Source organism: Aquidulcibacter sp. (assembly GCF_049239865.1).
Lineage (GTDB): Bacteria > Pseudomonadota > Alphaproteobacteria > Caulobacterales > Aquidulcibacteraceae > Aquidulcibacter.
Genome location: NZ_JBMLTR010000200.1, coordinates 1 through 44,050, shown reverse-complemented (window position 1 = coordinate 44,050; position 44,050 = coordinate 1). Strand labels below are relative to the sequence as shown.

42 protein-coding genes and 2 pseudogenes are annotated in these 44,050 nt (G+C 58.1%); 17 read left to right on the top strand and 27 right to left on the bottom strand.

The window, feature by feature from the left end:
• The 8 genes from ACOVRA_RS14170 to ACOVRA_RS14135 form a co-directional block, all read right to left on the bottom strand.
• On the bottom strand, window positions 1-1,138 hold a 1,138-nt coding region (locus ACOVRA_RS14170; protein WP_421720861.1), incomplete at its 3' end, for an ATP-dependent metallopeptidase FtsH/Yme1/Tma family protein.
• Window positions 1,139-1,271: 133 nt separating this feature from the next.
• On the bottom strand, window positions 1,272-2,411 hold the full coding sequence (tilS, locus tag ACOVRA_RS14165; protein ID WP_421720860.1) for a tRNA lysidine(34) synthetase TilS: 1,140 nt from the start codon (window positions 2,409-2,411) through the stop codon (window positions 1,272-1,274).
• On the bottom strand, window positions 2,396-3,298 hold the full coding sequence (locus tag ACOVRA_RS14160; RefSeq protein ID WP_421720859.1) for a hypothetical protein: 903 nt from the start codon (window positions 3,296-3,298) through the stop codon (window positions 2,396-2,398). Before ACOVRA_RS14160 ends, tilS begins: the two co-directional genes overlap by 16 nt.
• A gap of 2 nt (window positions 3,299-3,300) precedes the next feature.
• Window positions 3,301-3,945 carry an OmpA family protein gene (locus ACOVRA_RS14155; protein WP_421720858.1) on the bottom strand — a complete coding sequence of 215 codons (645 nt, stop codon included), beginning with the start codon at window positions 3,943-3,945 and terminating at the stop codon, window positions 3,301-3,303.
• Window positions 3,946-4,009: 64 nt separating this feature from the next.
• Complete coding sequence (tolB, locus tag ACOVRA_RS14150; RefSeq protein ID WP_421720857.1) at window positions 4,010-5,332, bottom strand: Tol-Pal system beta propeller repeat protein TolB; 1,323 nt, start codon at window positions 5,330-5,332, stop codon at window positions 4,010-4,012.
• Between the two features lie 75 nt (window positions 5,333-5,407).
• A complete protein-coding gene (locus ACOVRA_RS14145; protein ID WP_421720856.1) occupies window positions 5,408-6,337 on the bottom strand; it encodes a cell envelope integrity protein TolA in 930 nt (309 codons plus the stop codon).
• A 16-nt stretch (window positions 6,338-6,353) separates the two neighbouring features.
• Window positions 6,354-6,794: an ExbD/TolR family protein gene (locus ACOVRA_RS14140; RefSeq protein WP_290807576.1), complete on the bottom strand. Its 441-nt coding sequence runs from the start codon at window positions 6,792-6,794 to the stop codon at window positions 6,354-6,356.
• A gap of 1 nt (window position 6,795) precedes the next feature.
• On the bottom strand, window positions 6,796-7,488 hold the full coding sequence (locus ACOVRA_RS14135; protein WP_290807578.1) for a MotA/TolQ/ExbB proton channel family protein: 693 nt from the start codon (window positions 7,486-7,488) through the stop codon (window positions 6,796-6,798).
• Between the two features lie 385 nt (window positions 7,489-7,873).
• Here ACOVRA_RS14135 and rpmB point away from each other — a divergent pair, with 385 nt between their 5' ends.
• Complete coding sequence (gene rpmB, locus ACOVRA_RS14130) at window positions 7,874-8,170, top strand: 50S ribosomal protein L28 (protein ID WP_290807580.1); 297 nt, start codon at window positions 7,874-7,876, stop codon at window positions 8,168-8,170.
• A gap of 171 nt (window positions 8,171-8,341) precedes the next feature.
• Window positions 8,342-9,415: a peptide chain release factor 1 gene (prfA, locus tag ACOVRA_RS14125; RefSeq protein WP_298230122.1), complete on the top strand. Its 1,074-nt coding sequence runs from the start codon at window positions 8,342-8,344 to the stop codon at window positions 9,413-9,415.
• On the opposite strand, the gene ACOVRA_RS14120 is transcribed toward prfA, so the two are convergent.
• Window positions 9,412-10,080, bottom strand: a complete 669-nt coding sequence (locus ACOVRA_RS14120) for a redoxin domain-containing protein (protein ID WP_421720855.1) — start codon at window positions 10,078-10,080, stop codon at window positions 9,412-9,414. The two genes, prfA and ACOVRA_RS14120, sit on opposite strands and share 4 nt — an antisense overlap.
• Before the next feature lie 11 nt (window positions 10,081-10,091).
• Complete coding sequence (locus ACOVRA_RS14115) at window positions 10,092-12,194, bottom strand: protein-disulfide reductase DsbD family protein (protein WP_421720854.1); 2,103 nt, start codon at window positions 12,192-12,194, stop codon at window positions 10,092-10,094.
• Between the two features lie 186 nt (window positions 12,195-12,380).
• Between ACOVRA_RS14115 and ACOVRA_RS14110 the strand changes: the two genes are divergently transcribed.
• Window positions 12,381-12,842, top strand: coding sequence for a MaoC family dehydratase (locus ACOVRA_RS14110; protein ID WP_298230119.1), 462 nt, complete (start codon window positions 12,381-12,383; stop codon window positions 12,840-12,842).
• On the opposite strand, the gene dnaJ is transcribed toward ACOVRA_RS14110, so the two are convergent.
• Window positions 12,843-13,985, bottom strand: a complete 1,143-nt coding sequence (dnaJ, locus tag ACOVRA_RS14105; RefSeq protein WP_421720853.1) for a molecular chaperone DnaJ — start codon at window positions 13,983-13,985, stop codon at window positions 12,843-12,845. It abuts the gene before it with no gap.
• A gap of 194 nt (window positions 13,986-14,179) precedes the next feature.
• Window positions 14,180-16,078, bottom strand: a complete 1,899-nt coding sequence (gene dnaK, locus ACOVRA_RS14100) for a molecular chaperone DnaK (RefSeq protein WP_290808583.1) — start codon at window positions 16,076-16,078, stop codon at window positions 14,180-14,182.
• A gap of 158 nt (window positions 16,079-16,236) precedes the next feature.
• On the opposite strand from dnaK, the gene ACOVRA_RS14095 reads away from it, so the two are divergent.
• On the top strand, window positions 16,237-16,848 hold the full coding sequence (locus ACOVRA_RS14095; RefSeq protein WP_421720852.1) for an alpha-ketoglutarate-dependent dioxygenase AlkB family protein: 612 nt from the start codon (window positions 16,237-16,239) through the stop codon (window positions 16,846-16,848).
• Here the strand turns inward: ACOVRA_RS14095 and zapE are convergent.
• Complete coding sequence (gene zapE, locus ACOVRA_RS14090) at window positions 16,845-17,984, bottom strand: cell division protein ZapE (RefSeq protein ID WP_421720851.1); 1,140 nt, start codon at window positions 17,982-17,984, stop codon at window positions 16,845-16,847. The two genes, ACOVRA_RS14095 and zapE, sit on opposite strands and share 4 nt — an antisense overlap.
• Before the next feature lie 181 nt (window positions 17,985-18,165).
• Window positions 18,166-19,659 carry a CoA-acylating methylmalonate-semialdehyde dehydrogenase gene (locus tag ACOVRA_RS14085; protein WP_421720850.1) on the bottom strand — a complete coding sequence of 498 codons (1,494 nt, stop codon included), beginning with the start codon at window positions 19,657-19,659 and terminating at the stop codon, window positions 18,166-18,168.
• A gap of 248 nt (window positions 19,660-19,907) precedes the next feature.
• Between ACOVRA_RS14085 and ACOVRA_RS14080 the strand changes: the two genes are divergently transcribed.
• From ACOVRA_RS14080 to proB, 4 genes are all read left to right on the top strand, one after another.
• Entirely contained in the window at window positions 19,908-23,558 is a 3,651-nt protein-coding gene (locus ACOVRA_RS14080; RefSeq protein ID WP_421720849.1) for an autotransporter domain-containing protein, read from the top strand.
• 147 nt (window positions 23,559-23,705) lie between these two features.
• Window positions 23,706-24,578 carry a 1-acyl-sn-glycerol-3-phosphate acyltransferase gene (locus ACOVRA_RS14075; protein WP_421720848.1) on the top strand — a complete coding sequence of 291 codons (873 nt, stop codon included), beginning with the start codon at window positions 23,706-23,708 and terminating at the stop codon, window positions 24,576-24,578.
• Window positions 24,579-24,640: 62 nt separating this feature from the next.
• Entirely contained in the window at window positions 24,641-25,717 is a 1,077-nt protein-coding gene (gene obgE, locus ACOVRA_RS14070; protein WP_290806232.1) for a GTPase ObgE, read from the top strand.
• Window positions 25,714-26,838: a glutamate 5-kinase gene (gene proB, locus ACOVRA_RS14065; protein WP_421720847.1), complete on the top strand. Its 1,125-nt coding sequence runs from the start codon at window positions 25,714-25,716 to the stop codon at window positions 26,836-26,838. The genes obgE and proB overlap by 4 nt, the downstream gene beginning before the upstream one ends.
• Before the next feature lie 9 nt (window positions 26,839-26,847).
• On the opposite strand, the gene ACOVRA_RS14060 is transcribed toward proB, so the two are convergent.
• Window positions 26,848-27,135, bottom strand: a complete 288-nt coding sequence (locus ACOVRA_RS14060; protein ID WP_421720846.1) for a hypothetical protein — start codon at window positions 27,133-27,135, stop codon at window positions 26,848-26,850.
• 219 nt (window positions 27,136-27,354) lie between these two features.
• Between ACOVRA_RS14060 and ACOVRA_RS14055 the strand changes: the two genes are divergently transcribed.
• Window positions 27,355-28,209: an alpha/beta fold hydrolase gene (locus ACOVRA_RS14055; protein WP_421720845.1), complete on the top strand. Its 855-nt coding sequence runs from the start codon at window positions 27,355-27,357 to the stop codon at window positions 28,207-28,209.
• A 171-nt stretch (window positions 28,210-28,380) separates the two neighbouring features.
• The gene (locus tag ACOVRA_RS14050) at window positions 28,381-30,534 is read left to right on the top strand and encodes a methyl-accepting chemotaxis protein (protein WP_421720844.1); all 2,154 of its coding nucleotides are present in this window, start codon (window positions 28,381-28,383) and stop codon (window positions 30,532-30,534) included.
• Between the two features lie 59 nt (window positions 30,535-30,593).
• On the opposite strand, the gene ACOVRA_RS14045 is transcribed toward ACOVRA_RS14050, so the two are convergent.
• The 9 genes and pseudogenes from ACOVRA_RS14045 to ftsE all read right to left on the bottom strand — a co-directional run bounded on the left by ACOVRA_RS14045 (window position 30,594) and on the right by ftsE (window position 36,870).
• Window positions 30,594-31,139 carry a GNAT family N-acetyltransferase gene (locus tag ACOVRA_RS14045; protein ID WP_421720843.1) on the bottom strand — a complete coding sequence of 182 codons (546 nt, stop codon included), beginning with the start codon at window positions 31,137-31,139 and terminating at the stop codon, window positions 30,594-30,596.
• The gene (locus ACOVRA_RS14040; RefSeq protein ID WP_421720842.1) at window positions 31,136-31,702 is read right to left on the bottom strand and encodes a GNAT family N-acetyltransferase; all 567 of its coding nucleotides are present in this window, start codon (window positions 31,700-31,702) and stop codon (window positions 31,136-31,138) included. Before ACOVRA_RS14040 ends, ACOVRA_RS14045 begins: the two co-directional genes overlap by 4 nt.
• 194 nt (window positions 31,703-31,896) lie before the next feature.
• Window positions 31,897-32,166 (bottom strand): 50S ribosomal protein L27, encoded by a 270-nt coding sequence (gene rpmA / locus ACOVRA_RS14035; RefSeq protein ID WP_290806215.1) that lies wholly within the window; start codon window positions 32,164-32,166, stop codon window positions 31,897-31,899.
• 32 nt (window positions 32,167-32,198) lie between these two features.
• A pseudogene (gene rplU, locus ACOVRA_RS14030) lies at window positions 32,199-32,501 on the bottom strand (50S ribosomal protein L21); the annotation flags it as partial.
• Between the two features lie 195 nt (window positions 32,502-32,696).
• Window positions 32,697-33,617, bottom strand: a complete 921-nt coding sequence (locus ACOVRA_RS14025; RefSeq protein ID WP_421720841.1) for a DUF2125 domain-containing protein — start codon at window positions 33,615-33,617, stop codon at window positions 32,697-32,699.
• Window positions 33,617-34,516 carry a lysophospholipid acyltransferase family protein gene (locus ACOVRA_RS14020; RefSeq protein WP_421720840.1) on the bottom strand — a complete coding sequence of 300 codons (900 nt, stop codon included), beginning with the start codon at window positions 34,514-34,516 and terminating at the stop codon, window positions 33,617-33,619. Before ACOVRA_RS14020 ends, ACOVRA_RS14025 begins: the two co-directional genes overlap by 1 nt.
• On the bottom strand, window positions 34,513-35,226 hold the full coding sequence (locus ACOVRA_RS14015; protein WP_421720839.1) for a YdcF family protein: 714 nt from the start codon (window positions 35,224-35,226) through the stop codon (window positions 34,513-34,515). The genes ACOVRA_RS14020 and ACOVRA_RS14015 overlap by 4 nt, the downstream gene beginning before the upstream one ends.
• A gap of 1 nt (window position 35,227) precedes the next feature.
• Window positions 35,228-36,139, bottom strand: coding sequence for a cell division protein FtsX (locus ACOVRA_RS14010; RefSeq protein ID WP_421720838.1), 912 nt, complete (start codon window positions 36,137-36,139; stop codon window positions 35,228-35,230).
• The gene (gene ftsE, locus ACOVRA_RS14005) at window positions 36,136-36,870 is read right to left on the bottom strand and encodes a cell division ATP-binding protein FtsE (protein ID WP_290806206.1); all 735 of its coding nucleotides are present in this window, start codon (window positions 36,868-36,870) and stop codon (window positions 36,136-36,138) included. Before ftsE ends, ACOVRA_RS14010 begins: the two co-directional genes overlap by 4 nt.
• Before the next feature lie 66 nt (window positions 36,871-36,936).
• Between ftsE and ACOVRA_RS14000 the strand changes: the two are divergent.
• From ACOVRA_RS14000 to ACOVRA_RS13990, 3 genes and pseudogenes are all read left to right on the top strand, one after another.
• Window positions 36,937-37,035 (top strand): annotated as a pseudogene (locus tag ACOVRA_RS14000) (zinc-ribbon domain-containing protein); the annotation flags it as partial.
• Window positions 37,036-37,047: 12 nt separating this feature from the next.
• Window positions 37,048-37,800, top strand: a complete 753-nt coding sequence (locus tag ACOVRA_RS13995) for a hypothetical protein (RefSeq protein WP_421720862.1) — start codon at window positions 37,048-37,050, stop codon at window positions 37,798-37,800.
• A gap of 20 nt (window positions 37,801-37,820) precedes the next feature.
• Window positions 37,821-38,345 (top strand): phosphoribosyltransferase, encoded by a 525-nt coding sequence (locus ACOVRA_RS13990; RefSeq protein ID WP_421720837.1) that lies wholly within the window; start codon window positions 37,821-37,823, stop codon window positions 38,343-38,345.
• Here the strand turns inward: ACOVRA_RS13990 and ACOVRA_RS13985 are convergent.
• Window positions 38,335-38,676 carry a hypothetical protein gene (locus ACOVRA_RS13985; protein ID WP_421720836.1) on the bottom strand — a complete coding sequence of 114 codons (342 nt, stop codon included), beginning with the start codon at window positions 38,674-38,676 and terminating at the stop codon, window positions 38,335-38,337. The genes ACOVRA_RS13990 and ACOVRA_RS13985 overlap by 11 nt on opposite strands.
• 120 nt (window positions 38,677-38,796) lie before the next feature.
• On the opposite strand from ACOVRA_RS13985, the gene ACOVRA_RS13980 reads away from it, so the two are divergent.
• On the top strand, window positions 38,797-39,375 hold the full coding sequence (locus ACOVRA_RS13980) for a cob(I)yrinic acid a,c-diamide adenosyltransferase (protein ID WP_421720835.1): 579 nt from the start codon (window positions 38,797-38,799) through the stop codon (window positions 39,373-39,375).
• Window positions 39,376-39,396: 21 nt separating this feature from the next.
• Here ACOVRA_RS13980 and ACOVRA_RS13975 read toward each other — a convergent pair whose 3' ends face one another.
• Window positions 39,397-40,203, bottom strand: coding sequence for an OmpA family protein (locus tag ACOVRA_RS13975; RefSeq protein WP_421720834.1), 807 nt, complete (start codon window positions 40,201-40,203; stop codon window positions 39,397-39,399).
• A 214-nt stretch (window positions 40,204-40,417) separates the two neighbouring features.
• Between ACOVRA_RS13975 and hisS the strand changes: the two genes are divergently transcribed.
• Genes hisS through hisG form a run of 3 tightly spaced genes read left to right on the top strand, consistent with a single transcriptional unit; the run spans window position 40,418 to window position 43,735 of the window.
• Entirely contained in the window at window positions 40,418-41,899 is a 1,482-nt protein-coding gene (gene hisS, locus ACOVRA_RS13970) for a histidine--tRNA ligase (protein WP_421720833.1), read from the top strand.
• Window positions 41,896-43,029: an ATP phosphoribosyltransferase regulatory subunit gene (locus tag ACOVRA_RS13965; RefSeq protein WP_421720832.1), complete on the top strand. Its 1,134-nt coding sequence runs from the start codon at window positions 41,896-41,898 to the stop codon at window positions 43,027-43,029. The genes hisS and ACOVRA_RS13965 overlap by 4 nt, the downstream gene beginning before the upstream one ends.
• A 1-nt stretch (window position 43,030) precedes the next feature.
• The gene (hisG, locus tag ACOVRA_RS13960; protein WP_421720831.1) at window positions 43,031-43,735 is read left to right on the top strand and encodes an ATP phosphoribosyltransferase; all 705 of its coding nucleotides are present in this window, start codon (window positions 43,031-43,033) and stop codon (window positions 43,733-43,735) included.
• A 103-nt stretch (window positions 43,736-43,838) separates the two neighbouring features.
• Here the strand turns inward: hisG and ACOVRA_RS13955 are convergent.
• On the bottom strand, window positions 43,839-44,050 hold a 212-nt coding region (locus ACOVRA_RS13955; RefSeq protein ID WP_421720830.1), incomplete at its 5' end, for a hypothetical protein.

Genomic DNA, 44,050 nt, shown 5'->3' with positions numbered 1-44,050 from the left:
CACGGCGGGCAGCCAGAAGGGCAGCTTCATTGACGAGGTTCATCAAGTCAGCACCGGAGAAGCCGGGGCAACCGCGCGCGATGGTCTTCGCGTCGACATCCGACGACAAAGGCACATTGCGCATGTGAACTTTCAAGACCTTCTCACGACCCGAGATGTCTGGCAGGCCGACGGTGACTTGACGGTCAAAACGGCCAGGACGCAACAAAGCTGGGTCCAATACGTCGGGGCGGTTGGTCGCGGCAATGATGATGATGCCTTCATTGGCTTCAAAACCATCCATCTCGACCAGAAGCTGGTTCAATGTCTGCTCACGCTCATCATTGCCGCCGCCAAGACCGGCACCACGATGGCGACCGACCGCGTCGATTTCGTCGATGAAGATGATGCAAGGCGCATTCTTCTTGGCTTGCTCGAACATGTCGCGTACCCGACTTGCGCCGACGCCCACAAACATTTCCACAAAGTCAGAACCTGAAATGGTGAAGAAAGGCACATTGGCTTCGCCGGCAACCGCACGTGCGGTTAGGGTTTTACCGGTACCTGGCGGGCCAACCAACAGCGCGCCTTTAGGGATTTTACCGCCCAAGCGCTGGAACTTCGATGGGTCTTTCAAGAAATCGACGACTTCTTGCAATTCCTCACGCGCTTCATCAATGCCGGCGACATCGTCAAAGGTCACTTTGTTCTTGTTTTCGGTCAAAAGCTTCGCCTTGGACTTACCAAAGCCCATCGCGCCGCCTTTGCCGCCGCCGCCAGACATCTGGCGCATCAGGAAAAACCACAGGCCCACCATGATCAGCAATGGCAACAAGTTCGCGATCAACGCGCTCAAGAAAGGCGTGCGTGGCACAGATTCCGCGCGAATTTCGACATTGGCCTTCTCTAGCCGTGACACGAAATCGGTCGCTTGAGACGGGACCATGGCGACAAAGGTTTTGTCGTCTTGTAAGCGGCCACGTGCTTGGTCGCCAATGATGGTGACTTCCTTGACCCGCCCATTGTCCACTTCGGTCAATAGGGTCGAATAGGCCATCGTCGTCATCGAGGCAGATGGGGAGGGACGGTTCATTAAGGTGAACACTGTCACCAGTGCCAAAGCCAAAAATCCCCAGATTGCAAGATCGCGCAGCTTCATCGTTATCTCTTTCTGAAATCACCACCCCTTATGGGGGATGATCGATCACCCTGCCCCATTTTTTGGGAGGGGGTGAGTCTAACATAGTCGTTCAATCCAATCATGTAAGCCCGTCATCTGCGCGAATTCGCTTTTATTGGGTTACAAATTCGTGTGGTTGACGTGAAACGGCAAAAAGTCGTGCCCATAGGCTCTGTGCTGTTGGTCTCAGGCAGGCGATTTGTCCGCGCCTAGGCGGGGCGGGCATCAGCAAAAGTGCGTCACCTTTTCGCGCGACAACAACGCCGCCAAGGGTTCTGCGTTGGGTTGGGTTTGCGAGGAGGCCGGCGCGCAAACGGCCCAGTTTGTCGGCCTCTGGCGGGTGGTCAGCTTGGGTGAGGCTATAGATCAACCAGCCTAAGGCACGTTCGGCGAACACAGGCTCTGCAGCCAAAAAAGTAGCGGCATCTAAATGCCACCCTGCCGGCGATGGGGATAGGGTAGAGCGCTTGAGAAGGTCTAATGTGGCTTGCTCTTGTGCTTTTCGTAGCGCGTCGGCTGTGGCCGCGAGGCGGATGAAACGTTCGAGATCTACCTCTTGTGCGGCCATCTCACCCACCAGTTTGCGGGTACGGATTCGGGCAAAGTCTAGATTTTGATTGCTCTCATCTTCCAGCCAACCTTGCCCTTCTCGCAATAGCCAAGCACGCAATTCGGCGCGTTTCAGCCCCAAAAGGGGTCGTCCCAGCAGGTTTGGGGCCTCAAGCGGGGCAAAGGGATTGATGGCGAGTTCTGCGATACCAGCCAAACCGTCCAAACCAGATTGCCGCGCGAGGCGCCAACAGATCGTCTCAACTTGGTCGTCCCACGTATGGCCAATAAGGATCAGTTTGGTCCCTACGCGTCTGGCGACAGATGCCAAAGCTTGATAGCGGGCTTGGCGTGCCCAAGCTTGCAGGCCGCCCTGTGCGGGTCGATCATCTAGCCGAACGACTTCGCCGGGAAGGCCAAGTGCGCGCGCCCACGCAATGGCTTGGGCGGCTTCATCGGCTGAACCTGGCCGTAAGCCGTGATCAATCGAAACGGCATGAACAGATGCACCAGAGGCCTTGGCCCATAGGCTTGCCATCCGGCACAAAGCCATGCTGTCACCACCGCCGGACACGGCGATCAGCAGAGGCGACCCAAAGTCCTGTCGCCAGCGGTCGAGCTTTGCGAAAATGTCTGGAAGTGCCTGACCGATTGGGCTAGAGGCGGGGTATTCCGCGCCCTTGCCCGCTAGGTGGTCGGGCATGGCGATCGCGCCGCTTCAGCGTCTGCCCGCGCCTTCAGCGTTGCATCCGGATTGGGCGTCCGGCGCTTGTATTCGCCAAGCGCGGAGCATCGCATCTTGGTATTGCCCAACTGACCAAAGGCCCCTGCCAAGCGCACCAAGGATTCCGAGGCGCGTCGCCCTTGCGGGGCCGCATCCAAATAGCTCAGATAGGCTTCTGCAGCTGGGCCCCAAGCAGACTGAACATAACGCGCTTCCCCCAGCAGCCAGCGGCCTTCAATGCCTTCTGGCGCGGTTGGAAAATTGGTGACGAGCATGTTCAGATTGGTCTCAGCCGTTAGATAATCCCCGCGTTGGAGCGCTAGTTGCGCCGCGTTGAATAAGGCTTCTGCCCCCGGTGGCGGGGCAGGGGCAGGCGGCGCTTCACCGACCAAGGCCTGCACCTCTTGCGGAGCGGCAGGGCTACTTTCTACGGTCGATACTTCGGCCACACGCGCAGAACTCTCACTGATCGCGGCCTTGTTCGCGCGCTCGGCCTCTAATTCTTGAACCAATTGCTTATGGACTGTCTGCTGCTTGGCAAGCTCTGCTTCCAGAACCTCAATCCGCCCCGTCAACTCGGCGGCTTGGCGCTCCACTTGTTCGAGGCGGATGATCAGGCGGGCCGAAATGGGTTCGGCAGAGATTGGCGGCACCGCAACAGGCGTTGGACCGGCCGGTTTAGCAGCAGGCACGGGCGGGTTTGCGCCGCGTGCCTGCGCCAGAGCAGGTTCTGCATGCAGCATCAAGCCTGCCCCTATGATCACCACGCTTAAGCACACCCCAGCCCATAGACGGCGCTGCGCCGTCTTGCCGGGGAAGGTTGCCAGTTGGCCTAAGATCGGAGGGGCGACTTGAGCGGTGGCCATGATTAATCCAGCAACATGGTTTGCGCGTTCCGGTTCACAGCCCAGCCTTCAGCGCTTGGCCGCTCATCAATGGGGCGCTCCTTGCCGTAAGAAACGGTCTCGATCCGGTCTGTATCAACACCCAGGCCAGCCAAGAAGTCGCGCGCGGCACTGGCCCGGCGTGCACCCAGGGCCAAATTATACTCACGCGTCCCGCGCTCATCGCAATTGCCAGCGATCAAGACGCGCTTGCCGGGATTGGCTTTGATCCAAGCTGCCTGACGGGTCAGGATAGAGCGGGCTTCATCGGTCAAATCAAAACGGTCGGTTGGGAAGAAGATGCGCTCACCGGCTTCAGCCAAAGAGGCATAAGGCGAAAGGCTTTCAGCGGAATTCGAAGTCTCAGATTGGCCCGACGTATCGGCCATAGTCGCCGGTGCCAGAGGGGCAGAGGCCACAGGCGCACTGGCAACGGGTGCGGTTGGCGCCATCGTCGACGCCGCTTCTGAATTCGACGCAGCAATTGGGGCAGTGGTTTCAGCAACAGGCGGCTTTGCAGTTTTGGTGCTGGCGCAACCAACCAAGGCCAAGCTGGAGACCAGCAACAAGGAGAGCGAACGGACTTTGAAGCTTGGGGCTTTTGGGGGCAGGCTTTGGGAAGGGGTCATAATAGGCTCCTAAGTGAAGGGGTGTTTCCAAAAGGTGGGATTGAACGCGACAAGACTAAAACGCTTAAGGCAGGGTTGCGGACCAGCCCGGGTCTGAACCCGGCGCGGACCAAGGGGATTTACGCAGATTGGTGCCAGAGACATCGACCGTCCACAAGCTTGGTGATTGACCGGGGCCTCCTTCACGCTGGAACATGATGACGCGGCCATTGGGTGACCAAGTCGGGCCTTCAACCAAATAGGCTTCTGCCAATATCTTCAAGTTCGACCCATCGGCTGCCATCACGCCAATCTGAAATTGCCCGCCCAATTGGCGCGTGAAGGCAATCAAATCGCCCTTGGGTGACCAAACGGCGGTCGAGTAACGGCCTTCGCCAAAGGTCAGGCGGCGAGCGCCCGATCCATCGGCATTCATGCCATAGATTTGTGTGCCGCCACCGCGATCTGAGGTAAAGATGATCTGGCTGCCGTCTGGCGACATATCGGGCGAGGTGTCGATAGCGGGATTGCGGGTCAGTTGCGTCAGTTTGCCCGTCCGCAAGCTTTTGATGAACACATCCACATCGCCGTCGCGGTCCGCGCTGAAAATGATGGACTGGCCGTCCGGGGTAAATCGGGGCGCAAACGCCATATTGCCTGGAATGGCCACAGCCTCTTTCCGCCCGGTCTCAATATCGACAACCCAGAGTTTGATGCCGCGGTCTGTCAAAGCTGAATAGACGATTTGTTGACCCTGTGCGTTGAAGCGCGGGTTGAGAACTTGCTCGGTGCCATCGGTCAGATAGCTGGGATTGGCACCATCCTGATCCATGACGGCAAGGCGTTTGACGCGATTGGTTCGGCTGCCGCTTTCGGCAACAAACACAACCCGGCTATCGAAATAGCCAACTTCACCGGTCAAGCGCCGATAGATGGCATCAGAAACCTTGTGCGCGATCCGGCGCCAATTCTCGTCGGTGGTCGCAAATTCCAGCCCCAACATCTGGCTTTCGCCATAGACGTCCCATAAGCGAAACTCGACCCGCAACCGGCCTGCATTCACGCCACCACGCCCAACAACCAAAGCTTCGGTCTTGGTGATCCGCCAATCGGCAAAGCGGGGCGCGACGTTTACATCCATATCGCGCTGCAAGAAGGAGTCTGGATTCTGGACTTGAAACAGGCCCGAGCGCGCAAGATTGTCGCGCACAGCGCCAGCGATAGAGCTACCGTGTGGCCCTGAGAAATCTGCAATCGCTATCGGCATCGGCCGCCGATGCCCCTCGGTCACGCTGACATTCAATTGCGCGAATGCCGGGGTCAGACAAGCCAGAGCAAGCAAAATCCCCGTCAGCGCCGCACGGATTGCGCGGGTCAGGGTCGGAAACAAGAGAAGGCGTGGTGTCATTATCGTTTTCTTGACCCTAGAAGATGAATATTTTGCGGCAAGGTAGGACAAATTTTCGTTATAGACAGCTTTACATCAAGGCCGATCAGCCTTGCGGGCGTCAAAGTCAAAATTCACTAAGCGCCATTGGGTAAAACGATCAGCAGGCAAGGAAAACGGCGCGCATTGCTGGACAGCACGCACCGCGTCCTCAATGGCAACCAAAAGCTTATCATCGGCCCCCGCTTTCGTGGACGGGCGAATTAACTTCGGATCCGACGCTAAACTTCCATCTGGCTTCAATTCGATTTGGAGACGGACGACCAACCGGGGCGATGTATCCGCTGGCCGTCGCCAACATTGGTAAATCTGTGCCCGCAGGGCGCTTTCAAGATCGCCAGCGAGGATGGTGCCGCCACCGGCACGACCCTGCTTGGCGGACTGACCTGTGGCGGCGAGCTTTGGTGCACTTCGGCCACCAGAATCTGCTTGGCTCGCTGCTCTGCTGGCGGCGGCGAAGTCAAATTGAAGATCAGGGGTCGGCTTGGCGGGTGCCTTGGTCTTAGCTGGCAGGCTGGGCGCAGGTCGGTTGGGTAAGGCCTTTTGCGGACTGGTCTTTGTGGGTGCTGGCGGTGGGGTAGCGGCTTTCTGCGCGCTCGCGGGGGCTGGCTTGGGTGGTGGTGCCTGTTGGATTGGTTGTGGTGCAGGTGCCGGAGGGGCCACGGGTGTCGGCTCTGGCGCTGGCGCGGCATCAGACACCGGGGCCTCCGCCACCGTCAACGGGCTCGTCTCTTCCCCAGTTCGCACCGTCTCTGCCGCGGTTTCCGGTCCGATCGCGCTGGGTGTGTCGGCGACAATGGCAACGGGGATGACATCTTCGGGTGTGAAGGCGGGCGGGCTCTGCCACAGTACAAGGCCCAGCGCGATAATCCCTGCATGCACCACAGCCGACACGGCGACACCCGGCCCAAACGGACTGGGCTCTTGCCACTTCAGACTGGCGATATGGGGGTCACTGGCGCGCATGCGCTCGGGGCCTATCCTATTGCTCGACCGTATCGGTCACCAATCCCAGATTGCGATAGCCAGCAGAATTCACCCGCGCCATGACTTGCATCACAATACCATACGGGGCTTTTTCCGCAGCGCGAATAAAGATTCTGCGATCATAGCCTTCGCCAGCCAAAGCCGTCAGGCGTGGCAGCAATTGATCATAAGCCACCACTTCATTCTGCAAATAGACTTGGCCATTAGCGAGAATGGTCACCGTCAGCGGTTCTTGTTCGCTGGGCAGGCTCTTGGCCTCCGTCTTAGGCAGATCTACCGGCACGCCTACGGTCAATAAGGGGGCCGCGACCATGAAGATGATCAACAGCACCAGCATCACGTCGACAAAGGGCGTGACGTTGATCTCGCCCATCAGACGGCGGCTACGTCGGCCGCGTTTACCGGCTCCGCGCCGAGATCCAATCCCGATCGCCATATTAGTTCGGGTCCTGCAAGCGGCGGGAAACCCGTGCGATCACATCGTCACTCAACGCGTCCAAGCGGGTGGCAAACCGGTCTAGGCTCCCTGCGAGCCAATTGTAGAAAATGACAGCTGGGATAGCCGCCAACAGACCCAGTGCCGTGGCAAACAGGGCCTCTGCAATACCTGGAGCCACAACTGCCAAATTCGTATCGCGCGATTGGGCAATGCCCCGGAAGGCATTCATGATCCCCCAGACTGTGCCGAACAGTCCGACGAAGGGCGCGGACGATCCGATGGTCGCCAGAACGGCTAGACCACGCTCAGCGCGCGCCATTTCTCGTGCAGTCGCGGCCTGCATCACCCGTTCCATCCGCTCAATCGCGCGGCCAAGGCCAACTTCTGTTTGATTGGGAATGCGGCGGGCGAGGCGGGCTTCGGCCATACCCACGGCGACAACCCGTGCCATCGCGTCACCTGGCTTAGCGCTTTCTTCGATGGCATCGATGCCACGACCCTCAGCCAAAGCGGCCTCCACAATGCGGGCGCCGGCTTCCAGCTTGCGGATCTGCAGCCATTTGTCGATCGCAACAGCCCAAGACCAGACCGAGGCCAAGGCCAATCCGATCATCACCGCCTTAACGATCCAATCGGCTTTGAGGAACAAATCGAGGAAGGAAAAGCTTGTTACTGTGGCTACCGCGTCCATGCACGCCTCACTAATGGGTTCAATGGTCAGCTCTGTTCGCGCGAACAGAAATTAGGAACGAAACTGTTAGAATCGACACCTAGTTAAGGAATACGGCCTCAGTGCGGCGATAAAGTTAATATCTGATGAGAAAGCGGCAAAAAGCGGTCGCTTGCGGTCAGAGGGCACAGCTGCCACGCTCAACATCGGTTTGGCAGTTTGAAACCGCCCTTTGTCTTGACTTTATCTTCACAAACCCGTATCCGCGCCCCTCTTCTGGCTGGTCCAATCCTGTCCCGGCCCACGATGGTGTGGGCTGAGGGTTCTGGACAAGGCAGAAATCACGAATTCGCCGATGAACACTCTTATTCGAGGGTGACAAGGCTTTAGCAAGAGAGAAATCGCCATGTCGCGCCGTTGCGAATTGACTGGAACTGGACCTATGGTTGGCCACATCGTCAGCCACTCCAACATTAAGACCAAGCGTCGCTATTTGCCAAACCTGCAAGACGTCACCTTGGCGTCGGATGCTTTGGGCCGCGCTTTCAAGCTGCGCATCACCATGGCAGCTCTGCGCTCGGTCGATCATAACGGTGGCCTCGATGGCTTCATCGTGAAGATCGATGAGACCAAGATGTCGGATCGTGCGCGCAAGATTCGCCGCGACATCAAAGCAAAGCTGGCTGAAACCGCTGCTGCCTAAATTTGGTGTTGGGCCTTGGGTGTCCACCGCCCAAGCCTCACAGCCTTCAAAGCGCGACCTTTCGGGGTCGCGTTTTTCGTTTGAGCCACGCATGGGTGCGGCCACTAGCGCCGCGCTTGTGTGTCCATCCCTCGACCGACCCTCCCATGTCATGCTAACCGCCGCGGTCTCATGCGCCTGACCCAAGATCGCCTTTTTCGTGTTCTCGACCGCTTTGACGAGATTGATGCCCGTTTGTCTGTTTGTTCAGACGGGGGTGAGATCATGCGCCTGTCGAAAGAGCGTTCCAGCCTCGCCCCGGTTGCCGATGCGATCCGTTCGCTGGAAAAAGCGCGCGCCGAACGCGTTGAGCTTGAGCAAATGATCCTCGATCTGCCCAATAACGACGAAATGGCGCAGATGGCCCAGGCCGAGCTGGAGATCCTGCGCGAGTCTATTCCGACGATGGAGCAGGGTCTGCAAATCCTGCTCTTGCCCAAGGATGCCGATGACGAGGCTGACGTCATCTTGGAAGTGCGCGCTGGAACCGGTGGCGATGAAGCGGCCCTGTTCGCAGGTGACTTATTTCGCATGTATCAGCGCTATGCCGCCACGCGTGGCTGGCGGGTGGAAGTTGAAAGCGTCTCAGACGGCGAAATGGGCGGCTATAAGGAAATCATCGCCTCGGTTTCGGGCGAAGGGGCCTTTGGTCGCATGAAGTTTGAAAGCGGCGTGCACCGCGTCCAGCGTGTCCCTGTCACCGAAGCGGGTGGTCGTATCCACACGTCGGCTGCAACCGTCGCAGTGCTGCCCGCCCGCGAAGATGTGGAAATTGAAATCCACGAAAAAGACATTCGCATCGACACCTATCGCTCGTCCGGGGCTGGTGGTCAGCACGTCAACAAGACCGATTCCGCCGTGCGTCTCACCCACATCCCCAGCGGGATCGTGGTAACCTCGTCGGAAAAATCCCAACACCAAAACCGCGCCAATGCGATGCGAACCTTGAAGGCGCGCCTCTATGAGCAACAGCGCGCCGCTCTCGCGGCAGAGCGCTCTGCCAGCCGTCAAAGCCAAGTCGGCTCAGGCGATCGGTCTGAGCGCATCCGCACCTATAATTTCCCGCAAGGCCGCGTGACGGATCACCGCATCAATTTGACGCTCTATAAGCTCGATACGCTTTTAGAAGGCAGCGGCCTAGAAGAAATGGTCGAGGCTTTGATCGCCGATGATACCGCCCGTCGTTTGGCGGAAGCCGACGACTAACTTCCCGAATATTTAATCGAACATCCATAGGCCGCAGTGGCGCGGATGGCCGGGGCTTGTTTGCTTTTGACTGCCGTAATCGCCTCGCGCACATAATTGCGGGGCACAGCGCCTGCGGGCAGGACGGCGCGGGGTTGGTCGTCAATTGCACCGGCATAGGCGATATGGCCCGTCTCATCGATCACAAACATATGCGGGGTAGTGCGTGCGCCAAAGGCCCGTCCGACCACGCCTGTTGGGTCCAGCACTTTGGCGGTGGGTTTGGCGCCTTTTTCGGCGGTGAAATAGTCGGCACCGCGAGCGTCCTGATAGCCTTGCTTGCCGGGGGCTGAGGAGAAAATCGTCAACCACACGACACCATCTTTAAGCGCTGCAGCCTGCACCGCCTGCATGGCACCACTGCCATAATGGCGGGCGACATAGGGGCATTCAAAATTGGTCCATTCCAGCACGACAATTTTGCCGCGATAGGCGCTTAAATTAAACTTACGCCCATTGGTATCCTGCATAGAAATGCTAGGGGCCATGGCACCGGGTACTGGCGGCACGCCCTTGGTCTTGGGGTGAGAATTGGGCTCGGTTGGAGAATAGATGCCGCCCGCGCGACTATCGAGCCAAGTGAAGCTCGCCAGAGCCAATGCGGCTGTCAGCCAAACAAATCTCATCGGCTCTCCTCCTAGTTCAGGGCAGTTTTGACGACCTCAGCGCTCAATAATTGCGGCAGGATCTGGGGTTCGGCCACGCCCGGCTTATAGACCAGATAGAGGGGTACACCCACGCGCCCGTGGCTTGCCAGCGCTTTGGCGATCACATCATCGCGACTGGTCCAGTCCGCCACCAGATAGACCGCTTTGTCGCCATTTAAGGCCGAGCGCACCGCAGGGTCCGCAAAGACGGTGACTTCATTGACCTTGCAGGTCACACACCAGTCGGCAGTGAAATTGACAAAGACGGTCTTGCCCTCTTGTTGCAGCGCTTCGACGCGGGCGGGCGTCCAAGGCTCACCACCAAAGCTGGAGGAGGCGGCTTCTGTGGCTTTTGCCGGGGCTTGGGTGACATAGGTTCCCGCCCCAACCAAGCCCGCAGTCAAGACTATTAAGGCGACGGAGCGCCCTTTATGGCCCGGCCAAGTCCGCCAAATCCAAACGGCAAAGCCTGCAGCCAAGACGCCACCGAGAGCTGCCAAAACGCCCGCTTGACCGACTTGCGCGCTGCTGACCCAGATCAACCAAATGGCCGTTGCAAACATGGGGAAGGACAAAGCTTCCCGTAGTCGGCTCATCCAAGGTCCAGGTCTTGGCAAAGCGCGCATCAGGCCGGGCATAAAGGTCAGCGCGACAAAAGGTGCCGCAAAGCCTAAGCCCAAGGCTGCAAACACACTCAAGGCCCCAATCGGGGGCTGGGTTGCGGCAAAGCCCAAGGCCACGCCCATGAAGGGGGCGGTGCAGGGGGCCGCGACCACCACGGCCAAGACGCCGGTAAAGAACGAGCCTGCATGTCCACCTTTGCTGGCAAGGCCAGCGCCGGCACCTTGCAGAGAGGTGCCGATCTCATAAAAGCCCAACAGATTGAAGCCGATCAGAACCATCAAAACCGAAAGGCCAACGATGATGGCGGGTGACTGCAACTGAAAGCCCCACCCAACGGCCATGCCAGCGGCCTGTAGCCCAATCAGCAGCCCTGCAAGCCCCAGAAAACAGGCCAAGACTCCAAACCCGTACCACAGGCCGTGGGTGCGCGCTTCGGCTTTATCCCCGTGCGAGGCTTCCAATAGGCCCAAGGCCTTCATGGATAGGATCGGGAAGACGCATGGCATGAGGTTCAAAATCAGGCCACCTAAGAAGGCGAACAACAGCGCTTGCATCAGGCCAACATCGGTCCCGCCGGCTGGCTTTGATCCCGCAACGGCCGCCATGGGGGCGGCTGCGATCAGTTCCGCACTGAGGCTATAGGCTTTGGCATCCTTGCCATCGCCAATCACCAAAACACCCCCAAACGGGCCGACAAAGGGGTCTGGCAAGGATTTGGACTTCACAAGGTTCAAGCCAAAGCCATCCTTGCCACGCACGAATTCTTGTGGCGCGGCAAAATCAACCAGCGCACCGAGTTTCAGTTCATGGGGAAAGAAATAGGCTTTGCCGTTTGCGGGTACGCCCGTGACCACCAATTGCAGGCCACCAGCGCCCAGATCGGTCAAATGGGCTTTGCCCGGCAAGGGCTTGGGCAGAGACGCGAGCGCGGCTTGGATGGCCGAGGCATCGCCACTGTCGCGCTTTGTGGCTTCAACGGGCAGAGTGATCGCTACGCTGCCCTCGCCAGGAATGCAGACATCGGCGCATTCAAGCCAGGTGGCATCGATTTTGAGCGAGATGCTGGTGCCGGGCTTGGCGGAGGCCGGAACCTGCACTTCCACCGGCAGAACAACGGATTTTGAGAAGCCGTAATTGACCAATGGGCCAAAGGGGATGGCGGTGGGGGCGGGCCATTTGATCTCGCCTGCTTTGACGCCGTCGGGCAAAGTCCAGTTCAAATAAGTTGGCTCGCCAGAATCGCCGGGATTGCGCCAATAGGTATGCCAGTCCGGCGCAATCTTTTGCCGGATGGCAACGTGGAAGACGTCACCGGCTTGAACGGCTGCCCGCTCGCTGATCAGCGTGATCTCGACATTTTGCGAGCTGGCGCTGATGCCAATTGGCGTTGAGATCCCAGCGGGGACTTGCGCCTGCGCGAAGCCAACCCACGAGAACAAGAGCCAGAGAGCCAAGAGCGCGCGTTTCATGCATAAAGTCCTTTTCCACCGTTACTTAGCGTCCTTCGGGGTGCTGGCCAATGGTGCGGGTCTGGGTCGCGCAGAAAAACACTGTGATGACGGAAACTAGGGCTGGAAAAACCAAGCGAAATAAACCACCGTTGGACCTTCGGGTCTGAACCCCTTTAGGGGGCCGAAAACGGAAAGGACTTCTGCGTGAGCATTTTGCCGAGACAACCGGGTTGGTGGTTTGAGGATATCATCGTCGGGCGAACCTATGATTTCGGCGCGGCCTTGGTAAGCGCAGAGGATATTAGCTTATTTCACGAGCGTTTTGCGCCGAATTTGCCTTTGAAGACCAGCGAAAAGGGTCGCGAAGGGGCCGGGCCGCGCGCCGCAGAAAGCCATGTCTATGCCCTCTGGCGGCGGATGCTGTGGGAAGAGACTCGTGAATGGCCCGTGTTACAGCGCTTGGGCCAAGATGCGCTGCGCTATTATAAGGCGGTCTATGCCGGCGAAGAATTATCCGTTCGCCTGACCTTTTTGGCGACAGAAGACCGCAATGACCGCGAAGGCGTGCTGACGGCCAGCCATGAAGTGCAAGATCAGGACGGCCTATTGGTCATGAGCGTTATGACCCGCACCCTGATGGCAAAGCGGCCACCTAAAGCGGACTGATCACTCCGTCCCGGTCACTTTGTCCCAAAAGCCCTTGGCTTTATCAAAAAAGCCTGTGTGTTCTGGGTGGCTCTTTTCGCCGCACTCGCCAGCAAACTCGCGCAAGAGTTCTTTTTGACGCGCCGATAGGCTGCGTGGGGTTTCGACGAAGAGTTCGACATGCATGTCACCACGCAGGGCCGACTTCAACGTCGTCATGCCATGATGGCGTAAGCGGATGCGACGGCCGGTTTGGCTGCCTTCTGGGATATCAAGCTCAGCCTTGCCGCCATCAATCGTCGGTACTTCGATCTTGCCGCCCAAGGCCGCCGTCGTCATGGTGACCGGGATGCGGCAATAGAGCGTGGGGCCATCGCGCTCAAACAACTCATGCTTTTTGACGGATAGGAAGACATAGAGGTCGCCCCTTGGGCCGCCGCGTGCACCCAATTCGCCTTCACCCGTTAAGCGCACCCGCGTGCCATCTTCAACACCAGCAGGGATCGCGACCGACAAGGTGCGCTCGACTTGCTTGGTGCCATGGCCATGGCAGGACTTACAGGGCTTTTTGATGATGGTGCCGCGCCCATGACAGGTGGGGCAGGTCCGTTGCATCATGAAGAAGCCTTGTTGAGCGCGCACTTGGCCCGTGCCGCTACAGGTCGGGCAGACCTCTGGGCGCGTGCCAGGTTCTGCGCCAGAGCCGTCGCACACATCGCAGACTTGATTGGTAGGGATGTTAAGCTCAGCATCCTTGCCGCGGAAAGATTCTTCAAGCGTGATTTCAAAATCATAGCGCAAGTCAGCGCCACGCGCCGGGCCCGCGCGTTGTTGCGTGCGCCGACCGCCAAACACTTCACCAAAAATGTCGCCAAAGACGGATTCGAAAATGTCGCCAGCATCGCCTTGGAAGCCGCCACCGCCACCGCCGCCCATACCGCCATTGAGGCCGGCCTTACCATACCGATCATAGACCGCCCGCTTTTGTGGGTCCGACAGCGCCGCGTAGGCCTCATTAATGTCTTTGAATTTTGCCTCAGCCTCGGCATTGCCGGGGTTTTTGTCGGGGTGCCATTGCATGGCCTTCTTGCGGTAGGCGCTTTTCAGCACTGCCTCGTCCGCATCACGGGCCACGCCCAGAAGATCATAATAATCGTCGCTCATAAGATCCCCGAAATAGAGCTGGATTGTTGACTAGAGGTCGCTTTGTGTGCGCTCTGCGTGTGGACCACGGGCATCAGCGAACACGTTAGGCTTGGTGGGAAAGCGGGAGAGGCAGTGCGTCCGTCAACCAAGGCCCGAAGCGAACCCCCTTGAGAACGAGCCTTCAGGGCCCATCCGCAAGGGGGTTGTTTCGATTACTTCTTGTCGTCGGTGACGTCTTCGAAGTCTGCGTCGACAACGCCGTCGTCGCCTGCATCTTTTTTGGCATCGGCTTCCGCCGCACCGGCTTGCTGCTCAGCATACATGGCTTCACCAATTTTCATGGCGGCCTGCATCAAAGCTTGGGTCTTGGCTTGGATGTCTTCGACATCTTCACCCAAAGCCGCTTCTTTGGTCGCAGCAACAGCTGCTTCAATCGCTTCGCGATCAGCGACTTCCAGCTTGGTGCCGAATTCGCTCAATTGCTTTTCAACCATATGGACCGAGCTTTCAGCGCCATTCTTGGCTTCCACCAAGTCGCGCTTCTTCTTGTCGGCGTCGGCATTGGCTTCAGCGTCCTTGATCATTTGATCAATATCGGCATCGGACAGACCACCATTGGCCTGAATGCGGATCGATTGCTCTTTGTTGGTCGCCTTGTCCTTGGCCGAGACCGACACGATGCCGTTGGCGTCGATATCGAAGGTCACTTCGATTTGCGGCACGCCGCTTGGTGCAGGTGGGATGCCGACGAGATCGAACTGGCCGAGCGACTTATTATCTGCTGCCATGTCGCGTTCGCCTTGGAACACGCGGATGGTCACAGCCGACTGGTTGTCGTCAGCGGTGGAGAAGACTTGGCTCTTCTTGGTTGGGATGGTGGTGTTGCGCTCGATCAAGCGGGTGAAGATGCCACCCTTTGTTTCGATGCCCAAGGACAATGGCGTCACGTCCAGCAACAACACGTCCTTGACGTCGCCTTGCAACACACCAGCTTGGATTGCCGCACCCAAAGCCACCACTTCATCCGGGTTCACACCCTTGTGTGGCTCTTTGCCGAAGAATTGCTTCACGGCCTCTTGCACCTTTGGCATGCGGGTCATGCCACCTACAAGCACGACTTCATCAATGTCTGCCGCCGTCAGGCCAGCGTCTTTCAACGCGGCTTTGCACGGATCAATCGTGCGCGAAACCAGATCATCGACCAAAGCTTCCAGCTTCGAGCGGGTCAGCTTCAGGTTCAAGTGAAGTGGGCCGGTTGCGTCCATGGTGATGAACGGCAGGTTCACTTCATATTGAGCGGTGGTCGACAGCTCTTTCTTTGCCTTTTCGGCTTCTTCCTTCAGACGTTGCAGCGCCAATTTGTCATTGCGCAGGTCGACGCCTTTTTCCTTTTTGAATTCGTCAGCCAGATAGTCGACGATGCGCATGTCGAAATCTTCCCCGCCGAGGAAGGTGTCGCCATTGGTCGAGCGCACTTCAAACACGCCGTCGCCGATTTCCAGCACGGACACGTCGAACGTACCACCGCCCAAGTCGTAAACGGCGATGGTGCGGTTGCCGCCCTTATCCATCCCGTAAGCCAAAGCCGCAGCGGTTGGCTCGTTGATGATGCGCAGCACTTCAAGGCCAGCAATCTTGCCCGCATCCTTGGTGGCTTGGCGCTGGGCGTCGTTGAAATAAGCAGGCACGGTGATGACGGCTTGGGTCACGGTCTCGCCCAAATAGGCTTCTGCCGTTTCCTTCATCTTGGTTAGGATCATGGCCGAGATTTCAGAAGGGCTGTAATCCTTGTCGCGGCCGGTGACATAAGCGTCGCCGCTGGGGCCTTTGGTGATTTTATAAGGAACCAGATTGATATCCTTCTTGACCATCGGATCGTCAAACGTGCGGCCGACAAGGCGCTTGATGGCGAAGAAGGTTTGTTCTGGGTTGGTGACGGCTTGACGGCGAGCAGGTTGGCCGATCAGGCGCTCCCCATCAGCAGCAAAGGCGACGACCGACGGCGTGGTGCGCGCACCTTCAGAGTTTTCAATCACTTTGGCCGATTTGCCGTCCATGATGGCTACGCAGGAATTGGTGGTCCCGAGGTCGATACCGATGACTTTGCTCATGTTCTTCAAGTCCCTTAAAAGCGGACACCGATCTTTTTGTCCCCCATGCGGAAGCCCAAAAGAACGGCTATGTTGTTTTGCCAGTAAAATGCCCGTGAAGGGCGCTGAGGCTCATATGGTGTCGCTCTGTTGGACCGCAAGGCTAGAAGGTGAAATGCGTGCGCAACCAATTGCATTCGGGTTTTGACTTCTATCCCGCCTATCTGGATCGGGCGGCCCAAGAAGCGCTATTGGCGACCTTGGCACCCTTGATTGAGGCTGCGCCTTTCTATCGTCCAAGCATGCCGAAAACAGGAAAGCCCTTCAGTGTTGAGATGACTAACTTAGGTCCGCTCGGTTGGGTGTCGGACCGCGATGGCGGCTATCGCTATCAAGCCACTCATCCCGTCACGGGCCAAGCCTGGCCAGCTATTCCGCAGGTTCTTCTCGATTTGTGGCAGGCGGTAGCCAATTACCCACTTCTGCCGCAAGCCTGCCTCGTCAATCTCTATCGCGACGGGGCCAAAATGGGCTTGCATGTGGATGGGGATGAGCGGGATCGTGCCGCCCCTGTCGTGTCCATCTCTTTAGGCGACAGTGCAATCTTTCGTCTCGGCGGGCCAGCACGTGGTGGGCCGACATCGTCCTTAAAGTTGACTTCAGGCGATGTGGTTGTTTTGGGTGGAGCGTCGCGGCACTTCTATCACGGCATTGACCGTGTGCTGTCGGGTTCTTCGACTTTGGTGCCGGGCGGTGGACGGATCAATTTGACGATGCACGTGGTGGGTTAGGGGTCTAGAGGCTCATCCCCACCTCGCTCTGCCGCGAGATACTCGCGCGAACGCATTTCGTAGAGGCGCGAAGCGGTGCGCTCAAATTCAAAGGCTTGGTCGCCTGTGCCATAGAGGCGATCGGGTTCGGCCTCGGCACTCATGATCAGCTTGGTTTTATTCTCATAGAGCGCATCGATCAGGGTGCGGAAGCGGGCGGCTTCGTTGCGCTTTTCAGGCCCCATGATCGGCACGCCGTCCAGCATCAGCGTCTCAAACCGTTTGGCGAGTGCCAAATAATCGCTGGCCCCGAGGGCTGCCACGCACAAATCCTCAAAACTCATCCGAGCGCACCCGGCAGCGGCGCGGGCAATTTTTAGCTCTCGGCCCGAGACCACCAGCGAGGTCGGGCGGGGTTGGGCTCCTTGGGTGAGGGCCGCCCACGCTTGATCCATGGCGGCAAAGGCGCGGCCATCGAGTGGACTATGATAGACGGGCTGGCTTTCGAGGCGCGCCAAGCGATAGTCACGCTGGCCGTCCAAGGCGTGCAACTCCAGTTTTTCTTCCAACATGGCGATGAAGGGCAAGAAGAGTTGCCGGTTGATGCCATTTTTGTAGAGGTCGCGCGGGTGGCGGTTCGACGTGGCGACTACCACGACTTGGCGCATCCACAATTGTTCAAACAAGCGGCCAAGAATCATGGCGTCGGCAATGTCAGTCACTTGAAATTCGTCAAAGCACAATAGCCAAGCCTCATTGGCGATGGCCTTGGCGACTGGCGGGATGGGATCGTCGCCGGCACCTTTGACGAAATGGGCTTGTTGTTTGCGCTCTGCCGCGCTCATCGCGCGCCAGGCATTCACCCCCGCATGAACCTCGGCCATGAACTCATGAAAGTGCACCCGCCGTTTCTTCTCAACGGGTGCGACCTCAAAGAAGAGGTCCATCAGCATACTTTTGCCGCGCCCCACGCCACCATAGAGATAAATGCCTTCAGGCGCAGGTTCAGGCCTGCCAAACAGGAACCGCGCTTTACCGGGCCGCCAGTCCGTCAGGCGGTTTTGCAAGACGCCCAACAGTTCGACGGCCGCCGCTTGCGCGGGGTCGAACTTGATTAGGCCTTGCTCGGCCTTTTGGCGGTAGAGGGTGGTGATCATGGGGACGGTGGAACTCGTTTACCTCCCCTCGCCCCCTTGGGGGAGAGGGGACGGGGGTGAGGGGGGTGATTTAGCAGCCATATGCTCGCAGCATGAGTGTGGGCCGCATAGACCCCCTCACCCCAACCCCTCTCCCCCAAGAGGGGCGAGGGGCTTTGTCTGCGCGCGCCGTCCCCCACCCTCATTTCATCGTCGGGATGACAAACTCAGCCGCGCCCGCGCCTTCTGGCCAGCGGGCGGTGACGGTTTTGACCTTGGTGAAGAAGCGCACGCCTTCGCTACCATGCTGATTGGCGTCGCCAAAGGCCGACCGCTTCCAGCCGCCAAAGCTGTGATAGGCCAAGGGCACGGGGATCGGCACATTGATGCCCACCATGCCCACTTCAACGCGACTGGCGAATTCGCGCGCGGCGCGGCCATTGCGGGTATAGATGGCGGTGCCATTGCCATATTGGTGCGCGTTGGGCAGGGCAATTGCGCTTTCAAAATCTTCGGCGCGCGCGATCTGCAAGACAGGCCCGAAGATTTCGGTCTTATAGCTATCCATATGTGGCTTGACCTGATCGATCAGCGAGCCACCGAGGTAGAAGCCGCTCTCATAGCCTTGGAACGAGACTTTCCGACCATCGACGACCAGCTTTGCACCTTCCTCCACCGACTTATCGATCCAGCGGATGACATTTTGGCGGTGTTCGTGGCTGATCAGCGGGCCATAGTCGACCTCGGGATCGAGGCTTGGGCCAACTTTTAGCGCTTCAACGCGGGGCTTTAGGCGTTCAATCAAGGCGTCTGCCACTTTGTCGGTCACGGGCACCGCGACGGAGATCGCCATGCAGCGCTCTCCCGCACTGCCATAGCCTGCGCCAATAAGATCGTTCGTGACTTGGTCGAGGTCAGCGTCGGGCATGATGATGGCATGGTTCTTCGCCCCGCCCATCGCTTGAACGCGCTTTCCATAGGTCGCGCCCTTGGCATAAATATATTCGGCCACCGCCGACGAGCCGACAAAGCTGACGGCCTTCACATCGGGGTGCTCAAGGATCGCATCCACCACCGCTTTGTCGCCATTGACGACTTGGAAAATGCCATCTGGCAGACCCGCTTCTTGGAGAAGCTCGCCCAAGCGCATCGGCACCGAAGGGTCCTTTTCGCTGGGCTTACAGATAAAGGCATTGCCGCAGGCAATAGCCACACCAAACATCCACATCGGGATCATGGCGGGGAAGTTGAAGGGGGTGATACCTGCCACCACGCCCAAGGGCTGGCGCATGGAATACATGTCAATGCCGGGACCTGCACCTTCGGTAAATTCGCCCTTCAGCAAATGCGGGATGCCACAGGCAAATTCGATCACTTCAAGGCCGCGTTGAATGTCGCCTTTGGCGTCTGGGATCGTCTTGCCATGTTCGGAGGATAATAGGCGCGCCAAATCCTCCATGTCGCGTTCCAAGAGGGCCTTAAACGCAAACATGACACGCGCCCGCTTTTGCGGATTGGTGGCGGCCCAAGCAGGCTGGGCCTTTTTAGCGCCTGCCACCGCTTCAGCCAGAAACTCCGCCGATGCCAGTTCGACGAGCGCCTGAACCTTGCCAGTTGAAGGGTCATACACATTGTGGAAGCGACCCGTATTTGCCGCTTTTGATTGCCCGTCGATGAAATGATGGATTTCGCGCATGGTACTGCCCCTTGTCTTGCGATAGCCTTAGCCTGTGATGCGGCAGAGATAAACCGCACCACTTCAGCGCAGGTCAGGCGGCAAGGCGGCGCTGCCGCGCAATGGTTAACAAATCAAGGATCACGAAGCTTTGATTTGGGCAGCGGGGGAGTTGACTGGCGTTGTCTTTCGTCTAAATTTTCCTTAACTTAAAGTCACCAACAACAATTTATGGTGTTCAGGTTGATTTGAGAAGCGGGGGCAAGACGATGAAAATTTCCAGAAAAACTTTAACCAATACAGTGGCAGGCTTGGCCTTGGGGCTGGGTGTAACAGCTGGCGCGCCTGCACTGGCTTTGGTGACTCCGTCCACAACGCCGCCTGCTTCGGTGGTCGATACCAGCAATTCACGGCCCTATTGGGTTGGATTGGGTATTCGCAATGAGGCTGGGAACGGCGGCGGCACCTGTACGGGTCTGCTCATCAATCCTCGGACCGTGCTCTTTGCTGCCCATTGCGTCGATACCTTGGCCCCTGGTGCTTATGACGGCAATTCGCGCGGAAATCGCGCCCAAGTCGGCTACACGACCGACGGGACGTTTGGGACTACCAATCTTCGCAACTGGCTGTTCGGACAAGACTTCAACGTTCCGAGAGGCGACGGTCGCACGATGGTTAACTCAACCATGGTTTGGTATGATCCGCGCTCCCGCTTTGGCTCGGAAGCAGATCCCAACTCCGGCGCATTCTTGCCTGCCGACATTGCATTGGCCGGCTTTGACACGCCGACAGAATTATTGGGCCGCGATGCACAAAATGGCATCGGGCTTCTGTTCTCTCAAGTCAACGGCATCGTCCCTGTTACGATTGGTGGCTATGGAACTTCCGGCAACGGCTTAACAGGTGCGCGCACCTCCGGCGCGCTGGAGGAGAACTTCTTCCGTCGTCTGGGGCAAAATGTCGTCGACTTTTTGGGTGACGAACGCCAGTTGACGGTTGGCGTGTATGGCCAAGCCATCGGTGACTTATTGGAGCCAAATGGCCTGCGCTATCAAGATTTGTATTGGCTGGATTTTGACAATCCAAACTTCGCAACAGAACCCTTCTCGTCCAGCGTGACGCGCACGGCTTCCAATACGCTCGATTACAACACCTTGGGCGGCCGCGCGGTCGCGGGTGAAGCGATCACAGGGTCTGGAGATTCTGGCTCTCCTTTGATGACTTCGGCCTTTGGACGCGATGTTTCGCTTGGTGTTTTGAGTCAGGGCACGCGTTTGTTCTTTGATGCCGTGGGCAATCCAAACGACAATCTCGTCTTTGGACAGGCGTTTTCTAACTATGGTTCGCTGGCGGGCTATAATCCGCTCTTCCTGTATTGGGATCAGATTCTCATCAACAACCCCTACAAATACGTAACGACCCGGGCTGGGGACGGCGAATGGACAGATAGCACGCGCTGGACCCAAGAGCTGGACCCACTCTACTTCACCTTGGGTGCGGGCAACACTTTGGTGAATGCGGTTCCGACCAGTGCCGCTTTGGGATACAGCAATGCGGCTCCAGACTTTGGAACCGTCAATCGTAACCCGACACCACCCGCACTGTGCGCCTATCTCGGCAACTGCCCCGCAACGGGTGGCAATACGGGTCCGGCGGTTTCTGCCGAAATGGTTGCTCAAGCGTTTTCCGGAAGCCGTCTCACAATCGACGGTGATGAGGTCGGCTCTGACCAAGGTTCTGCCTATTATGGCGAGCTTGCTGGCGCAGCGGCCGGGGTCTCCGCAACCAATTCGTCGGTAAAGGCGACACAGGAACTGGCTGGCAATCGTTTGACCGTCAACACAACGTCCGACGATCTTGATCAGGGTGCCAGCTATTATGGTTTGATGAGTGGTACTGCTGGCGCGACATCAACCGCTTCCGGTTCTGTCGCTTTGGGCCAGGTAAGTGCAACGCAAGTCGCCAACAATCCGGCTCCAATCAACGGTCAAGACGCCAATGAAGCCCAAACCACACGGGCCTGGACGGCTGGCCGTCTCGCGCTCAACTCTGGCGCACTAACCGGTGTTGGCTCTAGCGGCTTTACCCCGAACAATACTGATGGCGTGGCGGGTGTGCAGAATTCGACGCGCTATTTTGAAGTGAATTTGCGCGCGGCTGGTACAACTTCCATGACGGGGGTTACCGCCACGATCGACCGCCTGAATGTGCGCGGCGCCCAGTCGGGCCTCAATATCAAAGTCGGCAGCCGCCTCAACACGACGATCTCGTCCTTTGTTGACGCCGGTGTGCTCAACGTCGATGGCATCTTCGCGCCGCGCCAGCTCAATGTTCTGGGCGGTACGGTGTCCGGCTCTGGTTCCATCTTGACCCAATCTGGCGTCTTGGTCGCTGGCGGCGTCTTGACCCCGGGCGCGGTGGGTGGCGTTGGTACCTTGTCCATCAGCGGTGGTGCGGGCTTTGGTAGCACCGGCATGTTCGGCGTTGACATTGCCAACTCGATCACGGCCGACCGCTTGAATGTCACCGGCAATTTGGTGCTCGGCGGTGGCTTTGCCGCTAACTTCCTGAATGGCTATGTGCCTGACTTTGGCTCCAGTTGGACGGTGGCATCCGCAACCGGCACGACAAGCGGTGCATTCGCCATGATTGCGTCGAACCTGCCAGGCGTGCTGCGCGCCACACCTCGAGTGGCAGGCAAGGATGTCTTCGTCGATATCACAGCTGTGCCATATGCATCCTTTGCGGCATGTGCCAGCGTGCAATGCTCGGGCTTTGCCAGCCTTCTCGATAGCAACCGCGCCAGCAATTACAGCTCTTTGGCGTCGGTCTACCGCTATTCGGACCGCCTGAATCCCGTGGAAGCTGCCAACTTCCTGCAGGCTTTGACGCCTTGGGATAATGGGCTCGCGGCACAATCTATGTTGCGGACGTCTGAATCCATGAGCGCGATGGTCATGGGTCGCGTTGCTCAAGTTCGCCAAACGGGCGCGCAAGGGGCCAATTGGGGTGGTATCCAGACCGCTGCTTTGGGCGGTGGCTTGGGCGTCATGACGGATGCAGGCGAAATTATGCCGGCCACGAACGTTTCGAGCACCATGAAGCCGGGCTGGAGCGCCTTTGGCGAAGTCCGCGGTTTGCGGGCAAGTGCAGAGGCCCAAAAAGGCTTTGTTGGCGCGCGCACGGAAACGGTAACGGGTCTTGTCGGCGTTGATTACACCCAGAAAAACTATGTCTTGGGTGCTGCGCTTCATTTGGCCAATGGCACCAGCAAACTGTCGAGCCGGACCGCAAAGACCAAGTCTGATGCAGCCGCACTCTCGGTCTATGGTAGCGTTTCCGGCCCAGTCTTGGCCTTGGATGGGTATCTGTCACGTGGTGCCGGCAATTTGGACATGACTCGCTTTGCGGGTCCGTTGGCGGCCTCGGCCTCCACTGACAGCACGCTGACCAGCTTCGGTGCAGCCCTCAGCGCCAACAATAAGACAAGCTGGGGCTCGTATGTGCCCAGCGTGTCGATGGCCTATGATAAGGCTGAGATCGACGCTTATCGCGAGTCTGGACCAATTGGTCTTACGGTCGGCGAGCGCACGGTTGAATCGCTCGTGGCGCGCTTGGGCGTGACAGCTTATGGTAACTTTGGCTCTGGCAGCACAATTAAGCCTTGGGTTCGGGTCGCCTTGGCGCATGATTTCGAAGCCTCCGATACCGGCGCTAACGGTCTCGGCTTTGCCTCGGCCACCAGCGTAACTTTGGCCAATGTAGCGGGCCTTGCCCAAGACGAATCTTGGGGTGAAGTTGGCCTCGGTGTTGAGGCGAAAGTGAAGTCGGCCACTTTGGGGCTCAGCTATGAGACAACCATCGACCGCACCGATGTGCGGATGGAGCAGATACGCGCACGGGTTCGCGTCGCCTTCTAACCCACTCTCGCATCCTGTCAGCCAAGTCTGGGGCAAATGCCCTGGGCTTGGCGTCGACGCTTGACGACGGGCAGCCGCGGGCTTGCCAAATCCGACCAGTCCATGGCAGCTTCAACCCAGTGGCAATAGGTGTCGTTGGACTGTCTGATGTTTGAACAGCATACCCATCCCGACAAGCATATCATCGATATTCTGATCGAGGAGCGGGCGCCCAGCCTCGCCAAATCTGTTTTCTGGCCGATCATTCGGGCTTCACTCAATAAACTGCTCGACTATGATCAAGCGGTCACCATGGCCGACTCGATCGCCTCATTGCCTGGCTTGCCCGCGCTGGAAGAAGTGGCGGACCGGCTATCTGTTCGCACCCAAACCCATGGCTTTGATCATATCCCGCAAAGCGGTCGCTGCGTGATTGTGGCTAATCACCCGACGGGCATTGCCGATGGCATTGCGGCTTGGGATGCGATCAAGCCGATCCGGCCTGATCTGATTTTCTACGCCAATGCCGATGCCCACCGCGTCTCGGCTGGCTTTACGGACGTCTTGGTGCCGGTGGAGTGGGAAGAGCATAAGCGCACAAGAGAAAAAACGCGCGAGACTTTGCGCCTGACGCAAAGTGCATTTCAGGCAGAGCGGGCGATCTTTATCTTCCCCGCTGGTCGATTGGCGCGCCATGTGAATGGGGTTCTGCAAGATCCCGAATGGATGAGTTCGGCTGTTTCCATTGCCCGCAAGAACCACGCCCCAATTGTGCCCATCCATATGACAGGCCCTTGGAGCTTTTGGTTCCACTTCTTTGATAGCTTCTCCAAGGAATTGCGCGACATCACTTTGTTCAAAGAGCTCTTGAACAAGAAGGGTCAGCTTTTCACCTTGTCTGCGGGTCCCGCCATCCCGCCTGAACATCTTTTAGGTGATGCAGCCGAGGTCACTGAACATCTAAAAGCCCACGTGGAAACGGTCATGCCGGAGCGGCCAGATGCCCCCTTTGTGCCCTTAGCGACGACACCGACTGCCTGAATTTTGGTTCCTGACTGGCTTGGCTTTCATTATGACGCGTTCCGCGCTAGTCTGCGCGGGTTATGAAATTCCTTGATCAAGCAAAAATCTTCATCCGTTCTGGCGACGGCGGCAATGGCTCGTCCTCTTTCCGGCGCGAGAAATATATCGAATATGGTGGACCTGACGGTGGTGACGGGGGTCGCGGTGGCGACATCGTTGTCGAAGCCGTGGACGGACTTAACACCCTCATCGACTATCGCTATCTGCAGCACTTCAAAGCCGACCGCGGCCAAAATGGCATGGGTCGGCAAAAACATGGGGCTTCAGCGGAAGATCTCGTCTTAAAAGTGCCCGTGGGGACGCAGATTCTGGAAGAGGATCGCGAGACCCTAATCGCCGATCTGGCCCAAATTGGAGACCGTGTCGTGCTGGCTAAGGGTGGCAATGGCGGTTGGGGCAATTTGCATTTCAAAAGCTCGATCAATCAAGCACCCGACCGCGCCAATCGCGGCCTTGAAGGCGAAGAGAAGTTTATTTGGCTTCGACTTAAGCTGATCGCCGACGCTGGTTTGGTGGGTCTGCCGAATGCCGGCAAGTCTACTTTTTTGGCGGCGGTGTCGTCGGCTAATCCGAAGGTGGCTGCTTATCCCTTTACCACGCTGCACCCGAATTTGGGTGTCGTAATCTTGGGTCCCGATACGCGTTTCGTCTTGGCCGATATTCCAGGCTTGATCGAAGGGGCGGCGGAAGGGGCAGGGCTTGGAACCCGCTTCTTGGGCCATGTCGAGCGGTGCGCTGCCTTGATCCATCTGATCGACGGTACCGAAGAAGATGTCGCCCAAGCCTATCGCACCGTGCGGGATGAGCTTGAGGCCTATGGCGAAGACCTCGCTCACAAGCCAGAGATCATCGCCCTCAATAAGATTGATGCCTTAAGCGCCGAGGAAGTTGCCGAAAAGCGGGCCGCTTTGTCGAAGGAGGCTGGGCGTACCGTTTTGGCAATTTCGGGGGTGTCGCACGCTGGCGTGCGCGGCGCTTTGGGCTTGCTGTGGCGTGAAGTTGCAAAGTCTCGCGGGATTTTGTCGCCGGACCTAGATGACGTGGACTCATTCGGTGAACCGATGGCCGAGGCCAATGAGGACGGCTGGGCACCATGACGCATCGGGCTTTGCGTCAAGCCAAGCGCATTGTTCTAAAGTTTGGTTCGTCGCTGATCATTGATCCTTCCAGCGGGGAAGCCCGCACCGCTTGGCTGTCAACGGTGGCGCAGGATGTGGCGCTCGCCCGCAGCCAGGGCCAGCAGATTGTCATTGTCTCTTCTGGAGCGGTCGCACTTGGCCGCGGCGCTCTTGGCTTGCCCGCAGGTAAATTGAAGCTGGAAGAAAAACAGGCCGCTGCCGCAGCTGGTCAAGTCCGCTTGATGGCCGCTTGGGGCGAGGCATTTGCCCAGCAAGGCATCGCCGTGGCGCAAGCCTTGGTGACGCCGGATGATACCGAACGGCGTCGTCGTTGGCTGAATGCGCGGGCCACACTTGACACCCTGCTGGCGTGTGGCGCGGTACCAATCGTCAACGAGAATGATACGGTCGCGACAGATGAGTTGCGCTATGGCGATAATGATCGGCTGGCCGCGCGGGTTGGGCAGATGGTTGGCGCCGATGCGCTTATTCTATTCTCCGATGTCGATGGTCTTTATGAGGCCGACCCACGGCAAAATCCCGCCGCGCCGCATATTGGCGAAGTACGCGAAATTACGGACGCGATTGAAGCGATGGCTGGCGGTATCAATCAAAAAGCCGGTGTTGGCTCTGGCGGGATGCGCACCAAGATTGAAGCAGCCCGGATCGCCACCGCTGCTGGCTGCAGTGTGGCCATCAAGGATGGCTTCTTAGACCATCCGTTCCGCCGCCTCTTGGAAGGCGGTCGCTCGACTTGGTTTATCCCTGCGGCCGACCGCGAAAGCGCGCGGCGGGCTTGGCTGGGTCACAGCCTCAATCCCGCTGGTAGTTTTTGTGTCGATGCCGGGGCTGCCAAGGCCCTCAAGGGCGGGGCCAGCCTATTGTCCATCGGGGTAACTTCCGTCGAAGGACAATTTGAGCGCGGCGACGCGATTGCCATCAAGGATGCCAGTGGCCGCATCGTGGCCCATGGCGTTTCCGCTTATTCCTCATCCGACGCGCTTCAGATCCTTGGCCGCCACAGCGACGAGATTGAAGACATTTTGGGCTATGCGGGCCGGCCGGCCTTGGTGCACCGCGATGACCTCGTGTTGGCTTAAAGCCGCACTTTAGGCTGCCCAGCGCTTTTCATTCAGTTCACGGTCAATTGCTTGGGCAAAGTCCTGCTTGGTGAGCACGAGTTTGCCTTGGTTCATGCCCGGCTTGCCAATTTTGCGCGCGACATAGCGTTGCAACTGCCCGTCGGCGCGAATACCGGTCAGCCGCTTGAGATAATTGATCTGGGCAGACGTGGGCCGACTAACCGCAGGCATGGGGGAATCTTGCCGGTGCGACGGGGCTTCGGGCTTGGTGCGGGGGCGTTCTGCCTCCAAGGCTGGCAAGAGAGATAATTGCATCGCCATTCCTTTCTGGTCTTGCTGCGATTGGTAAGAACAAGATAGGAACGAAAAAGCGAGTCTGCAAGAGAAATCGCGAAAATGCGCGCCAAGATACGTCCGATTATGACGTTTCGTGATCACGATTCAGTGGCGCAGGCTATTCAGACCTTGTTTCGCACCCCCAATTAGGCCTTAAACAATGACATAAGAAGGTTTGGGGCGCTGTTGGGAGCGGGCATGAACGAACATATGATTGTTGGACACGACGGGGTGAAGACTTTCGTCGCTGATTTTGACCCGGTCGGGGCCTATACGGGCCCACCAGTCCTGTGCTTGCATGGCCTGACGCGGAACCACAAAGATTTTCTTGGCGTGATCGAACCGATTCGCCGCATGGGCCGCCGTGTACTGGCCATCGATGTGCGCGGTCGTGGTCGTTCCGATTGGGATCCCAATCCCAGCAATTATAATCCACTTGTCTATGCCCAAGACGTGCTGACGATTTTGAACCGTTTGGGTTTAAAGCGGGCGGTTTTCCTTGGTACCAGTATGGGCGGCATCATCACCATGCTGGTCGCGGCATTCTCTCAAACGACGGTGGCCGGCGCGATCTTGAACGACATTGGTCCAGAAGTGGATCCTGCCGGGCTGAAGCGTATCCAAGGCTATGTCGGAAAAATTGGTCGGGCCTCGAATTGGGAGGAGGCTGCGGCCATGATTGCCGTCATTGGTGAATCCGCATTTCCGGGCAAGGATGCCGCGTTTTGGGACGATTTTGCCCGAAAAACCTGCATAGAGACGCCCGAAGGCATCTTATTCGATTATGATCCGGCTATCTCCCAAGTGGCTAGCTCGGGCCGCACTGAGGCCATTCCAACCTTGTGGGATCAATATGCTGCCTTGGCCCCTATCCCCACGGCTGTGATCCGAGGCGCGTTATCCGATCTCCTGTCCGCAGATATTGTCGAGCGGATGAAGCTTGCTAAACCTGATCTGATTACGGCCGAGGTCCCCAATGTTGGTCATGCGCCAACTCTTGAGGAACCTGAGGCGTGGACGGCAATTGAAGCGATCATTCGACAAACAAAGTAATCTGAAACCCAGGTATTCAACAAAGCAGTTGAACACTGAATGGCGTCAATCTTTGTAAACTTTAACGTAACCACTTACCGGATAGGATGTTCTCCAGAATCTATAGCGCTGAGTGCTATCGAGGCAGGCTCGATGGCTGGAGATCTCAGCACTGGACCGGGGAGAGTTGTAATGTTGTCTGGGCTGAATAAGGTCGCAATATCTAAAAAGCTACCAATGGTGATCGCGGGGCTGGCGGCGCTCGCGGCGGCAATGTCGGGTGGGGCGGCCTATCTAAACTCCCAAAGCAATATCAACTCCCAGTCTAAGAGCTTGCTGACGGCGACCGCGCAATCGCGCGCTGAAGCAGCGAAAGCCTTCTTCGACACGTCCGGTGCTCAAGCCAAGGAATTGGCGTCCAGCGCGATCATTTCTACGGCACTAGATCGCTTCTCTGCCGCTTACGCGCAATTGGGTCCAGATGCTGAAGCCCAACTTCAAGCCACCTATATTGACCAAAACCCCAATGCTGCGGGCCAAAAGGAAAAGTGGGACGCCGCCAACAATGGCACGGCCTATGACGCTGTTCATGCTGAACTGCATCCTTGGTTGCGTAATATCCTGCGCACCAACGACTATTACGACATCTTCTTGTTCGATGCGAACGGGCAAAACGTCTATACCGTCTTTAAAGAGCGCGACTTCGCGACCCAATTGGCAAACGGCAAGTGGAAAGATTCCGGTCTGGGCGTTCTCGTCCGCGACGTAATCGCCGCTGGCGCGAATGCTGAGCCAAAGCTGGCTGACTTTAAGCCCTATGCGCCTTCGGCCGATGTGCCAGCAGGGTTTATCGCTGTGCCAATCAAGGGCGCGAACGGCGAGCTCAAGGGTGTCTTTGCCATCCAATTGTCGATCAACAAAATCGATGCGGCGATGAAGCCACAGCCTGCTAACGGCAAGACCGGCGAAAATACTCTGATTGGTGAAGATTTCTTGGTGCGCAATAATTCGCCACACGCGAAAGAACCAACAATCCTTAAGTCAAAAGTTGAAAACGACTTCGTTAAGCAGGGCTTTGAAGGCCAATCCATCACCACCACCACCAACGACGCAGATGGCAATGCTGTTATTTCAGCCTTTGTGCCTTTCACGGCACTTGGAGCTAAGTTTGTCGTCGCTGCCGACGAAACGGTTGCAGAGGCCCAAGAGCCATTGCAGGCTTTGGCTCTCAACATCTTATTGGCCACGCTGGTTGCAATTGGCGCTGCGGCTGCCGCTGGCTTCTGGTTTGCTCGCAGCTTGTCCAAGCCAATCGCCGACCTCACCGATGCCATGCGCACCTTGGCGAGCGGCGTGACCGACATGATGATCCCAGGCCGCGATCGTGGCGACGAACTGGGTGAAATGGCTGAAGCGGTTGAAGTCTTCCGTGAAAACGCCATTGAGCGCATTGCGCTTGAAGCGGCCGCCAGCGAAGAGACCAAGATCCAAATGCGCCGTGCAGAAGCGATTGCTTCGGCAACCCAAGCTTACGAGCAAGTGGCGGGTGACATGCTGCGGACCGTGGCTGCGGCCTCGGCAGAGTTGGAAGCAACGGCTCAAGCCATGACGGCTGCAGCTGACCGCACCAATATGATGGCGTCCAGCGTGGCCGCTGCTGCAGAAGAAAGCACGGTTAGCGCCTCGACTGCCGCTGGTTCGGCTGAAAGCCTTACCACATCGATCTCGACCATTCAGTCGAACGTCTCAGAATCGAGCTCGGTCGCCATTGAAGCAGTTCGCTTGAGCGGTGAAGCCCAAGGCGCTGTGAGCGAATTGGCCAATTCGGCCCGTCGCATCGGCGAAGTGGTTGAGCTGATCAAGGGTATCGCCGATCAAACCAACCTCTTGGCCTTGAACGCCACCATCGAAGCGGCACGTGCCGGTGAAGCTGGTCGCGGGTTCGCTATCGTGGCGCAAGAAGTTAAGAACCTCGCCAGCCAAACCGGCAATGCGACCGAGGATATCGCCGCTCAAATCGGTTCGATCCAAGGTGCGGTCGATGGTGCAGTCGGTGCCATGTCGCGCATCGAAGCGGTTATCACCCGCATCAACCAAAATGCTGGCATGATCGGCCAGTCGGTGGATATGCAGGCAACCGTAACTCAAGAGATCGCCAGCGCGATCACGCAAGTGGCTGCAGCTTCCCAATCGGTGGCTTCGGACGTGTCGCGTGTGACCGAAACCGCAGGGGAAACCGGCGCTGCTGCGAGCCAAGTGCTCGCCGCCAGCCGCGAGCTCTCGGTTCAAGCTGCGAAGCTGGATCAAGAGACCCAAGAATTCTTGGAACGCGTCCGCGCCGCCTAATCAGGCCGCCCCAACACAAAATAAAAGGCCCGCTGAGCGATCAGCGGGCCTTCTTCGTTTTAAGCCACTGCCAATTGGACAGCGTCAGTGAGGCTCTTTTGAAAAGCCATCAGCGGGATCTGGCCTTGTTGGGCCAGACTGAAACGTTGGATAGGACCTGTTTGAGCAAAGCCCAGCTTTTCCAGCAAGTGAAGGCTTGCCGGATTGTCGTGATGGGCTTCGGCCTCAATTGTGGTGAAGCTTGCTTGGCGCGCTGCCCAGTCGAGCACGGCCTGCACTGCCTCGCTCCCAAGGCCTTGGCCCCAGAACTCAGGTAGGAAGGCATAGCCCAGTTTAGCGCTGCTAGGGTGGGTCTGCCGCAGGCCGATCTGGCCCACCACGTCACCCTCACTGTTCTCAACGGCCCAAACAAACTCTAGGCCGCGCGCTTCACTCGCCCGGATCATTAAGATCATGGCGCTGGCATGTAGGGCTGTGAAGGGCTTGGGGATGGTGCACAGGCCGCGTGCCACCTCTGGCCGGTTCAGTAGGTCCGCCAGGGCCAAGCTGTCCTCATGCTCCAAGGGGCGCAACAAGAGACGCGGGGTCAATAAAGCTGGCGTCATGACCTAGGTCTCCTTTCTGCTTCAGCGATATCGCGACGCATGACTTGCGTGGGCGAGTTTTTGCCTGTTGCTAAAACGCGCATCTCGCGAATCGCATCGACCTTGTAGAAGCCAAGTTTTTCAAGCACGTGACCAGATTGTGTGTTTGCCGTGGCAAAGCCAGCCACCAAATAGACAGGATTGAGGTCGTGGATCGCTGCGGCGATCAAGGCCTTCCCCGCCTCGGTTGCAAATCCCTGACCCCAGTATGGAACGCCCAGCCAATAGCCGAGTTCCCAGGCGGAGCTGCCATCCAGTGTCATGCGGTCCATCCAGTGCAGACCCATGGCACCGATAAAGCCCTCGACCTTATGTTCAATCGCATAGACATAGTTTTCTTTGCCAGCCCACATCTCGGGCTGTTTGCTCAACCATTCTTCGCCATCTTCTTTGCGGTAAGGGTGGGGCATGCGCGACAGATTGCCGGATACGCGGAGATCATTGGCCAGGCATACGACGCGTGCGAGGTCAGTCATTTGCATGGGGCGCAGGGTGAGGCGGCTCGTGTCAATTTGTGTACGCATGGCAAAGTCTCCGTCAGGAAACCCGCGCGGGGTGGGGGGAGACTGGCCCGAACCAGAGTCTGGTTCAAAGGACCCGTATGCATCAGGGCATAACGCAAACGGGGGGCCGGTGATCCGGCCCCCCGCGCGGGAAATGGTCTGTTTGACCGGATCACCCCTTTCAGGGGGACGATCCGGAGTGGTTCAGGACCGCCTTATTCTGCTGCTTCCGCAATCGGCATGACGGAGACAAAACATTTGTCGTCGCGCTTGCGGGTAAATACGACTTGGCCATTGGCAGTCGCAAACAGGGTGTGGTCGCGGCCAAGGCCGACATTTTCACCAGCAAAGAACTTGGTGCCGCGCTGACGCACGAGGATGTTGCCCGAAACAACCATCTCGTTGCCGAACTTCTTGACGCCAAGACGCTTGGAGTGCGAGTCGCGACCGTTGCGTGACGAGCCGCCGGCTTTTTTATGTGCCATGTGTCAGTCTCCTGTGCGCTTGGTTACGCGTTGACGGCGGTGATGTGAACGACACTGCCCCATTGGCGGTGGCCGTTACGACGACGATAGGTCGAGCGACGGGTCTTTTTCATCACCATCACTTTGTCACCCTTGCGGGTTTCCAGCAAAGTTGCAGCAACCGTTGCGCCAGCCACAAGTGGGGCACCGACGGTTACGCCAGCTTCACCACCAACCATCAGCACGTCGCTGAAAGTGATGGCGCTGCCTGCTTCGCCTTCTAATTTCTCAATCACAAGCTTGTCGCCTGCAGCGACTTTATATTGCTTGCCGCCAGTTTTGATCACCGCGAACATCGCGCTGTTCCTTGATAAGGGGCGAACGGACCAGACCGGGGATCGGGATGGGGTTCGCGAAATAAACGAAAGCGCCCGCCATGACGGCGAGCGTTAGGGAGGGTGTCCTTAAAGTCGCAAGCGCCCGAAGTCAATTGAGAATGCTGATGTTCGCGCCGCTTTATGGCGCCTTAGGCGCAAGAAATTCCAGCAATGCTAATCATAGGCCCTCGGCACCCGCGCAGCAGAAAAGCCGAGCAGGCGCGCTTGCCCATTTTCAATGCCAATTTCAATTGGCGCAGACAATGCGGGGACTGCCATCCCATTGGGCTTGAGAGCTCCTTGACCGCGAATTTCGCCCTGCCATTGGCCATCAGAGGTCACGCTTAAAAGGCCGGTGCCCTGATCAAAAGCCAAAGGCCCCCAGTTGAGTTGGGCGGCCATGATGGTGAATTCGCCCTTTGCCTGTGCCCACGCTTTGGTCGATCGCAACAAAGTCTGGCCTTGGCTGATCGGACCCGTCAGGCGCACATGGTCTATTCTTTTGCCCAGAATGGCCGCAGGGCCTTCTGGTAAGCCGCTCAACTCCAAGGCTTTTAGATCGAGGGCGAAAGCAAGCCGATTGGCGTCTTGTGGGTCCGCGATCAAATGGACACCACCGGCCCCTGTCCGCCACGGTGCGGGACCAAGGCCGGACGGGTCGGCAGTGCCTGCCTGCAGCCCCTCAAACGTCATAGAAAAGCGCGCCAATTGGCCGTCTTTAAAGCGCAGGCTGGCCTTGAGATCCATGGCCGTGAGCGGCCGAATCGGCCCACCGGGCAATTTCAACTTCGGCTCCAGCGCGCCTTCCAGTGCCCAGAGATTGAGATTAAAGGGCGAGGCAGCAGCCACAAAGCGCGACGCTTCAAAGACGAGGCCCGTACTGGTCTGCAGCCTAAGCCCATTAATCCCCGCTTCAAAGCGATACGGAAAGCCGGTGACCTCTATGTTTTCTTTAGGCAGAGTGGGCAGCGCTTGTGCCACTTGCGCCTCTATCCTTTGCGCAGTCTGCCTCCAATAGACAAAATAGCCGCCGAGCACGAGCGCACCGGTGGCCAAAGGCAGGATCAGGCCGCTGAGTGAGTTGGACTTAGCCATTAATCGCCACCGCCGCCGCCGCCATCTCCACCACCACCGCCATCATGGTTCGATCCCCAATCGGAGTCTGAATTACTTTTGGAGGAGGATTTGGAACTTGATGTGCCGCTGTCGAAACCTGCATAGAAGCCACCGTCACCACCCGAGGACTCGTCGCGGTGCCGTTTGCGATGCAAGGCCTGCTTGACCTCATGTTCTTCCAATAGCGCCTGACTGGCGCCTTCAATCCGGCTTTCCAGCAATTCCATAAAGGGGCCGCGCTTTAGTCCGGGCGGGATGACAGGGAGAAACTCAAACACCACTTTGCCCGGACGCCGCCAAATGCCTTTTGCAGGCCAAGATGTGCCTGTATTGAGTGCCAGCGGCACACAGGGCACGCCCAGCAGCATGTAGATTGCCGCAACGCCGGGCTTATAGTCAGGCTCTGCCCCGATCATTTGGCGTGTGCCCTCTGGGAAGATGATTAGCGGGCGGCCTTGCTCAAACCGCTCTTTCGCTTGGGCGACCATGGCCTTTAAGGCGCTCATATGGCCCGAACGATCAATCGCGATGAGGCCGGCTTTGCGGCAATACCAGCCGAAGATCGGTAGGTTTAAGAGCTCCTGCTTCAACACATAGACGGGCATATTGGTGAACAGTGTCGGGATAATGGTGTCTAAGACGCTTTGGTGCTTGGCCGCGATCATGATCGGGCCTTCGGGCAAGTGTTCCAGCCCACGCACTTCATAGGTAATGCCCGCGATCCATTTCGCGCCAAAGCGCATGACCTTTGCCCAAGCTTCCATGACGCGTGCGCCGCCCAGGGGCGACACGAACACGTAGGGCGCGCCCAACGTGCCAACAATCAGCACACTGCCCCACATCCACACCATCAATAAAAGCGACCGGATCAAGGTCATGGAGTCTTTCCTTTGTGAAACAGGCCGACCTGCCCCAACGCTATTTCTGTGTCGCCTTCCAAAAGCCCACGCCCGATAGAGACAAGATACTTGCCATATTCCAGCGCCAAAGCCCGAGTTGGACGTTCATTCTTCCACCAGTCGCCATCAAATTCACGCGTGGTCTGCACAGGGTAGGGGATCAGGGCCACGTCGGGAATAGCCCGGCGCATCTCAAACAGGCTGCGCGGCATGTGATAAGCATCGGTGATGACCACCAAGGTTTTGATCTGATGAACCTGCACCCAGATGGCGGCTTCCTCGGCATTGCCAATCGTGTCTGTTGCCCGCCGGCCCATGTCGATGCAACAGGCATAGGTTACTTCCGCCCCGCCTGCCACAGCGCGCACTTCTTTGGCGGTGGTCACGCGGTTGACGCCAGAGATCAGAAGGCGCGGCACCGCTTTGCTTTCGACAAGCTTTACCCCTGCAATCAGCCGCTGGTCTGAGCCGCCTGTCAAAGCCGCAGCGCCATCTGCCCGGATTGGCCCGAGCGGGGTCTTTAAGGAGGTTACATGATCGCCAAATCGGATGAAGCCAATCAGGAGACTTAAGCCACCGAGCAAGCTCAAGACAAAAATGAGACGCGAAATTAGGGTCGACGAGCGCACAACCGTGCCCGATGGGCGGTGTTGCCCCCGTTCACGTGTCTTTCGCCGAAGCCATGCCATCTCACACCAAATCCCTCAAAGTTGCCCGAGCTGCAAGGTCTGCCGCAACCGCGCTGGCGCAAGCCGTCACAAGGGGCGCCACCAGCAGGATCCACAAATCGGTCCAATTCAACAAAGGTGCGCCGCTGGTAAAATCCGACGCCCCAAAAGCAAATACGGTCGATCCGATCAAAGCGATCACACCAGCCGCATTGGCACCCAGTAGCCCAGCAACAAAACCCAGCCGCAGAAAGCGGATCTGAACTTCGCGCGCCACGAAGGAATCCTTAGCACCCACCAGATGCAGGATGTTGACGGCTTCCCGCCGCGTTTCGAGCGCGGCGCGCGCGGCAAAGGCAATCGTTGCAATCGCGGCGACGACTAACGCGACCAAAGCCATGATGGCGACAATCCGCACAACAGTAGAGGTGCGCAGCACTTCGCCTGTAAACCGGCTGTGGTCATCCACCACCATGGTGAAGCCTGCCGCCTTCAAGGCTTTCTCAATATCTGCTTTCACATTGGTTTGACCAGCGACCACACCCACTTCAATCAGACGCGGGACGGGCAAAGCATCCAAAGTGGCTCCCATATCCGTGCCATAATTGCGTAAGAGTTCCTTCGCCCGCTCGCGGCTCATGGCTTCGCTGCGCGTCACCCCTTGGATACGGCCGACAATCTGGGCAGCGCGGGTCAAATCCTCGTCGGTCCGCGGGCTTTGCACCACAACGCTCATCGCGCTCTTAAGGTCACTGGTCCAGGTGTTGGCGGCCCTGAACCCGGCTGAGGCGCCCAGTCCCGCTAAGCAACCCAAAGCGCACATGATCGACACCACAATGGTCAAAGGCCGCACTTGGCGTGAATCAGCTGGCAAGAGCGCGCGGTCTGATTCGCGGCTTATCTGTCTCCATAGCGATTTCAGCTTATCAATCATCGCTTTGCCTTTGGCACCGAGTCTAGATGGGGGGCCTGGGTCAACTCGCCAGCCTCCAGTCTGAGAACAGGGGCTCCAGAACGACGCACCAAGTCAAGATCGTGCGTCGCAATCACCACGGTTGCGCCCAATTTATGAAGCTCAATGAACAAACGGATGATCCGGGCGCCCATATCGGGGTCAACGTTGCCGGTCGGCTCGTCGGCGATCAAGAGAGAGGGCTTGCCTACCACGGCCCGCGCAATCGCCACACGCTGCTGTTCTCCGCCCGACAAAGTCTCAGGCAAAGCATCAATTCGTCCGCCAAGGCCGACCCAGCGCAATAGATCGTCTACGTCTTCCGCATAATCGGCCATGGGCACGTCGCGCACCCGAAACGGCATGGCGACATTATCAAACACCGACAAATGCGGCAGCAAGCGGAAGTCTTGAAACACCACGCCAATCTTACGCCGCAACATCGGCAGATCGTCGCGACTGGCACTTCCGACGTCCACACCGAACAGATTGGCGCGCCCTTGGCTGGGCCGCAGGGCCAGATACATAAGTTTTAGCAGGGTGGATTTGCCCGCCCCCGATGGGCCCGTCAAAAAGTAGAAGCCACCGCTCTCCAGCTCAAACGACACATTGCGCAAGGCTTGGGTGCCGGAGCCATAGGTGACGCCAACTTTGTCAAAGCGGACGATCGGTCCGCCCTCTCGATAGGCAGGGGTGCGAGTTTTTTCATTCATGAGTAGACTCTGACAGCGAATAAGCGCTTTTTTATGGTTGCGCTAGCCGGGTGATTCGTCTCTTTCATGCTACTCACATGCCCTCAATGTTCTGCGAAATACAATGTCGCTGATGGTGCGATTCCACCATCGGGGCGCACTGTCCGCTGTGCGGCATGTGGAAATTCGTGGCGCGCGATGCCCGCTGGGGCAATTGGCTATAATTCTAGCACGTCAAAAGCACCTAGCGCTGCTGAAGCAAAGAAGGCGGGCTTGTTGGCGAAATTGGGTCTTGGCAGCAAAAAGGCCAAAAGTGGCAAGCTAGAGCCCCATGAAATGGCGCGCAAAAAGGCGCTGGACCAGATCAAGACGACCCATCGTTTGGCGGCTGGAATTCCTTGGGCCATTAGCCTCAGCCTGTTGATCGGCGGTTTGGCTGCGGCCGCGATTTATCGCACTGACATCGTGCGCCTGTGGCCAAAGTCTGCCACGGCGTTTGCTGCAGTCGGCATGCCGGCCAATCTCTATGGCGTGGATATTCGTGACATCACCATCACGTCTTCAGCCGATGACAAAGGCCCCAAAGTCGAAGTCAAAGGCGTGTTGCAATCGGTATCGCGCACGTCAGAATTCATCCCCTATCTCAAAGTCTCGCTGGTCGATGCAAAGGGCCTAGAGCGGCTGTCTTGGATGGTGGATCCGGGCGTTGAGAGCCTTGGCCCCGGCAAAGCGCATGCTTTTGCCAGTTCCCGCTCTAATCCTGTGCGCGGCAGCCTGAAGGCTGTGATCAGTTTTGCCGATCCGCCACGCAAAGGCCCGCGTCCAAAACCTGAACCACCAACAGGCAAGTCCGGCCTAATGGGGGCAGAGCCCGCAGCACCAGCAAAACCCGCAGATGTTCCAATGGTTGATCATGGTGAAGGCCATGACGCGCCAGTGGCTGCACGTTAAATAAGAAGAGGGGCGGGGCCGTGACGTCACAATTGGATATTTTGGTGTCCTCACAAGAAATCGACAGCCGTATCCAAGTGCTGACCGGTCAGATTGCAGGCCGGTTGGAAGAAGATGCTGTCGTGGTTGGCCTGTTACAGGGCGCCTTTGTGTTCATGGCAGACGTGGTGCGCGGTCTTGCCCGCCATGGAAAAACCCCGCGCACCGATTTTTTGTGGCTGTCGAGCTATGGCGACGCGCATGAAAGCGGTGGCCGGATCAATGTATTGGCCGATCTTCAAAAGCCCATTGGTGGGCGGCAAGTTCTGATTGTCGACGACGTCTATGATACGGGTCGCACGATCCTTTTTGCCAAATCCTATCTGGCGTCTAAGGGCGCGAGTGAGGTTTTGACGTGTTTGTTGGCGCGTAAGCCCTTGGCAGCAGAACTACCAGCGCCAGACTATTTGGGCTTTGACCTCCCGGACCGGTTTCTGGTTGGCTATGGCTTGGATGATGCAGGTCGTGGCCGTGGCCTACCCGATATTTGCGCGGTCAGGACTTAGGGTCGGCTGGGGGGACGGTTGGCTCGATCTTCAGACGTGCTAGGATCTGCGGCCAGCGCACGGCGACCCAAACCAAGGACCAAGCATTGCCGAGAAAGATGATGGGTAATGCCCATAGCAAGCGGGCTTTGAGGTCCTTCTCCACCACCCAGACTGCAAAGCCATAGAGCAAGAAGCCGAGATAGAGATCGATCAGCGAGATTTGCCCCCACGGCATCGCTGTGATGGCCGCAAACTCCGCCCCAAAATCACCCCGCACACTCGCCCAGCCAATCAAGGCGGTGAAGATAATGGCAAGGATTAAGCAGAGCAGTCGAATGGGATGGGTCATAGAGACTGATTTAGCACGATTGTGCGCAAGTTCGAGGTTTCTTTGCGTTGCGTTTTTCTGGGCGCCCGCTAAGGGAGCGACAAACGACTGAAATTTTTAAGTCTGGCACTAGGAACCGACATGGTCACGCTCAACAAGATTTACACGCGCACCGGCGATAATGGGACAACCAGCCTTGCGACAGGCGAGACGGTGCCGAAGTTTGATGCCCGCGTTGAAGCCTATGGCGCAGTGGACGAGGCCAATGCCGCTATCGGTGTCGCGCGCTTGCACAGTCAGGCCGATGCCGAGCTCGACGCGATTTTGGGCCGTATCCAAAACGATTTGTTCGACCTGGGTGCTGATTTGGCAACGCCTGAACGCGGCAAGCCACTCGCTTGGGAAGCTTTGCGCATTCTGCCTAACCAAGTGACGCGGCTTGAGGGCGAAATCGACGCGATGAATGCGGCCATCCCGGCGCTTGATTCTTTCATCCTGCCCGGTGGCACGGCCCTTTCAGCCTATTTGCACGTAGCACGCACCATCACGCGGCGGGCTGAGCGGCAAGTGGCTGCTTTGATGCAAACCGAAGGCGAAGTCGTCTCGGATGCTGTGCTGCATTATCTCAACCGCCTGTCTGACCTGTTGTTCGTCGCGGGCCGTCGCGCCAATGCCAATGGCGCTGAAGATGTCAAATGGGTGCCGGGCCTGACGCGTTAAGCGAACGGCTTTGCGAAGGCCCTATTGGGCACCATCTTCGACGATTTTGAACTCAATCCGGCGGTTCTTGGCGTCGGCCTCCGCATTGCCGCCTGCATCCTTGGGCTGGGTCTCGCCATAGCCGGACACGCCCAACAAGCTGGCTGGAACCGATTTGGACACCAGATAATCCGCGACCGATTGTGCGCGTCGCTCTGACAGGGCTTGGTTAGCGGTGGCGTCGCCACGGGCATCGGTATGTCCGCCCAACTCAACCCGATAAGTCTCACAACGCTTGGCCACTGCTGCCAAGGCGTTCAACAAGGGCTTTGAGTCTTCGGCAAGCACCGCACTGCCCGACCCAAAATTGATCACACGCCCATCGAGCAAGGTGTCATAGGCGGTCTGGCACGCTTTGGCGTCCGGAGTGGCCCCCATGGTGGAGGCCGCATCAGGCGCATCCGCCATGGCTTGTCCACCTAATGTGATGGCATTTTCCAGCGCGAGCACCACGCCAACATGGCTTGGATCACTCAAGACAGCCTGTTTTACAACCTCAAAAGCGCGCGCGCGGTCTTCTGCTGCTTCGGTATCGCCCGAGACAGTCAAGACCCCGGCCTTGAACTTCACGTCAGCAAAGGAGAATTCTTGCTTGTCCAAAGCGAGGCGTGCAACCCCGCGCCAGTCGGTCTTTTTAGGGGCCTCGGCATTGGTGGGTTTGTCCGGCGTTGCTGGTTTGAGTGGGCCGGTGAGCGAAAGGCCCGTAGCCGCCAAAGCTGCGAAGATCGCAATAGCCACACCTGTTCCCGAAGCAAGGGCTTTCCGGCGACGCTGCGACTTTTCGCTCATGACGCAATCTTTCTCTGATCAGCACGCATGCAGCGGCTCACAACAGGACCTAAACCATTTGTCTAACCCTGCTCTTTCCCAGTGTCACCTTGATTCCTGTATCAAAACACCGTGTACTGGCGCAGAAGGCACAGCGATATCAGGCAGATTGATTGCCGCCCGCGCCATGTCGCGATAAACACCGCCTCCATCTTTTCTCCCACCGGGCTTCAACATGACCGAAACCAAACCAAATGCGCCGAGCCGTCCGCTTGCTCGTTCGCCGCGCGGCTTTATCGACCGCCGGGCTGATGCCTTGTCGGCAGAGCGCAGCGTCGTGGAAAAAGTGCTGCGGGTCTATGAGTCCTGGGGTTATGAGCGGCTGGAAACCCCCAGCTTTGAATATGCCGATGCGCTGGGTAAATTCCTGCCCGACCAAGATCGTCCCAATGAAGGCGTGTTTGCGCTGGAAGATGATGACGGCCAATGGATGAGCCTGCGCTATGATCTGACCGCGCCTTTGGCCCGCTTTGCCGCACAAAATTGGGATAGCCTGCCGAAGCCCTTCCGCCGCTGCGCTGCAGGGCCTGTCTGGCGTAACGAGAAGCCGGGCCCCGGCCGCTATCGCGAGTTCTGGCAATGTGACGCCGATTGCGTTGGTTCTGCCCGCCCTGAGGCCGATGCAGAGGCGATTGCCATGGGGGCAGCCGCTGTTGAAGCCGCTGGCGTGCCGCGCGGGCTTTATGTGGTCAATGTCTCAAACCGCAAATTGCTGGACGGGCTTTTGGCCAAGATTGGCATTGATGTCGCCGATACGGCCACACGTCTGGGCGTGCTTCGGGCCGTCGACAAGCTGGATCGCTTAGGCCCCGAAGGCGTGGAATTGCTGTTAGGCGCGGGCCGGAAGGACGAGTCGGGCGACTTCACCAAGGGCGCAGGACTAGGCAACAATGCCATCGCCCAAGTCATGGCCTTTACCTCCACCCGTAAAGCCACCCGCCTTGAAACCTTGAGCGCCTTGGACGCGGTGGTGGGCGATACCGAGCTTGGGGCTGAAGGCGTGGCAGAGCTTGGCGCGATTGACGCAACTCTGCGTGCTTTGGATATTCTCGAAGATCGCGCCTTCTTTGACCCCGCCATTGTGCGCGGTCTGGAATATTACACCGGTCCTGTGTTTGAGGCTGAGCTCCTCACCGAGACGCTAGATGAGAAGGGCAATAAGGTCCGCTTTGGCTCCATCGGTTCTGGTGGGCGCTATGATGACCTTGTGATGCGCTTCCGCGGTGAACGCGCCCCAGCTACTGGCTTTTCACTCGGTGTGTCCCGCCTCGTCGCGGCCTTGTCGGCATCGGGTCGCCCGCCCGAAGCGGCGCAAGGCCCTGTCGTTATCCTCGCCCTCGATGGGGATGCGATGGCGGGCTATATGCAAATGGCAGGTGAACTTCGTGCCGCAGGCATTGCCGCAGAAGTCTATCTCGGCACCTCTGGCATGAAGGCGCAGATGAAATATGCCGATCGCCGCAAAGCCCCGGTTGTCGTGATGGAAGGCAGCCAAGAACGCGACGCCGGAAAGGTCACGCTGAAAGACCTCAATCTCGGTGCGCAATTGGCCCAAGCGATTGAGTCGAACGAAGCGTGGCGGCGCGAGCGACCAGCCCAAGTCGAAGTGCCGCGCGCCCAATTGGTAGAAGCCGTCCAGGACATGCTGAAGCCATGAACCAAGAGACTGGTCCCAAGATGCAGGCCGCTTGGGCTGCTTTGAAGGCCCGGGGTGGGCAAGAGGTGGCTTTGCCGACCTTATTGCCGGCCGCTTTGGTGCTGGAATTGGCCGGCGAAGATGTGCGCCCGCGCCTCTATTTTGCGTCCGGGCCGGACGGGGCCGAACTGTGCTTGCGCGCCGACCTGACCATTCCTGCGGCTTTGCACTATGCCCAGAATGCGCAAGGCGATGATGAGCCGGCCGCTTGGGTGTGCGAGGGCAAGGTATTTCGTGCACCAAAGCCCGGTGAAGACCGCGCGCCTGAATTCGTCCAAATCGGCCTCGAACGCTTTGGCGATGCCGACCGGATTGAAGCCGATGTGACTGTGTTTCTGGCCGCGTGGGAAGCGTGCCAAGCGGCAGGCGAGCGCAATCTTTATGTCCGCCTCTGTGACGGTGGTCTGCTACCCCATATCATCGCCAAGGCCGATCTCCCCGATCCTTGGAACAGCGCGTTAGGCGAAGTGGCGAGCCATAAAAGTGCGCTGAAGCGCGTCTTGGCCCAAGCCACCGGGACGGGGCCTAGCCGTCAGATCAGTGCGCTGGAACGCACGATTGCCGAACTTGACCCCGAACGCGCCCGCAGCACGGTCGCAGAGGTTTTGACGTTGGCGAACCTATCGCTGCCCGGCAACCGGCAATTGAGCCATGTGGCCGATCGTCTGGCTGCGCGCGCCAAACGCGCCATCGCCAAACCCCTCGCGCCAGAACTGGCAGAGACCATGTCCAAGCTCATTCACCTCAGCAGCCAAGGCTCGCTGGCGGCAAGCTTGGATGAATGCGTCGCCTTGGCGGAGAAATTGGGCGTTGATTTGATGGATTGGCGGCAAGCGTGGACCTTGCGGCTCGACCGCATCCAGCAAGAGGCACCAGAGGCTTTGGCGCACGCCCATTTTGAAGCGCTCAGCCCAGAGGCTTTTGACTATTATGATGGCATGGCCTTCGATTTAGCCGTCGATCCAAGCTTTGCGCGACCTGTGGCGACTGGCGGGCGCTATGACACCTTGGTAGGCGAGATTTCATCGGGGGCACGTCATGCCCGTGCCGTCGGCTGTGTGATCCGCCCTGCACGCTTTGGAGGGCAATGAGATGGCGAGTGTGATCTTGGCGCTGCCCTCAAAAGGGCGTTTGAAGGAACAGTGTGAAGCGTGGCTGGCCAAGAAGGGCCTCGTCGTGCGCCAAACTGGGGGTGAGCGCGGCTATAGTGCGACGTTGGACGGGTTTGACGATGTGCAGATCCGCTTAGCCTCCGCCAGTGAAATCGGCAAAGCCTTGTTGGCGGGGGATATTCACCTTGGCATTACTGGCGAAGACATTGTGCGCGAAGCTGCTGGCGATGTGGATGCGCGCCTGACCATCGAAGCGCGCTTAGGCTTTGGCCGGGCAGATGTGGTGGTGGCGGTGCCCAATGGCTGGATCGATGTGGAGACCATGGCAGACCTCGCCGAAGTGGCCACCGACATGCGCCGTCAGACCGGACGACGGTTCCGCATCGCGACGAAGTTTACCCGCCTCACGGCACAATTCATGCGTGACCATCATGTTGCCGATCACCGCATCGTCGACAGCGCTGGCGCGACCGAAGGCGCACCCGCGGCGGGTATTGCCGAGGCCATTGTCGACATCACCACCTCGGGCGCAACTCTGACGGCCAACGCATTGAAGATTTTGGATGATGGGGTGATTTTGAAAAGCGAATCTTGCCTGATGAAGTCCAAGCTTGCCGATTGGAACGAGGCGACGCAGGCGACTGCCGCGCAGCTTTTTAATAGGCTGGGCTTGGATCGGTCGTAGGCCACGCGCGGTAGGGTGCATTCCGTACGGAATGCACCATCTCAAACAGCGCGGTCTTGGAAATAGCCTTTTCCACTCGGACAGCCTTTGCCGCAGGCTATGCCTAGGCAAAGGCTTTGGTCGAGTTTGAGCGCGCCAGATGGGGAGTCAAGGGGCGCGCTTCGCGCGTCGGCGTAGCCGATTGCACCCCTTGACTCCCCATCTGGCGCAAAGACAATTGTCGGGCGGCTTCAAGGTGAGCAGAGCGAGGCTTAAAGGCGTTCCAAGTCAAAAAAACCCCTAAGTTTAGAGTAACCTTAGTGCATTCCAAGGATG

Coding starts and splice junctions, on each gene's coding strand:
- ACOVRA_RS14085 (WP_421720850.1), bottom strand. CDS start 19,659: ATGCGCGAAATCCATCATTTCATCGACGGGCAATCAAAAGCGGCAAAT.
- ACOVRA_RS14080 (WP_421720849.1), top strand. CDS start 19,908: ATGAAAATTTCCAGAAAAACTTTAACCAATACAGTGGCAGGCTTGGCC.
- ACOVRA_RS14115 (WP_421720854.1), bottom strand. CDS start 12,194: ATGAAACGCGCGCTCTTGGCTCTCTGGCTCTTGTTCTCGTGGGTTGGC.
- tolB (WP_421720857.1), bottom strand. CDS start 5,332: ATGACACCACGCCTTCTCTTGTTTCCGACCCTGACCCGCGCAATCCGT.
- ACOVRA_RS14120 (WP_421720855.1), bottom strand. CDS start 10,080: ATGAGATTTGTTTGGCTGACAGCCGCATTGGCTCTGGCGAGCTTCACT.
- ACOVRA_RS14040 (WP_421720842.1), bottom strand. CDS start 31,702: ATGCGTACACAAATTGACACGAGCCGCCTCACCCTGCGCCCCATGCAA.
- ACOVRA_RS14015 (WP_421720839.1), bottom strand. CDS start 35,226: ATGGCATGGCTTCGGCGAAAGACACGTGAACGGGGGCAACACCGCCCA.
- ACOVRA_RS14020 (WP_421720840.1), bottom strand. CDS start 34,516: ATGACCTTGATCCGGTCGCTTTTATTGATGGTGTGGATGTGGGGCAGT.
- ACOVRA_RS13995 (WP_421720862.1), top strand. CDS start 37,048: ATGCCCGCTGGGGCAATTGGCTATAATTCTAGCACGTCAAAAGCACCT.
- ACOVRA_RS13985 (WP_421720836.1), bottom strand. CDS start 38,676: ATGACCCATCCCATTCGACTGCTCTGCTTAATCCTTGCCATTATCTTC.
- ACOVRA_RS14160 (WP_421720859.1), bottom strand. CDS start 3,298: ATGGCCACCGCTCAAGTCGCCCCTCCGATCTTAGGCCAACTGGCAACC.
- rpmB (WP_290807580.1), top strand. CDS start 7,874: ATGTCGCGCCGTTGCGAATTGACTGGAACTGGACCTATGGTTGGCCAC.
- ftsE (WP_290806206.1), bottom strand. CDS start 36,870: ATGAATGAAAAAACTCGCACCCCTGCCTATCGAGAGGGCGGACCGATC.
- dnaK (WP_290808583.1), bottom strand. CDS start 16,078: ATGAGCAAAGTCATCGGTATCGACCTCGGGACCACCAATTCCTGCGTA.
- obgE (WP_290806232.1), top strand. CDS start 24,641: ATGAAATTCCTTGATCAAGCAAAAATCTTCATCCGTTCTGGCGACGGC.
- hisS (WP_421720833.1), top strand. CDS start 40,418: ATGACCGAAACCAAACCAAATGCGCCGAGCCGTCCGCTTGCTCGTTCG.
- zapE (WP_421720851.1), bottom strand. CDS start 17,984: ATGATCACCACCCTCTACCGCCAAAAGGCCGAGCAAGGCCTAATCAAG.
- tilS (WP_421720860.1), bottom strand. CDS start 2,411: ATGCCCGACCACCTAGCGGGCAAGGGCGCGGAATACCCCGCCTCTAGC.
- prfA (WP_298230122.1), top strand. CDS start 8,342: ATGCGCCTGACCCAAGATCGCCTTTTTCGTGTTCTCGACCGCTTTGAC.
- ACOVRA_RS14075 (WP_421720848.1), top strand. CDS start 23,706: ATGTTTGAACAGCATACCCATCCCGACAAGCATATCATCGATATTCTG.
- ACOVRA_RS13980 (WP_421720835.1), top strand. CDS start 38,797: ATGGTCACGCTCAACAAGATTTACACGCGCACCGGCGATAATGGGACA.
- ACOVRA_RS14155 (WP_421720858.1), bottom strand. CDS start 3,945: ATGACCCCTTCCCAAAGCCTGCCCCCAAAAGCCCCAAGCTTCAAAGTC.
- ACOVRA_RS14140 (WP_290807576.1), bottom strand. CDS start 6,794: ATGGCGATCGGGATTGGATCTCGGCGCGGAGCCGGTAAACGCGGCCGA.
- proB (WP_421720847.1), top strand. CDS start 25,714: ATGACGCATCGGGCTTTGCGTCAAGCCAAGCGCATTGTTCTAAAGTTT.
- hisG (WP_421720831.1), top strand. CDS start 43,031: ATGGCGAGTGTGATCTTGGCGCTGCCCTCAAAAGGGCGTTTGAAGGAA.
- ACOVRA_RS14055 (WP_421720845.1), top strand. CDS start 27,355: ATGAACGAACATATGATTGTTGGACACGACGGGGTGAAGACTTTCGTC.
- ACOVRA_RS13965 (WP_421720832.1), top strand. CDS start 41,896: ATGAACCAAGAGACTGGTCCCAAGATGCAGGCCGCTTGGGCTGCTTTG.
- ACOVRA_RS14145 (WP_421720856.1), bottom strand. CDS start 6,337: ATGCGCGCCAGTGACCCCCATATCGCCAGTCTGAAGTGGCAAGAGCCC.
- ACOVRA_RS14135 (WP_290807578.1), bottom strand. CDS start 7,488: ATGGACGCGGTAGCCACAGTAACAAGCTTTTCCTTCCTCGATTTGTTC.
- ACOVRA_RS14010 (WP_421720838.1), bottom strand. CDS start 36,139: ATGATTGATAAGCTGAAATCGCTATGGAGACAGATAAGCCGCGAATCA.
- ACOVRA_RS13975 (WP_421720834.1), bottom strand. CDS start 40,203: ATGAGCGAAAAGTCGCAGCGTCGCCGGAAAGCCCTTGCTTCGGGAACA.
- ACOVRA_RS14025 (WP_421720841.1), bottom strand. CDS start 33,617: ATGGCTAAGTCCAACTCACTCAGCGGCCTGATCCTGCCTTTGGCCACC.
- dnaJ (WP_421720853.1), bottom strand. CDS start 13,985: ATGAGCGACGATTATTATGATCTTCTGGGCGTGGCCCGTGATGCGGAC.
- ACOVRA_RS14060 (WP_421720846.1), bottom strand. CDS start 27,135: ATGCAATTATCTCTCTTGCCAGCCTTGGAGGCAGAACGCCCCCGCACC.
- ACOVRA_RS14050 (WP_421720844.1), top strand. CDS start 28,381: ATGTTGTCTGGGCTGAATAAGGTCGCAATATCTAAAAAGCTACCAATG.
- rpmA (WP_290806215.1), bottom strand. CDS start 32,166: ATGGCACATAAAAAAGCCGGCGGCTCGTCACGCAACGGTCGCGACTCG.
- ACOVRA_RS14045 (WP_421720843.1), bottom strand. CDS start 31,139: ATGACGCCAGCTTTATTGACCCCGCGTCTCTTGTTGCGCCCCTTGGAG.